The sequence below is a fragment of the Janibacter hoylei PVAS-1 genome, assembly GCF_000297495.1.
Lineage (GTDB): Bacteria > Actinomycetota > Actinomycetes > Actinomycetales > Dermatophilaceae > Janibacter > Janibacter hoylei.
The window spans coordinates 1-55,763 of record NZ_ALWX01000001.1; the positions used below are offsets into that span (position 1 = coordinate 1).

A 55,763-nucleotide genomic window follows, 5' to 3' on the forward strand; every position below is an offset into this window, starting at 1 on the left:
GAGTGAGCGTCGCACCCACGAGCCGCGCGACACCCCCCACGGAGGGTGCGGCGCCAGCTGATCCGCCGGCCTCCGGAACCTTTTCGATCGGAGGACCTTCGGCTCGGTCCTCTCGGAGAAGTTCGCGCGCTTCATGGGCACGCCGCGCTTCCTCATCTGGATGTCGGTCTTCGTCGTCGTGTGGCTGGCGTGGAACACCTTCGCCCCGGAGGCCGCGCAGTTCGACCCGCGGGCGCTCAACTACACCCTGCTCACGCTCATCCTGTCGCTGCAGGCCTCCTACGCCGCCCCGCTGATCCTCCTCGCGCAGAACCGACAGGACGACCGTGACCGCGTGGCCCTGGAGCAGGACCGCGTGCAGGCCGAGCGGGCGCTCGCCGACACCGAGTACCTGACCCGCGAGGTCGCCGCCCTGCGCATCGCCCTGCGCGACGCCGCGACCCGCGACTTCATCCGCAGCGAGCTGCGCGACCTGCTCGAGGAGATGGAGGTCAAGGGGCTCGAGGTGCGCCGGCGCGAGGAGGACGAGGGCGGCGACGACGTCGCCGAGCGCAAGCCCCTCGCCCCCTGAGGAGGTCGTCCCGCGACCATCTCGAAGGGACGCTCCCGGTCCTCCCGGCAGGGTGCGGCGCAGGGTGAGACACAGGCCACTCCGCGCGGCGATCTACGATGGGGCAATGGCTTCTTTGCACCCCACGATCACCGATGAGCAGCTGCGCGAGGCGCTGAGCACGGTCATCGACCCTGAGATCCGGCGCCCCATCACCGAGCTCGGCATGGTCGAGACCGCTGCCGTCGACGCCGCCGGCCTCGCCACCGCGACCATCCTGCTCACGGTCGCCGGGTGCCCGATGAAGGACACCCTGACGACCGACACGACGAAGGCCCTCTCGGCCATCGAGGGCGTCACCGACGTCAAGGTCACCCTCGGCGTCATGAACGACGAGCAGCGCGCCGAGCTCAAGACGCACCTGCGCGGCGGCCAGGCGGAGAAGGAGATCCCCTTCGCCAAGCCCGGCTCGCTGACCCGCGTCTACGCCATCGCGTCCGGCAAGGGCGGCGTCGGCAAGTCGTCGATCACCGCCAACCTCGCCGCGGCCCTCGCCGCCGAGGGCCTCAAGGTCGGCGTCGTCGATGCCGACATCTACGGCTTCTCGATCCCCCGGATGCTCGGCGTGACGCACCCGCCGACCCAGGTCGACGACATGATCCTGCCGCCGATCGCCTCGGACGTGAAGGTCATCTCGATCGGCATGTTCGTCCCCGGCAACCAGCCCGTCGTCTGGCGTGGCCCGATGCTGCACCGTGCGCTGCAGCAGTTCCTCGGTGACGTCTTCTGGGGCGACCTCGACGTCCTGCTCCTCGACCTGCCGCCCGGCACCGGCGACATCGCGATCTCCATCGCCCAGCTCATCCCCAACAGCGAGATCCTCGTCGTGACGACCCCGCAGCAGGCCGCTGCGGAGGTCGCCGAGCGGGCTGGCTCGATCGCCATGCAGACCCACCAGCGTCTCGTCGGAGTCATCGAGAACATGTCCTGGCTCGAGCTGCCCGACGGCTCCCGCCAGGAGCTCTTCGGCGCCGGAGGCGGACAGTCGGTCGCCGACTCCCTCACCCGCACCGTCGGCGCCGACGTGCCGCTGCTCGGGCAGATCCCGCTCGACGTCAGCCTGCGCGAGGGCTCCGACCAGGGCGCCCCGGCCGTGCTGTCCAACCCCGACGGCCCCGCCGCCGTCGCCCTGCGTGGCATCGCCCGCGGACTCGCGACCCGGTCGCGCGGGCTCGCTGGCCGCAGTCTCGGCCTGACGCCCACCGGTCGCTGACGGCGCACCACCCCGCACGCCCGCGAAGGGGGCGAGGAGAGCTCGCTTCGCTCTCCTCGCCCCCTTCGTCGTGGGTCTGGCCCGAGGTGGACGGGCTCAGGTCGCCTCGCGGTCCCAGGGCGTGCCCTCGGGGACGCTCGCCAGGGCGAGCGGCTCGACGTGCTCGTCGTCGGCCTCGCCGGCCGTGCGCGCCGCCGGCTTGTCGTCGAGGCTGAAGGCGTCGTCGAGCGGCTCGAGCAGGGCCTGCTTGACGATGCGCCGCGGGTCGTACTGCCGCGGGTCGTACTGACGCCAGTCGAGGTCCTCGTACTCCGGGCCCATCTGCTCCTTGAGCTGGACCTTGGCGTCGTTGGCCATCCGTCGCGCCTTGACGACGACGCGGGCGAGCTTGGCCGCGTACTCCGGCAGCTGCTTGGGGCCGAGGATGATGAATGCCAGCAGGATGAGGACGAGGAACTCGGTCCCGTGCACCGGCATGGGTCAGCTCTCCTTAGCCGCTTCGAGCGTCATCGTCAGCTCCTGCTCCTTGCCGTCCCGTCGGACCGTCAGGGTGACCTTATCCCCCACGGCCTTGGCCCGGATGCGGGTGATCAGCTGGTCGACGTCGGTGACCCGGCGACCGTCGAGCTGGGTGATGACGTCACCGGGCTCGACGCCCGCGTCGTCGGCGGGGCCACCCGGCACGACCGCGTCACCGGAGTCGGCCTCGGAGTCCTCGAGGACCTTGGCGCCCTCGTTGGTCCAGCGACGGTCGAGGCTGACACCGATCATCGGGTGCTCGGCCTTGCCCGTTGCGATGAGCTGGTCGACGGTGCGGACGACGACGTCCGAGGGGATCGCGAAGCCGACGCCGATCGACCCCGCGGCCTGCTGCTGACCCGGCACCTGGGCGATCGCCGAGTTGACCCCGATGACGTGGCCCTCGCCGTTGAGCAGCGGCCCACCCGAGTTGCCCGGGTTGATCGCCGCATCGGTCTGGATGGCGGAGATGAAGGACTCGTCGCCCGCCTCGCCCGCGGTCACCGGGCGCTCGAGCGCCGAGACGATGCCGGCGGTGACGGTCGAGCCGAGGCCGAGCGGGGAACCCACGGCGACGACCTCGTCGCCGACGACGACGTCGTCGGACGAGCCGATCGTCAGCGGCTCGAGGTCGTCGGAGTCGACCTTGAGCACCGCCAGGTCGTAGGAGGAGTCCTGGCCCACGACCTCGGCGTCGTGCCGGGTGCCGTCGGGCAGCTCGATGCTCACGCTGCCCCCGTCGTCCGCGGCGTCGACGACGTGGTCGTTGGTGACGACGTGCCCCTTGTCGTCGTAGACCCAGCCGGACCCGGTGCCGGCGCCCGAGGCGCCGCGCACGCGCACCGTGACGACGCTCGGCACGGCGTCGGCCGCGATCGACGCGATCGAGCCGTCGGGCCGCTGGGTGGTGTCACCGTCGCGCTGGACGATCGTCGGGCCGTCGTCACCACCGTCGTCGGAGAGCGCCGCCCCACCGACGCCACCGATGCCGCCGGCCAGGAGGGCAGCGGTCAGGGTCATCGCGCCCGCTCCGAGCCAGCCGGGCCCGCGGCGCCGGGTCGCCGCCGGGGTGGGCGGCTGCGTCGGCGGGGCACCGACCGCGGTCGGCTGCTGGGCGAAGGGGGCGGCAGCGTGCTGCTGCTCGTAGTGCTCGAAGGGGATGTACGGCGAGCCGCCGGCGGGCGCAGCGCCACCTGCCGAGTCACCGGTCTGCGGCAGCGGCTGCGTGGGCGCGGGGGGGCCCTGCTCAGGCCCCTGCTGGTCGCCCGGGTGCGGAGAGCTCATGGGCCGATTGTGCCTTGTCGGGTGGCTGCCGGCGTCACAGGGTGCCGGTGACCGGGCGGGCCAGCGGGAAGCCGGACCCGCCCCGGCGGCGGCTCTCGGTGCGCGTCGACGGGGCCGGCTCCCGGTGGCTCAGGCTCTCGCGCAGCTGGGCGCGGCCGCGGTGGATCCGGGAGCGGACGGTGCCTAACTTGATGTCGAGCGCCTCGGCGACCTCTTCGTAGGTCAGGCCCTCGATGTCGCACAGGACGACGGCGGCGCGAAACTGCGGGGGCAGTGCGTCGAGAGCCCGCTGGATGTCGCCGTCGAGGTGGTGCTCGAGGTAGATCTGCTCCGGGCTGGCCGTCCCGGTGTGCAGCAGGGCGGCGAACTCGTCGGTCAGCGCGTCGAAGCGCAGCCGCTGCTTGCGGCGGGCCCGGTCGAGGAAGAGGTTGGTCGTGATGCGGTGGAGCCACCCCTCGAAGGTCCCGGGGGTGTAGCCGTCGAGGGAGCGGAAGACCCGCACGAAGACGTCGTGCGTGAGGTCCTCCGCGTCGTGGACGTCGCCGGTCAGGCGGTAGGCCAGTCGGTAGACGCGCTCACCGTGCTGCTCGACGACCTCGGCCCAGGTCGGCGGGACCCATGGCTCCTCGTCGGAGGTGCGAACGGTGGCTTCAATGGTCACGCACGGCAGCATCCTCGGCCAACCTGAAGGAAGTCTGGGACGGGCCCGCCGGACTAGGGTGGACTCCCATGACCGCCGCCCAGCTCACCAGCCACGCCTACGCCGAGCAGTTCATCGCCGAGGAGGAGTCCGTCGACGCCGCCCGTCGCACGGGGACCGAGCTCGGTGCGGTGCCGATCGGGACCGGCGGGGGCGCCGCCCTTCGCCTCCTGGCCGCCGCGGTCGGGGCCCGGCACGTCATCGAGATCGGCACCGGCGCGGGCACCTCCGGCCTGTGGCTGCTCGCCGGCATGCCCGCCGACGGCGTGCTCACCTCGATCGAGATCGAGCCGGAGCACGCGCTGCGGGCCAAGCGATCCTTCGCCTCCGCCGGCATCGCGGCGCAGCGTACCCGGGTCATCACCGGCCGGGCCCTCGACGTCCTGCCGCGGATGAACGACGCGAGCTACGACCTCGTGCACATCGACGCCGACAAGCAGGGTTACCCCGACTACGTCGAGCACGCGATCCGGCTGCTGCGCCCCGGCGGGGTGCTGGCCATGGACAACATGCTCTGGCACGACAAGGTGGCGGACCCGGCGGTGCGCGACGCGACGACCGTGCTGCTGCGCGACCTGGGCAAGCAGCTGCGGGACGACGAGCGGCTCATCCCGAGCCTGCTGCCCGTCGGCGACGGGCTCCTCGCCGCGGTGAAGCGCTAGCTCAGACGCTGCCCGGCCCGGGGCCGCGGCGGAACTGCGCCGGCCCCTCGGCGATCGCCACGACCTCGAAGGGGGTGATCTCCGTCGGGGCGGACCCGATGATCCGGCTGCCGACGGACTCGGCCGCGGTCGCCGTGAACTCGGTGCAGAAGTCGTCGCGGTCCTTGGCGGCGTCGAAGACGTAGGTGCCCTCGAACCACTCCCCCTCGACCATGCGCCAGGTCTTGAAGGCCAGACCGTCGAGGAACATGAAGTTGGCCATCGAGGTCCCGACGACGTACTCGCGCAGCTGCTCCGCGACGTCGTCGGGGGGCGTCGCTCAGCGACCATCGGACGGCGAGCCCGTATCCAGCGTTCATCCAGCGTCCCTCGGTCCCGTCCTGATCTGCATGGTCCCGGCACCGTAACGAGTGCCCGCACGGGCGGGGAACCCCGTGTCATCATCCGAACGGCCACGCCGGCCGGTCGCCGCCCGGGCACGCGAGAGCCCCCGGACGCAGCGTGTCCGGGGGGCTCTCGAGCGGGTTACTTCTGCAGGCCCTCGCAGTTGTCGATGGCCTCGCCGAGGGCGAGCACCTCGTCGGGCTTCATCTCGACGACGAGACGGCCACCGCCCTCGAGCGGCATGCGCAGGACGATGCCCCGGCCCTCCTTGACGACCTCGAGCGGACCATCCCCCGTGCGTGGCTTCATTGCCGCCATGTGCGATTCCCTTCGTTACAGACCGACCGGTCCGTCACCGGTCGGTGGCGCCAGAGGCGCCGACGCGTTGCCCCCATTATCCACCTCTTCGTCGTCACGGTCCTAATCCCTGCCGAGCGCGACCTGCTCGGCGACCGGTCACGGAGGCGTGACGTGCCACGGCACGTACGGCAGGAGACCGCACGACCACGCGAAGACACCGAACACCAGCACGAGCACGACGACCGCCGCGCGCCGCCGCCAGTGCCGCACGACGCGACCTCCGGTCGAGGTGCGCATGACGACGGACGCCACGAGAGCCGCGAGCGGGAAGTCGAGGAGCAGGAAGCGCCACATGCTCGTGATCGGGCGGACGACGGCGAAGAGGTAGAGCGGGTACATGAGGGCCCACATGCGCACCTCGAGCGGGATCCACGAGCCGTGTCGGCCGATGACGAGCGCGAGGTAGGTCGCGACGAGCGCCACCATGACGACGACCGCGAGCAGTCCGCGCTGCTCCCACGCCCAGCTGAACCACAGGACGAAGGGGCCCTGGTCGGGGCGCTGGCCCCACGCCGCCTGCACCTGGAAGAAGGCATCGGGCAGCCCGGAGAGGTAGCCCACGGTCATCGGCCAGGCGATGCCGGAGATGCCGGTGGCCAAGCACATGAGGACGATGCGGGTGCGGTCGTGGGCAAAGGGAGCGGTGCCGCTCTCCCTGTCGTCGCGCCAGCGCAGCCACAGGTGCGCCAGGACCGCGAGGCCGAGGGGGGCCGCGACGCCGCGGGTGAAGCCGAGGAGGAGCGCGATGAGGGCGACGGTCAGGTAGCGCCCCCGCATGAGCATGAGGAGGGCGGCGGCGATGAGCACCGCGGCGAGCGCCTCGGTGTAGGGCAGGAGCATGACGCCGGTGGCCGGGTAGAAGCACCACAACGCGGCCGCGACGAAGGCGAGCCGCTCGCGGGCCGGCTGGCTCGCGGCGTGGCCGGGGAAGCTCAGGACCTTCCAGACGAGGACGACCGCGGCCGCGCCGAGCGCGAGGTTGAGCAGGACCGCGGCGGCGGTGAAGGGCAGACCGGTGACCATGAGGAGGCGCACGAGTCCCGGGAAGAGCGGGAAGAAGGCCCAGGCGCTGTAGGTGATCTGCCCGGTCTCGGGGTCGGCGGGGAGCGGGATCGGGTAGCCCTCGGTGACGATCCGCCGGTACCACTCCGTGTCCCACAGGCGAAACATGTCGGGCAGACCCGGGTCGAGGTGCCCGACGCCGGCCGGTGACTGGTAGTAGTGCGCGGCCACCCAGATGCCGAGCAGCGCGACGAGTCGGCTGATCGCGTAGATGACGAGCAGCGCGCGGACCGGCCGGGCGAGGACGGCCCGGCCGGCTGCGGAGCGGCCCGCGGAGGTGCGCCACCACGAGGACGAAGGGAGCCTCCCCCCGGCCTCGCCGGTGGTCGGGTCAGTCGAGGCCCGGGTCGTCATCACGACGCTCGCCGCGACCGGGACGATCCATCTCGAGCTCGGCGATGCGTTGCTGCAGCCGGTCGAGGACCTCGTCGACCTGGTCCATGCGGTACCCCCCGCAGCGCGGTGTCGAAGCGCACCAGGTCGATGTCGTCAGCAGCCCACGCCCCTTCCGGCAGACCGTGGTGGGGGGTGGACCCGACGGGCTCGGCCATGGGGTCGGGCGTCAGGCGACCGGTGACGACGGCGACGAGGACGACGACGACGAAGACCGCGACGAGGGCGAAGAGGATCCACACCATGGCGTCACTCCGGCTGCTCGGGGGTCACGGGGCGCACCCGCGCCGACTCACGCTTGACGTACTCGACGGCCTCGGTGAGGTCGTCGGTGACGTACAGCCGGTCGATGTCGTCGGGGCTGATCATGCCGCCCCCGAGGACCGAACCCCGCAGCCAGTCGATGAGACCGGCCCAGTAGTCGACGCCGATGAGCACGATGGGGAAGCTCGTCACCTTGCCCGTCTGGGCGAGGGTCACGGCCTCGAAGACCTCGTCGAGGGTGCCGAAGCCACCGGGCAGGACGACGAAGCCCTCGCTGTACTTGACGAACATCGTCTTGCGGGCGAAGAAGTAGCGGAAGTTGATGCCGAGGTCGCAGTAGGGGTTGAGCCCGGCCTCGAAGGGCAGCTCGATGCCCAGGCCCACGCTCGTGCCACCGGCCTCGCGGGCACCGCGGTTGGCGGCCTCCATCGCGCCGGGGCCGCCACCGGTGATGACGGCGTAGCCGGCCTCGGCGACGAGACGACCGAGCTCGACGCCCTGGGCGTAGCCGGGCGAGTCGGCGGGGGTGCGGGCGCTGCCGAAGATGCTCACGGCGGGCCCGAGCTCGGCGAGCGCGCCGAAGCCCTCGACGAACTCGGCCTGGATGCGCAGGACGCGCCACGGGTCGGTGTGCAACCAGTCGGCGTGCCCCTTGTCGTCGAGCAGGCGCTGGTCGGTCGTCGACTTGGGCACCTGACGGCCGCGCATGAGCACGGGTCCCTTGTGGTACCACCGGTCGCTGGCGGGCTGGTTCCCCTGATCGGTCACGTCGCGACCCTACGCGAGCCAGCGCAGCACGGCGGCCTCCGCCGCGGTGATCTGCTCGACCGGGCAGCGCTCCTCGTCGTGGTGGGCGAGGTTGGGGTCGCCCGGGCCGAAGTTGACGGCCGGGATGCCGAGCGCGCTGAAGCGGGCGACGTCGGTCCAGCCCTCCTTGGGCCCGACGGGCACGTCGAGGGCGGCGACGAAGGCCTGCGCCGCCGGCAGGTCGAGCCCCGGCCGGGCCCCTTCGGCGACGTCGCGCAGGTGCAGCTCGCGGCCGGGCAGCACGGTCTGGACATAGGCGAGGGCGGCTTCGGTGTCCTTGTCCGGGCTGAAGCGGTAGTTGATGAGCACGCTGCAGCTGTCGGGGATGACGTTGCCGGCGATGCCGCCGCTGATGCCGACCGCCTGGAGGGCCTCGTGGTACTCGAGGCCGTCGACGGTGACGGTCTGCTCCTCGTGGGCCGCGAGGGCGGCGAGCACCTCGTGGGCGTCGTGGATGGCGTTGTGGCCGTTCCACGGGCGGGCCGAGTGGGCGGCGATGCCCTTGGTGACCACCTCGACGCGCATCGTGCCCTTGCAGCCCCCTTCGACCGTGGCGTTGGTCGGCTCGAGGAGCACGGCGAAGTCCGCGGCGAGCAGCTCGGGGTCGGACTCCGCGAGCAGCTGCAGACCGTTGTAGACGGCGTCGACCTCCTCGGCCTCGTAGAAGAGGAAGGTGACGTCGCGGCTCGGCTCCTCGACGAGGGCGGCCTTGAGCTGGACGGCGACCCCGCCCTTCATGTCGACGGTGCCGCGCCCCCACAGCACGTCGACCCCGCCGACCTGCTCACGTCGGGTCGGCAGGTTGGCCGGCTCGCTCGTCAGCGGCACGGTGTCGATGTGGCCGGCGAGCACGACCCGCTCGTCGCGGGCGAGGTCGGTGCGGGCGATGACCGTGTTGCCCCGCCGGATCACCTCGAGATGACGAAGGGGGCGCAGCGCGGCCTCGATCGCGTCGGCGATCGGCCCCTCCTCGTGGCTGACCGACTCGATGTCGCACAGCTGCTGGGTGAGGGTGACGACGTCGGCGGTGAGATCCAGGCTCGGCATGGAGCCAACCCTAGGCGCTGCGCCCACCCGCCTCTCCCCCCCTCGCACGTACCCCCGGCTCCCCACCGCATTTCCCCAGGGAAATCACCACCCCCCACCGCCATTCCCTCAGGGAAATCACCACCCCAGATGACATTTCCCTAGGGAAATGCGGGGCGGGGGATCACGGGTTGGTCGGCGCAGGCGGCCGTTTCGTAGGATCTGGGCCATGACGACGACGCGCGCAGCCTGGGGCCACGGCGTGGCCACCGTGACGACAGAGGGCACCGTCCTCGACACTTGGTACCCCGAGCCGGCGCTCGGCGAGGCCCCCGAGGCCACACAGGTCCCCCGAGGAGCTCGTGGCGCTCGCCGGCGAGGACGCCGCCCGCGGCGTGCGCACCGAGGTCGTCACCGTCGCCATCGACCTCGACGCGGCCCCCGAGGGCGCCTCCGACGCCTACCTGCGCCTCCACCTGCTCTCCCACCGCCTCGTCCAGCCCAACACGATCAACCTCGACGGCCTCTTCGGCCAGCTGAGCAATGTCGTGTGGACCAACCACGGCCCGTGCGCGGTCGATGGCTTCGAGACCACTCGCGCCCGGCTGCGCGCCCGCGGCCCGGTCCAGGTGACGAGCATCGACAAGTTCCCCCGGCTCACCGATTACGTCACCCCCTCCGGCGTGCGCATCGGCGACGCCGACCGCGTCCGCCTCGGCGCCCACCTCGCCTCCGGCACGACCGTCATGCACGAGGGCTTCGTCAACTTCAACGCCGGCACCCTCGGCACCTCGATGGTCGAGGGTCGCATCAGCCAGGGCGTCGTCGTCGGCGACGGCTCCGACATCGGCGGGGGCGCCTCGACGATGGGCACCCTCTCCGGCGGCGGCACCGAGCGCGTCGCCATCGGCGAGCGCTGCCTCGTCGGCGCCGAGGCCGGTGTGGGCATCGCCCTGGGCGACGACTGCGTCGTCGAGGCCGGCCTCTACGTCACCGCCGGCACCAAGGTCACGCTGCCCGATGGCGCCGTCGTCAAGGCCGCCGAGCTCTCCGGCCGCAGCGGCCTGCTCTTCGTCCGCAACTCCGTCACGGGCACGGTCGAGGCCCGCGACCGCACGGGCCACGGCATCGCGCTCAACGACGCCTTGCACGCCAACGACTGACCGTGCCCAGAGCCGAGCACCCGCCGCTGGACGACGAGGGCGGGCCCCGGTGGCTGACCGCCATCGCCGCCCTGTGCGCGCTCGCCCTCGTCGGGGGCATCGGCCTCTGGTACGCCCGCGACCGCGTCGGTCTCTTCCTCGGTGAGGAGTGCCGGGCGACCGCGCTCGAGCAGAGCGTCAGCTTCCGACCCGACCAGATGAACCACGCGAGCACCATCGTGCTCCTCGGGGTCAAGCGTGGTCTGCCCGCCCGCGCCGGCACGATCGCCATCGCCACGGCGATCCAGGAGTCGAAGCTGCGCAACCTCTCCTACGGCGACCGCGACTCCGTCGGCCTCTTCCAGCAGCGCCCCAGCCAGGGCTGGGGCAACGAGACGCAGCTCCAGGACCCCGTCTACGCCACCAACGCCTTCTACGACGCCCTCGTCAAGGTCGACGGCTGGCAGGACATGGTCATCACGGAGATCGCCCAGGAGGTCCAGCGCAGCGGCTACCCCGAGGCCTACGCCGACCACGAGCAGGAGGGGCGGACCATCGCCTCGGCGGCTGAGCGGCCACTCCCCGGGCGGTCTCGCGTCTGCCGCCTCGACGGCCCCGAGGCCGCTGGCCGCCCCGACCGGCTCGTCGCCGCCATCACGGAGCAGACCGGGCAGACGGCCACCGCCGACGGGCAGAGCGTCACCGTCGAGGCCACCGACGAGCGGCACGGCTGGGCCGTCGGCGCCTGGGCCGTCGCCCAGGCCAAGGCCCGCAACATCACCAGCGTGCAGGTCGGCGACCGGGTGTGGACCCGCGACTCCGGCGACTCCGCGATGGAGTGGGGCTCCGCCGACGCGGCGCCTGCCACCCACGTGGTCATCACGCTCCACGAGGGCTGAGCCCACCCCCTTCGCCGGACACGCGTCGGCCCCCTCCGCCCGAGAGCGAAGGGGGCCGACGTCACGTCGTCGACATCAGCGACCGTCGATGGCGACGTAGTCGCGCTCGGTGGGGCCGGTGTAGATCTGGCGCGGGCGGCCGATCTTGGTGGCCGGGTCCTCGATCATCTCGCGCCACTGGGCGATCCAGCCGGGGAGACGGCCGATCGCGAAGAGCACGGTGAACATCTTCGGCTGGAAGCCCATGGCCGTGTAGATCAGACCGGTGTAGAAGTCGACGTTGGGGTAGAGCTTTCGCTCGACGAAGTAGTCGTCCGCGAGGGCGATCTCCTCGAGCTTCATGGCGATCTCGAGCTGCTCGTCGCCGCCCATCTTCTCGAGCACGGAGTGCGCAGTCTCCTTGACGATCGCCGCGCGCGGGTCGTAGCTCTTGTAGACGCGGTGCCCGAAGCCCATGAGGCGGACACCGTCCTCCTTGTTCTTCACCTTCTTCATGAAGGTCTCGGCGCCGTGGTCGGCGGCCTGGATCTGCTGGAGCATCTCGAGCACGGCCTGGTTGGCGCCACCGTGCAGCGGGCCGGAGAGGGCGTGGATGCCGGCGGAGACGGAGTTGAAGAGGTTGGCGTGGGCCGAGCCGACGAGGCGCACCGTCGAGGTCGAGCAGTTCTGCTCGTGGTCGGCGTGCAGGATGAAGAGCTGGTCGAGCGCCGCGACGATCTCCGGGTCGAGCTCGTAGGGCTCGGCCGGGAAACCGAAGGTCATCCGGAGGAAGTTTTCGGTCAGGCTCAGCGAGTTGTCCGGGTACAGGAAGGGCTGGCCGACGCTCTTCTTGTGCGCGTAGGCGGCGATCGTCGGCAGCTTCGCCAGGAGACGGATCGTCGAGATCTCGACGTGCTCCGGGTCGAAGGGGTCGAGGCTGTCCTGGTAGAAGGTGCCCAGCGCCGAGACGGCCGAGGACAGCACGGGCATCGGGTGCGCGTCCCGCGGGAAGCCGTTGAAGAAGGCCTTGAGGTCCTCGTGGAGCATCGTGTGGCGCGAGATGCGCTCCTCGAAGTCACCCAGCTGGTCGGCCGTCGGCAGCTCCCCGTAGATGAGCAGGTAGGCGACCTCGACGAAGGAGGACTTGCTCGCCAGCTGCTCGATCGGGTAGCCGCGGTAGCGCAGGATCCCCGCGTCACCGTCGATGTACGTGATGTCGCTCTTGCACGACGCGGTGTTGACGAAGCCCACGTCGAGCGTCGTGTTGCCGGTCTCCTTCATGAGCGAGGAGATGTCGTAGCCGTGGTTGCCCTCGCTGGCCTCGACGAGCGGGAAGGTCAGGTCCTTGCCTGCGGCGGAGAAGGTGGCGTCAGCGGTCATGAAGTATCTACCCTTCGATCGTGCCGTGCCGCGGAGGCGGTGGCCCCGGGCATGCGTTTCACTGACGAAACTACCTCAGCGGTGGTGTGGGTCACCACGCGGGGTGCCCCGTGCGGCCGGACCTGCGCGCCGCGCGACGGCTCAGCCGTCGAGGCGAGCGACGGCGGCGGCGATGCGCTCGTCGGTCGCCGAGAGCGCGACCCGCACGTGCTGCTCGCCGGCCACGCCGTAGAAGTCCCCGGGCGCGACGAGGATGCCCAGGTCGGCGAGCCGGTCGACGGTCACGCGCGAGGGCTCCCCCGCGGTCGCCCACAGGTAGAGGCCGGCCTCGGAGTCGTCGATCCGCAGCCCCCACCGCTCGAGCGCAGGGCGCAGCGCGGCCCGTCGCGCCCGGTATCGCTCGCGCTGCACGGCGACGTGCTCGTCATCGCTCACGGCGGTGAGCAGAGCCCGCTGGACCGGCCAGGGCACGATCATGCCCGCGTGCTTGCGCACCTCGAGCAGGGAGCGCACGAGTGTCGGGTCGCCTGCGGCGAAGGCCGCGCGGTAGCCGGCGAGGTTGGACTGCTTCGACGTCGAGTAGACGACGAGCAGGCCCTCGTGGGAGCCGCCCGTCACCCGCGGGTCGAGGAGCGAAGGGGTCGTCGGCAGGGCCGCGTCCCCGCCGCGGTCGCTCTGGTCGCGCCAGTCGAGCTCGGCGTAGCACTCGTCGGAGGCGACGACGACGCCGCGCTCGCGGGCCCACGCGACGACCTTGGCCAGGTGCTCGACACCGAGCACCTTGCCCGTCGGGTTGCTCGGGGTGTTGAGCCACAGCAGCTTCGGAGCGGTGGCCGCGGTCGTCGGGCCGAAGGCCGTCGTGGCATCGGCGGCGAAGGGGGTGGCCCCGGCGATCCGTGTCCCCACGTCGTAGGTCGGGTAGGCGATGCGGGGGAAGGCGACGACGTCGCCGGCCCCCAGGCCGAGCAGGGCCGGCAGCCACGCGACGAGCTCCTTGGACCCCACCGTCGGCAGGACGCCGTCGGGGTCGACGCCCGGGGCGCCGCGCCGTCGCTCGAACCACTGTCCGATCGCCTCGCGCAGGTCCGCGGTGCCCCAGGTCTGCGGGTAGCCGGGGGGCGTCCGCGGCGTCGCGCAGCGCCTGCTGGACCACCTCGGGCGTGGGGTCGACCGGGGTGCCGACCGACAGGTCGACGATGCCCTCGCCCTGCGCCGGGTCGTCGGACGAAAAGGCTCTCGCCCGCTCCTTGGCCGGAGCGAGCGAGTCCCAGGGGAAGTCGGGCAGGGAGGAGATCACGGGTGGCCCGTCGTCACTCGTCGTGCTCCTGCGGCGGCAGGGCCGCGACGATCGGGTGGTCCTTGTCGATCATGCCCATCTTGGCGGCACCGCCGGGGCTGCCGAGGTCGTCGAAGAACTCGACATTGGCCTTGTAGAAGTCGGCCCACTCCTCGGGGGTGTCGTCCTCGTAGTAGATGGCCTCGACGGGGCACACGGGCTCGCAGGCGCCGCAGTCGACGCACTCGTCGGGGTGGATGTAGAGACTGCGCTTGCCCTCGTAGATGCAGTCGACAGGGCACTCCTCGATGCAGGCCTTGTCCTTGAGGTCCACACACGGCTGCGCGATCACGTACGTCATGCGGCCCATACTATGACGCCTCATGAGCGACGTGACGGTGGGCCTCACCACAGGCGGGCGCGTCGCCGTCCGCTCCCGCATCGACCCTCCGCCGGCCTGCGGCCCCACCCTCACCGACACCGTCGGCGAGCTGCTCCGGCTCGACGAGGAGACGCTCACCGTCCGCACCCGCCACGGTGACGTCACCCTCCGTCGGGAGCACGTCGTCGCCAGCCGCGCGATCCCGCCACGCCCCGCCCGGCGCGGCGCACCGCACCGGGCCATCGGCATCGAGGACCTCCACCTCGTCATGACCCGTGGCCAGCCCGGCCTGGCGGAGGCTCGGCTCGGGGCGAAGGGAGCCGGCTGGCTCCTGCGGGCCGGCGCCGGGTGGACGGGTCGCTCCAACTCCGCTCTGCCCGTGGGCGACCCGGGCATGCCGCTCGACGCGGCCGTCGACGCCGTCGAGGCCTGGTACGACGAGCGCGGACTCCCCCCGCTGCTCATGCTCCCCCGCCCCCCGCGCGCGAGGACCGCGGACGACCCGCTCGGCGCACTGCTCCTCGTCCGCGGCTGGCGCGAGCTGCCTCCCGCGGACGTGCTCACCGGCCGCACCGCCGACCTCGTGGCACACGTGGACCCGCCGGCCGGGGTCAGCCTGACGAGCTCGGGGGCCCCGACGAGGCGTGGTTCACGGGCAGCTCCCCCCGCCTGCGCGACCACCTCGACGCGGCCCGGCAGGTCCTCGCCCTGCCGCCGCGGCAGGTCTTCCTCACCGCCCACGACGAAGGGGGGCGTCGCCGGCGTCGCGCGGGTGGCGATGAACGACGGCTGGGCCGGCGTCTTCGGCGTGCATGTCTCCCCCGCGCACCGCGGCCGGGGTCTCGGTCGCTGGCTCACCGTCGAGGCGCTGCGGGCGGCCGAGCGCGCCGGCGCCACCCTCACCTACCTGCAGGTCGAGCAGGACAACGCCCCCGCCCAGCACCTCTACCGCAGCCTCGGCCTCACGCCCCACCACGACTACGTCTACCTCGCCCGCCGCGGCTGAGCGACTCCCTTCGAGACGGCGCTGGCGCGCCGCCCACGCGGGACGTGGGACCCACTCAGGGAGCGTGGGAGGCGGATCAGGGGTTGGTGCAGGTGACGTCGTCCTGGGGGATGTAGCGGGTGGTGAAGCTCGAGCTCTTCACCGTCTTGCCGTCCTTGATGAACTGGCGCCCGATGTCGACCGAAAAGCCGGGGGCCGGCGACTGGGGCACGCAGCCCTTCGTGTTGTCGGTGATCGTCTTGGGCGGCGTGATGTTCTTGCGGGCGCTCTTGGTCGCCTTGATCTCGTCGTACTTCTTGCGGCCGTGGAAGGTCACGGTGACCTCGTTGCCGCTCACCGAGGCCGAGATGAGGATGCCGGCGCCGGTGTCGTTGGTGAAGCGGTTGTCGACGTCGGGCCACGAGATCGTCGCCTCGCGCCCCTCCGGGTAGCGGGAGATGTAGAAGGAGTGCGGGTGGAACTCCTCGATCTTGGCCCCGGAGAAGAAGACAGCGTTGAAGAGCGTCGTCGACAGCTGCGAGATGCCGCCGCCGTAGTCGTTGGTCAGCCGACCACCGCTGATGACGCCGGCCTTCTGGTAGCCCTTGGCCGCGGTGCGCTGCCCGAGCTGCTGGTTGAGCGAAAAGGTCTCGCCCGGCGCGACGTAGGCACCGTCGAGCTGGCGGGCCGCGATCTTGATGTTGTTGGTCCGCACGCCACCCGCGTCCGGCAGGTAGGTCGTGAAGGTCGACAGCTCCTCCTGCGGGAGGGTCTTCTTCGCCTCGGCGGTCGTCAGCTCCGGCTGTGACTCCTGCGAGTCGGCGGCGACCTTGCGCTCGTCGCCCTTCTTCTTCATCGCCTCGACGACCTTGGCGCCCAGGCCGTCCTCCTTGAGCGCCAGTCCGGTGCTCGAGGGGGTGACGTCGAAGTCGGAGCCGCCGCGGTGGACCACCCCGGCGTCCTTGGCCTCGCGGAAGAGACCCGACGACGAGCCGGCCGACAGGGTCGCCTTGGCGACCTTGGCCTCGTCGACGCTCGCCGAGAGCCTGCCCTTGTCGTCCTTGATCGAGACGGCACCGGCGAGCTGGTCGGCCGGCACGGTGAAGGAGATGGTCTTGTCCTCCCCTTCGCCCTGCGGGTCGGTCGTCGTCACGGTCACCGGACCGGCGACGAGGGGCTCGAGGTCGTCCTTGGCGAAGCGGTCGATCTCGGCCTGGGTGAGCTGGGGCGCCGGCTCCGTGGTGGGTGCGTCGAAGGAGCGCTCGGCGGGCCACTCATCCGCGATGGACTCGACCACCGCGTCACGGTCAACGCTCAGCCCGGGCTTGGAGGCGGTCTTCTTCACCGTCGCGCCCTCGAGGGTCACCTTGCCCTCGACCGGCTCCTTGTCGAGCATCGACGTCTTGGCGTCGACTGCGTCGGCGAGCGCCTGCTCGTCGACGGCCACCTCGACGTCACGCTCGACACCACCGCGCACGTGGTGCCACAGGTCGACGGGGTTGAGGCTGAAGCCGGTCAGCCCGTCGACGGAGCCCGCGTAGTCGTAGGACAGCCCGGCGTCCGCGGGCTCCAGCTCGACCTCCTTGCCGTCCACCGTCACGGTGACCGGCCGCGCCTCCTCGTCGGAGAGCTCGTCCTCGAGAGCCTGCTGCGCCTCCGACGGGGTCTTGCCGCCGATGGCCACCCCGCCGATGCGGGTGTCTGCAGGCACCTTGTCGCCGAAGTACAGCGCCGCCGCGGCGTACAGGCCGGCGAGCACCATGAGCACGAAGGCCACGGCCAGGAGGGTGCGCCCGCGGCGTGGACGATCGAGGACCTCGTCCTCGGTCCAGCTGTCGTGGTCGGTCATCTCGTCACCTCGTGGTCGTGTAGCGGCTGCGGTAGTAGATCAGTGGATCATCTCTGCGGGCATCGGCGCTGCTCGACACGACCTCGCCGACGACGATCGTGTGGTCGCCGGCCTCGTGCAGGGCGTGCGTGCGGCACTCGAGCGTGGCCAGCGCGTCGTCGACGAGCGCGACCCCGAGCTCACCGCGGTGGTGCGGGACGCGCGAGAGCTGCCCCTGCAGGGGACGCCCCCCGGTGCTCAGCCAAGTGGCGGCCGGCCGGCCCGCCGTCGGCATGATCGAGACCCCCCAGACCCCGGACGAGAGCACGGCGTCGTGCCACCCGCTGTCGTTGCGGACGCACACGAGCACGAGCGGCGGCTCGAGCGAGACGGAGGTGACCGAGTTGGCGGTCATCGCGTGGTCGTGCCCGTCCTCGAGCGTCGTCACGACCGTCACCCCGGTGGCGAAGTGGGCCATCGCGTGCCGCAGGCTCGTCGGGGTCACCCCGCTCATCGGCGGGCCACCAGCGGCGGGCGCGCCCCCGCGACCGTGGCGGGCACCGGCTCGCCGGTCGCCGGGTCGAGGCGGGCATAGCCCTCCCGCCCGGACAGCCGGGCGGCGATGTCGTTGGACAGGGCGTAGGTGTCGCGGGGTCCGAGCGTGACCTGGGTGCGGTGGTGCCGCAGCGCCGCGGTCTGCCGCTCCACGGCGCTCGCGTCGACGACGGCGTGGGTGACGACCGCGTCGTCCACGACCGAAGGGGGGAAGTCGCCCGTGGGCAGGGCCCACCCGAGCCCGCGCACCTCGTCGGTCACGGCCAGGACCTCGCGGTCCTCCCGGGCCCACGAGCGTGGGGTGAAGGTGCCGAAGAGGGCCGGTCGACCGTCCTCGGGCAGGCCGGCCACGGCACGGCGGGTCACCTCGTGGGTGCGGATGTGGTCGGGGTGGGCGTAGCCGCCCTGCGCGTCGTAGGTGATGACGAGGTCAGGGTCGACGGCGGTGACGACGGCGGTGACGGCGGCGATCGCCTCGGCGTCGTCGGAGCGCACCCAGCAGCGCGGGTCCGCCGCGCTCGGCGTGCCCGCCATGCCCGAGTCGCGCCACCGCGACAGGCGGTCGGGGCCCTCGCCGAGCACGGTGCTGCTGCGCACGCCAGCCGTGGCCATCGCGCCCCGCAGCTCGTCGCGACGGAAGGCCCCGAGGGTGTCCTCGCGATCGGCCGCCAGGTGGGCCAGCTCGGCCGGGATGACCTCGCCCTGCTCCCCGAGGGTGCAGGTGAGCACGTGGACCTCGTCGCCGGCGGCGACGTGGTGGGCGATGGCCACGCCCGTGGCCAGCAGCTCGTCGTCGGGGTGGGCGTGGACGAAGAGGAGGCGAGCGGGCCTCCCTTCGACGACCACGGGTGCGGCCGCCGTCATCGCGAGACCCCGATGACGCCCATCTCGGGCACCCCGCCGTAGACGGGGTTGCCGACGAGCGAGCTCACCTCGGAGCCGGCCACGTACGTCAGGCGACTCTGACGAAGGGGGACGTACACCGCGTCCTCGAGCAGGCCGGTGTCGATGGCGGCCCACCGCTTGGCGCGGGACTCGCGGTCGCGCACGCGGGCCGCGCTGTCCATCGCCTCGTTGACGTCGTCGTCGGCAAACATGCCGTAGTCACGGCCGACCGAGTCGCCGCTGAGGTTGACGCGGTCATCGAAGAGGGCGGGCAGGACCGTCACGGCCGCCGGGTAGTCGGGGCCCCAGTTGGCCCACACGACGTCGTACTTCGCGGCGACCGAGCGCTGCTCGACCCGGGTGAAGTAGTCGTCGCCGAGGGCGGTGAGGGTGACCTCGAAGCCGGCCTCCTCCCAGCCCTTCTCGAGGCCCTGCATCGCCGCGTCCATCGTGCCCCCGCCGCGGTAGGCCACGGTGATCTTCACCGGCTCGTCGACCTTCGCCGCCTCGAGCTGGCGGCGTGCCTTGGCCGTGTCGCCGGACGGCCCGTGGTCGCTGACACTCGGGTGCGCCGACGGCAGACCGGCACCGAGCAGCGACCACGTCGGCGTGCCCGCGCCGGCGCCGCGGGCCTCGTTGTAGGCCTGCCGGTCGGTGGCGGTGGCGAGGGCGCGGCGCACCGCCGTGCTCTTCATCGGCGCACTGCGCGTGTTGACGGCGAGGTAGTCGACGAGCTGCCCGTCGACCTCGACGCTCTGGGCCGTGTCGCCGGCCTCGTCCAGCACCGGACCGAGCACGGTGGGCATCGGGTCGAGGGTCAGCGTGCGGGCGCCGTCCTCCCCCGAGACGATCGTCTCGAGGGCGTCCTTGGGCTCGACGCCCTCGCGGTGCAGGATGCTCCTGGGCCCGGCCGAGCGCAGGGGGTCGGAGTCCTCGTCCCACTCCGCATTGCGCACCCAGGTGCCGCCCTTGCTCGGGGTCCACGCGTCGGAGAGCTTGTAGGGGCCCGACGAGAAGGCCTCGTACGCGGCGTCGTCACCCTCGCGCGACTGCTTGTACGGCGCGAACTCGGGCAGCGAGACGACCTCGTCGAAGTTGCCGACCGGCTGGTCGAGGTGGAAGACGACGGTCTCCTTGTCGGTGCACTCCACGGCGTCCTCGAGGAGGGCCCGGGAGGCCTTGGAGGTCCCTCCCTTCGCCAGCGGGCCGGGGTAGGCGGAGGTGCCGTCCTTCTTCTTCGGGATGTCGAGGTAGGTGAGGGCGTACCCGCTCGACGGGACCCGCGGGTCGAAGGATCGGGCCACGCCGTAGCGCACGTCCGCGCAGGTGATGGCCGATCCGTCCTGCCAGCGGATGCCCTCACGCAGCGTGAAGGTCCACGTGCGGCCCCCGTCGCTCGCGACGCCGGGGGTCGTGGCCAGGTCGCCCCGCAGCTTGCGCTGCGCCGCGAGGTTGACCTCGGGCTGGTATGCGGTGAGGGTGCGCATCCACGTGCGCGACGCGAAGCCGGCGACCTGGCGCTGGGTGATCCGCTGCGGGTCCCAGGCCTGGACGGGGCCCGTCGAGAGCACCGTCAGCCGGCTCTCCGGGCCGCTGACCCGACCCGAGCCGGACGACCCGGAGCCGGACGCGCCGCCCTCGGAGTCGTCGGTGCAGGCCGACGCACCCGCCACCAGGGCGAGTGCGCCGACACCGCAGATGAGACCTCGACTGATGCGCCGCATCGGCGCTCCCCTCTCAGGAGTTGCGAGCCTTGGAGGCCGCACGAGCGCGCAGGTTGGCGTCGAGCTCGACCTTGCGGATGCGGATCGCGTCCGGGGTGACCTCGACGCACTCGTCCTCGCGGCAGAACTCGAGCGACTGCTCGAGGCTCAGCTTGCGCGGCGGCACGACCTTTTCGAAGTTGTCGGCCGACGACGCGCGCACGTTCGTCAGCTTCTTCTCCTTCGTGATGTTGACGTCCATGTCGTCGGCGCGCGAGTTCTCGCCGACGATCATGCCCTCGTAGACCTCGGTGCCCGGCTCGGTGAAGAGCGAGCCGCGCTCCTGCAGGTTGACCATCGCGTAGGAGGTCACCGGGCCGGAGCGGTCCGCGACGAGCGAGCCGGAGACGCGGGTGGTGATCGCGCCGAACCACGGCTCGTAGCCCTCGAAGATGTGGTGCGCGATGCCGGCGCCGCGGGTCTCGGTGAGGAACTCGGTCCGGAAGCCGATGAGGCCGCGCGAGGGCACGAGGAACTCCATGCGGATCCACCCGGTGCCGTGGTTGGTCATCTGCTCCATGCGGCCCTTGCGCGCCGCGAGGACCTGGGTGATCGCGCCGAGGTACTCCTCGGGGGTGTCGATCGTCAGGCGCTCGACGGGCTCGTGGACCTTGCCGTCGATCTCCTTGGTGACGACCTGCGGCTTGCCGACGGTCAGCTCGAAGCCCTCACGACGCATCTGCTCGACGAGGATCGCGAGCGCCAGCTCGCCACGGCCCTGGACCTCCCAGGCGTCGGGACGCTCGGTCGGGAGCACCCGCAGCGACACGTTGCCGATGAGTTCCTTGTCGAGACGATCCTTGACCATGCGGGCGGTGACCTTGGTCCCCTTCGTCGGGCCACGGCCCACGAGCGGGGAGGTGTTGGTGCCGAGCGTCAGCGAGATCGCCGGCTCGTCGACGGTGATGACCGGCAGCGGGATCGGGTTGTCCGCGTCGGCGATCGTGTCGCCGATCATGATCTCCGGGATGCCGGCGATGGCGATGATGTCGCCGGGGCGCGCGGCGCCCTGGTCGAGCGGCTTGCGCTCGAGGCCCTCGGTGATGAGCAGCTCGGTGATCTTGACCTTCTCGGTCGACCCGTCGTGGCGGCACCACGTGACCTGCTGCCCCTTGCGCAGCTCGCCGTTGAAGACCCGCAGGAGGGCGAGGCGGCCGAGGAAGTTGCTCGAGTCGAGGTTGGTGACGTGCGCCTGGAGCGGGGCGTCGTCCTCGTAGGACGGGGCCGGGATCGTCTCCATGATCGTCTTGAAGAGCGGCTCGAGGTCGTCGTTGTCCGGCAGGGTGCCGTCCTCGGGGCGGGTCAGGCTCGCCGCACCGGCCTTGCCGGAGGTGTAGACGATGGGGAACTCGATCTGGTCCTCGTCCGCGTCGAGGTCCATGAAGAGCTCGTAGGCCTCGTCGACGACCTCCGCGATGCGGCTGTCGGGACGGTCGACCTTGTTGATCGCGAGGATGACCGGCATCTTCGCCGCGAGCGCCTTGCGCAGGACGAAGCGGGTCTGCGGCAGCGGTCCCTCGGAGGCGTCGACGAGGAGGACGACACCGTCGACCATCGACAGGCCGCGCTCGACCTCACCACCGAAGTCGGCGTGGCCGGGGGTGTCGATGATGTTGATCGTCACGCCGTCGGGGGCACCGTGCGCCGCGGCCGACGGGCCGTTGTAGTGGATCGCCGTGTTCTTGGCGAGGATGGTGATGCCCTTCTCGCGCTCGAGGTCACCGGAGTCCATCGCCCGCTCGTCGACGTGGTCGTGCTCGCCGAAGGCACCCCCCTGCCAGAGCATCTGGTCTACGAGCGTGGTCTTGCCGTGGTCGACGTGGGCGACGATGGCGACATTGCGGATGTCGCTGCGGGAGATCAAGGGCATGGTCGCGATCATCTCAGCCCGCGGGGCCAAGCCCCAAATGCTGCGGGAGCCGCGTCGGCCCGGAGGACCTGCGGCCACACCGGTCTCACTCCGATAAAGGTCCTCGTCCAAGCGGCCCCTGACCGCACGTTGCGACTAGATTGCCCGCCAACCCCTGTGTGCGGTGGATCACCATCGCGCCGGTGGGCGACCCACCCCGGCAGCCTCGCCGGGGCCGGCCCGACCAAGCGAGGAACACATGTCGATGAGGAAAGCAGCCCCGCTGGCCGCTCTCGCCGCGACCGCACTGACCCTGAGTGCCTGCGCGCAGAGCGACCGGGACGACTCGGGCTCCGGGGGTGACACCGGGGGGACCTTCACCTTCGGCGCCGCGGGCGCTCCCGAGGTCTTCGACCCCTTCTACGCCACCGACGGCGAGACCTTCCGCATCACCCGCCAGATCTTCGAGGGCCTCGTCGAGGTCAAGCCCGGCAGCGCCGAGCTCGGCCCCGGCCTGGCCGAGTCCTGGGAGCCCTCCGAGGACGGCAAGACCTGGACCTTCACCCTCCGCGAGGGCGTGAAGTTCTCCGACGGCGAGGCCCTCGACGCCGACGCCGTCTGCGCCAACTTCGAGCGGATGGCCGACCAGAACGAAGCGGCCCAGTCCGGCCCGGCCGAGTACTGGAGCACCGCGATGGGCGGCTTCGGAGACGACGCCCTCTACGACGGCTGCGAGGCCTCCGACGCCAAGACGGTGGTCCTGAAGGTCAAGTCGGCGACCTCGAAGTTCCCCGCGATGCTCTCCCTCTCCTCCTTCGCCATCCAGTCGCCGAAGGCGCTCGAGGAGGGCAAGGCCAACGACGTCAAGACCCAGGGTGAGGGCTTCGTCTACCCGGAGAACTCGGAGAAGCCCGTCGGCACCGGCCCGTACGTCTTCGACAACTACGACAAGGCCAACAAGACGGTCACGATCAAGCGCAACGACGACTACTGGGGTGAGAAGGCGAAGAACGCCCAGATCACCTTCAAGATCATCCCCGACGAGTCGACCCGCCGGCAGGAGCTCGAGGCCAACAGCATCGACGGCTACGACCTGCCCAACCCGGTGGACTGGAAGGGGCTGGAGGACTCGGGCAACAAGGTCGAGATCCGCGACCCCTTCAACATCTTCTACATCGGGCTCAACCCCGAGGCCAACCCCAAGCTCAAGGACGTCAAGGTCCGTCAGGCGATCAACTACGCCATCGACCGTGAGGGCCTGGTCAAGTCGCAGCTGCCCGAGGGCGCGACCGCCGCGTCGCAGTTCATGCCCGAGACGGTCAGCGGCTACAACAAGGACCTCAAGCCCTACGCGCACGACGTCGCCAAGGCCAAGAGCCTGCTCAAGGAGGCCGGCGCGGAGGGCATGACCCTCCAGTTCGCCTACCCGAGCGAGGTCTCCCGCCCCTACATGCCCAACCCGCAGAAGCTCCACGAGGCGATCAAGAACGACCTCGAGGAGGCCGGCATCAAGGTCGAGGTCACGACGAAGCCGTGGAACGGTGGCTACCTCGACAACGTCGACGCCGGCAAGTACGACGCCTGGCTGCTCGGCTGGACCGGTGACTACGACTCCGCCGACAACTTCATCGGCACCTTCTTCGGCAACGCGAAGCAGAACGACTTCCACTCCGTCGCCGGCGGCTACGGCAACGAGCTCGCCAAGGAGCTCAAGGAGGCCGACGCCACGGTCGACGAGGAGGAGCGCGCCACGAAGTACGAGGAGATCAACAAGAAGATCGCCGAGGAGTACGTGCCCGGCGTGCCGGTGTCGCACTCCCCGCCGGCCCTCGTGGTCAGTGAGGACGTCGACGGACTCGTCACCTCCCCGCTGACGGCGGAGAAGTTCTCCACCGTCTCCGTGGGCGGCAAGTGAGTCCCGCCCGCAGGTGACCTCGTGACGGGGCCGCCTCGACCACTCGGTCGGGGCGGCCCCGGTCCGCGATCCACGTCAGGAGCGCATACGTGCTGAAGTTCATCATCCGCCGACTGCTGCAGCTGGTCGTCGTCCTCTTCATCCTCTCCGTCCTGCTCTTCGCCTGGCTGCGCGCGCTGCCCGGCGGTGTCGTGTCGGCGATGCTCGGCGAGCGGGCCACCCCCGAGTCGCGGGCGGCCCTCACCGAGGCCTTCGGCCTCGACCAGCCCCTGTGGGTGCAGTACGGCAAGTTCCTCTCCCGCGCCGTCCAGGGGGACTTCGGCGTCTCGACCGCCGTGCAGCCGGGCACGCAGTCCACCGAGATCCTCATGACGCGCCTGCCGGCGACCATCGAGCTGAGCATCGTCGCCCTGACGATCGCCCTCGTGCTGGCCATCCCGCTCGGCTACCTCGCCGCCCGCAAGCGCGCGAGCCTGCTCGACAACCTCTCCATCGTCGGCTCGCTCATCGGCGTTGCGGTCCCCGTCTTCTTCCTCGCCTTCCTGCTCAAGTACGTCTTCGCGATCGAGCTCGGCTGGCTGCCGGTCTCGGGTCGGCAGGAGGTCGACGCCACGCGGGTCACCGGCTTCTTCGTCCTCGACGGGCTGCTGACCCGCGAGTGGGACGCCTCCTGGGATGCACTCAAGCACCTGATCCTTCCCGGCATTGCCCTGGCCTCGATCCCCTTCGCCATGATCTTCCGCATCACCCGCGCCTCGGTGCTCGAGGTCCTCGACGAGGACTTCGTCCGCACGGCCCAGGCCAAGGGCCTGAGCCACCGCGTCGTCCGGGGCCGGCACGTCATGCGCAATGCCCTGCTGCCCGTCATCACCGCGGTGGGCCTGCAGGTCGGCGCGCTCCTGGCCGGCGCCGTGCTCACCGAGACCGTCTTCAACTTCGGTGGCATCGGGGAGGCCCTGAAGATCGCCTTCTCCGAGCGGGACTACCCGGTCCTGCAGCTGCTCGTCTTCGTGGCCGCCCTGACCTACGTGCTGGTCAACCTCCTCGTGGACATCCTCTACGCCGTCGTCGACCCCCGAGTGAGGACCCGATGAGCCCCTCCGACCCCGACAAGACCCCCCCGCCGCGGGCTGGGCGCGCGCCGCAAGGAGCGCATCGACGAGCTCGCGGCCACGAGCGGCACCGCGACGGCGACCGTCGACGAGGCCGGCACCATCGAGGACACCGGTGGCGTCGGGCTCGTGGCCTCCGCGTGGGCCCGTCTGCGCCGCAACCCGATCTTCCTCATCGGCCTCGGCATCACGACGCTCTTCGTGCTGCTCGCGATCCTCGCCCCCGTGCTGGCGCCCCACGACCCGGCCTCGTGGATCCTCAAGGACCAGATCTCCCAGCAGACCAACCCGATCCCCGACCCGCAGCCCGGTCACCCCCTCGGCGGCGACGACAAGGGGCGCGACCTGCTCTCACGCCTGCTCGTGGGCAGCCAGCAGACCCTCTTCGTCGGCGTCTGCGCCACCCTCATCGGCCTCGCCGGTGGCCTGGTGCTCGGCACCATCGCCGGCGCCTTCGGCGGATGGGTCGACTCGGTGATCATGCGCCTCGTCGACGTCATGCTCTCCATCCCCTCGCTGCTGCTCGCCGTCTCGATCTCGGCGCTCGCGACCAACCCCAGCCAGTGGACGGTCATCATCGCCGTCGCGATCGTGCAGATCCCGATCTTCGCCCGACTCCTGCGCGGCTCGATGCTCGCCCAGCGAAGCAAGGACCACGTCCTCGCCGCGCGCGCCCTCGGCGTCAAGCGGTCGGCCATCGTGCTGCGGCACATGCTGCCCAACTCGCTCGGCCCGGTCATCGTGCAGGCCACACTGGTGCTCGCGACGTCGATCATCGACGCGGCCGCGCTGTCCTTCCTCGGCCTCGGCAACCCGGACGACAGCTCGCCCGAGTGGGGCCAGATGCTCGGCCAGGCGCAGCGCTACATCTACGACGACCCCCACCTGGCCTTCTACCCGGCGGCGTGCATCATCGTCGTCGCGCTCGGCTTCACCCTCATGGGTGAGTCGCTGCGAGAGGCCCTCGACCCCAAGAGCCGCAGGTGACCCGCATGACCACGTCCCCCACCTCCCGCCGGCCCGAGCCGCTGCTGTCCGTACGCGACCTGTCGGTGACCTTCGGGATCAAGCACGGCACCCCCTTCCGCGCCGTCGACGGTCTGAGCTTCGACGTGCGGCCCGGCCAGACCGTCGGCCTCGTCGGCGAGTCCGGCTGCGGCAAGTCGGTGACCTCGCTGGCGATCATGGGGCTGCTCCCGGCCCGCGGCAACCAGGTGTCCGGCACCGTCACCTACGGCGGCGAGGACCTGCTCTCGCTCTCCGACAAGGAGATGCGCGGCAAGCGGGGCAAGGACATCAGCATGATCTTCCAGGACCCCCTGTCCTCCCTCAACCCGGTCGTGCCCATCGGGCGGCAGGTCACCGAGGTCCTCGAGCGGCACAAGGGCATGTCCAAGAAGGAGGCGATGCCCCACGCCCGGGAGATGCTGCGCAAGGTCGGCATCCCCGACCCCGACCGCCGCCTCAAGGACTACCCGCACCAGCTCTCCGGCGGCATGCGCCAGCGCGCGCTCATCGCCATGGCCCTGGCCTGCGAGCCGCGTCTGCTCATCGCCGACGAGCCGACGACCGCCCTCGACGTGACGATCCAGGCGCAGATCCTCGCGCTGCTGCGCGAGCTCGTCGAGGAAACCGGGACGGCGCTCATCATGATCACCCACGACCTCGGCGTCGTCGCCGGGCTGTGCGACGAGATCAACGTCCTCTACGGCGGGCGCCTCGTCGAGCGCGCCGACCGTCACGACCTCTTCGCCGAGCCGCGCCACCCCTACACCTCGGGCTTGCTCGCGAGCGTCCCCAGCCTCGACGGCGAGCGGGGCGGCCGGCTCAACCCCGTGCCCGGCTCCGTCTCCGACAACCTGCCGTGGACGAGCGCGTGCGCCTTCGCGCCCAGGTGCGCCAACGCGACCTCCGAGTGCCGCGAGTCCACCCCTGACCTGTCCGTGGCGGGAGGTGGCCGCGCGCTGCGGTGCTTCCACCCGACGTCCGGCACGCCGTCACCCGCCGAGGACGCCACGACCCAGGAGGCCCGATGACCACCGACACCACCCCTGCCGAGGCGCCGCTCACCACCGACGACGTGCTCGTCGACGTCCGGGGCATCAAGGTCCACTTCCCCATCACCAAGGGGATCATCTTCGACAAGGTCGTCGGCCACGTCCACGCGGTCGACGGCGTCGACCTGCAGATCCGCCGCGGCGAGACCTACGGCCTCGTCGGGGAGTCAGGCTGCGGCAAGTCGACGCTCGGCCGGGCGATCCTCCACCTCGAGCCGCCGACCGACGGCACGGTGACCTTCGACGGCGAGCCGATCTCCACGCTCTCGGGCGAGGCGCTGCGTCGTCGGCGCAAGGACCTGCAGATGGTCTTCCAGGACCCGATGGGCAGCCTCGACCCGAGGCAGAGCGTCGAGGCGCTGCTCGTCGAGGGCATGCGCGCCCACGGCATCGTCAAGGACGCCAAGGAGGCCCAGCCCCGGCTGCGCCAGCTGCTCAGCGACGTCGGTCTGCCGCCCGCGGCCCTGAAGAAGTACCCCCACGAGTTCTCCGGCGGCCAGCGCCAGCGCATCGGCATCGCCCGGGCGCTCAGCGTCAACCCCGAGCTGATCGTCGCCGACGAGCCGGTCTCCGCGCTCGACGTCTCCGTGCAGGCCCAGGTCATCAACCTCATGTCCGACCTGCAGGAGGAGTACGAGCTGACCTACCTGGTCATCGCCCACGACCTGTCGGTCGTGCGGCACATCTCCGACCGGGTCGGCGTCATGTACCTCGGCGGCATCGTCGAGGAGGCCCCGGCCGACGACCTCTACGCCACTCCCCTGCACCCCTACACGCGTGCGCTGCTGTCCGCGGTCCCGGTCCCCGACCCCGTCGTCGAGGACTCGCGCGAGCAGATCCTGCTCAGCGGGGACCTGCCCTCGCCCGCCAACCCGCCGAGCGGGTGCCGATTCCACACCCGCTGCCCGTGGCGTCAGGAGACGCGCTGCGACACCGAGCGACCGGAGCTGCGGGTCGTGCAGATCGGCGGCGCCGGTGACGGGCACAAGGTCGCCTGCCACTGGGCCGAGCAGATCGAGTTGGGCGAGCTCCAGCCGCACGCCGTCACGGCACAGATCGACGAGACCGGGGCCGAGCTCGCCGCGGACGCCGAGGCCGAGCGTCTGACGGGGGACCTCCCCTTCGCCTGACGTCCGTCGCAGCCCGCGCATGACGAAGGGGGGGGCGCCCACCAGCTGGTGGGCACCCCCCTTCGTCGTACGTCGGTCAGGCTCCGGCCGTCGAGGTGTCCGCCGAGGCGCCACCCTCGACCGCGCCGGCCTGTCCGGCGGCCACGGCGTCGGTGCGGTCGACGAGACCCTGCCCGGCGAAGAGACCGTGCTCCTCGGTGACGACCTGGGTGTCGACGATGACGCGCGGCTCGGCGAAGTGGCAGCGCGAGGGGTGCTCCCCCGAGCCGTCGGTGCGCAGCTCGAGCAGCGGCGTCTCGGTGCGGCAGATGTCCTGCGCCTTCCAGCAGCGGGTGTGGAAGTGGCAGCCCGCCGGCGGGTTGGCCGGCGAGGGCACATCGCCCTGGAGGACGATCTGCTCCCGCTTGCCCCGCAGCGTCGGGTCCGGCACGGGCACCGCCGACAGGAGGGCCTGCGTGTACGGGTGCGTCGGGCGCGAGTAGATGTCGTCCTCGTCGCCGATCTCGACCATGCGGCCGAGGTACATGACCCCGACCCGGTCGGAGATGTGGCGCACGACCGACAGGTCGTGGGCGATGAAGATGTAGGACAGACCGAGCTCGTCCTGCAGCTTTTCCATGAGGTTGATGACCTGCGCCTGCACGGAGACGTCGAGCGCGGAGACCGGCTCGTCGCAGATGAGCACCTTGGGGTTGAGCGCGATGCCCCGGGCGATGCCGATGCGCTGACGCTGACCACCGGAGAACTGGTGCGGGTACCGGTTGATGTGCTCGGGGTTGAGCCCGACGAGCTCGAGCAGCTCCTGCACCCGCGCCCGACGACCGCCCTTGGGCACGACGTCGGAGTGGATCTCCAGCGGCTCACCGACGATCTCGCCGACGGTGCGCCGCGGGTTGAGCGAGGTGTAGGGGTCCTGGAAGACGATCTGGATGTCACGCCGCAGGCGGCGCATGTCGGCGCCGGACTGCGCGTACATGTCGACGCCGTCGAAGTCGACGGTGCCCTCGGTCGGCTCCTCGAGCCGCATGAGCAGCCGACCCAGGGTCGACTTGCCGCACCCGGACTCACCGACGATGCCGAGCGTCTCGCCCTTGTACAGCTCGAAGTCGACACCGTCGACGGCCTTGACGTGGCCGACGGTCGTACGGAGCACGCCACCCTTGATCGGGTAGTGCTTCTTCAGGCCCTGTGCCTTGAGGATCACCTCAGACATCGAGCACCTCCTCGCTGAAGTGGCAGGCCGACTGGCGCTGCGGGCCGACGTCGAGCAGCTCGGGCCGCTGCGTCGAGCAGATGTCCTGCGCCATGACGCACCGGGGGTGGAAGGCGCAGCCGGAGGGGATCCGGGTGAGGTTCGGCGGCAGACCGCCGATGGCCGAGAGGGTCTGCCCCTTCTGGTCCAGACGCGGGATCGACTCGAGCAGACCCCGGGTGTACGGGTGGGCGGGCCGAGCGTAGATGTCGCCCACCTCGGCCCGCTCGACGATCCGCCCGGCGTACATGACCGCGATCCGGTCGGCGACGTCGGCGACGACACCCAGGTCGTGGGTGATGAGGATCAGACCCATGTTGAACTCCTCCTGCAGCTCCTGCAGGAGGGCCATGATCTGGGCCTGCACCGTCACGTCGAGAGCCGTGGTCGGCTCGTCCGCGATGAGGACCTTGGGGTTGAGCGCGATGGCCATCGCGATCATGATCCGCTGGCGCATGCCCCCGGAGAACTGGTGGGGGTAGGCCTTGACCCGCTCCTTGGCCGCGGGGATGTTGACCCGCTCCATGAGGCGGACCGCCTGCGCGTAGGCATCGGACCTGTTCATGCCCTGGTGCACGCGGAACATCTCACCGATCTGCCACCCGACCGGGAAGACCGGGTTCAGCGAGCTCAGCGCGTCCTGGAAGACCATCGAGATCTCCGGGCCACGCAGGTGGCGCCGGTGGTCCTCCGGCATCGTCAGCAGGTCGTTGCCCTTGTAGAGGATGCGACCGCCCGGGATGACCGCCGGGGGCATGTCGAGGATGCCCATGATCGCCTGCGCGGTCACCGACTTGCCCGACCCCGACTCGCCGAGGATGGCAAGCGTCTCGCCCTCGTCGAGGCTGAAGTTGACGCCGTTGATCGCCTTGGCCACGCCCTCCCGGGTGTGGAACTCGACGTACAGGTCGTCGACCTCGAGCAGGTGCTCGCCCGTCGACTGTGTCGTCTCAGTGCTCATGTGACTACTCACCTTGCTCTCAGCGGCTCTTCGGGTCGAAGGCATCACGCACGGCGTCGCCGAGCATGATGAAGGCCAGGACCGTGATGCTGAGGAAGAGGGCCGGGAAGAAGAGGATGTGCGGCGACGCCCGAAGGGGAGTCAGCCCGTCGTTGATCATGACGCCCCACGACACGGTCGGCGGCCGCAGGCCGATGCCGAGGAAGGACAGCGTCGCCTCCGCCGCGATGTACGAGCCGAGGTTGATCGTCGTGACGACGATGGCCGGGGCCATGGCATTGGGCAGCACGTGCCGGCGGATGATCCGCATCGGCGAGGCGCCGAGCGCCCGGGCGGCCTGCACGTAGTCGTTGGGCTTGACCTGGATGACCGAGCTGCGCATGAGGCGCATGAGGCTCGGCCAGCCGAAGAGGACGAAGACGAGCACGACCTGGATGACCACGCCGAAGTAGCCCTGGATCGGGATCCCCCAGATCTCCTCGGTGTCGCGCAGCGAGGACAGGAAGATGATGCCCGAGAGCAGCAGGGGGATGGCGAAGAAGATGTCGCCGAGGCGGCTGATCAGGGTGTCGACCAGGCCGCCCACGTACCCGGCGAGCAGGCCGAGGAAGGAGCCGAGGACGAGCACACCGAAGGTCGCGAGCACGCCGACGAGGATCGAGGCGCGGGCGCCGTAGACGACGCGGGTGTAGATGTCCTGGCCCTGCACGTCGGTGCCGAACCAGTGCTCCCCGCTCGGCGACTGGCGGGCCTTGCTCAGGTCGTTGAACCTCAGGTCGTAGGTCGTGAAGAGCGACGGCCAGATGGCCATCAGCAGGAACATGAGGATGAGCAGGCTCGAGATCCAAAAGAGCGGGTTGCGACGCAGCGAGACGAAGGCGTCCGCGGTCAGCGAGCGTGAGGGGCCCTCGGCCGCCTCGGCGATCACGGCCGTCCGGGTGGTCGTGGCGCCGGCCTCGTCCTGGCCCGGCTCCGGGGCGGCGTCCTGCGCCGTGGTCTTGTCAGTCATTGCTGATCCTCGGGTCGAGTGCGCCGTAGAGGAGGTCGACGAGCAGGTTCATCAGGAGGTAGACGATGACGAGCGTTGTCACCGCCCCGACGACCGCGATCCCGTCACGGTTGCGGATCCCGGTGAAGATGTACCCGCCGACGCCGCTGACGTTGAAGATGCCCTCGGTGACGATCGCGCCGCCGAGGAGGGCGCCGAAGTCGTAGCCCATGAAGGTGACGACGGGGATCATCGAGTTGCGCAGGGTGTGCACGCCGACGATGCGCCCCCGACTCAGCCCCTTGGCCTTGGCGGTGCGCACGTAGTCGGAGCGGATGTTTTCGGAGATGTTGGTCCGCATGAGGCGGGCGATGTACGCCAACGAGGTCGACCCGAGCACCATCGCCGGCATGATCAGGGCGACGAAGTCCGGATCCTTGCCCGAGGCGAGCGCGGGGAAGATCTCCCACTTGAGGCCGAGGAAGTAGCGGGCGGCGAAGCCGATGACGAAGATCGGGACCGAGATGACGAAGAGGGTGCTGACGAGCACGAGGTTGTCGATGAAGCCCCCCTTGCGCAGTCCCGCGAGGACACCCGCGATGATGCCGATGACGCCCTCGAAGACCAGCGCCATGACGGCCAGCTTGGCGGTCACCTGGAAGCGCTCACCGAGCTCCTTGGCCACGGGGATGCCGTACTGGTTCTCACCCAGGTCGCCCTGGACGACGTTCTTGGCGTAGTAGCCGTACTGGACGATCAACGGGTCGTTCAGGTGGTACTTCTCGTTGAACTTCTCGACATAGGCAGCCGGGCAGGGCCGCTCGCCACACTTGCCGGCCGTGGGGTCACCCGGCATGGCGAAGACCATGGCGTAGATCAGGAACGTGGAAAGGATGATCACCGGGATCATCTGGAGCAATCGTCGAACGATGTACTTGCCCACGTGCACCTCCTCATGGAACTGGTACGCACCTCAGGCCCGGGGTGCCGGGAGAGGGTAACTCACTGTGTGCGACCCCGCCGCAGACCATTGGCGGGAGTGCACGCCACCGGCCGGCCATCGCGAAGGTGATGGCCGGCCGGGGTCGTGCTGAGTCAGCCGTGGGGCTGGGTCACTCCTTGACGGTGATGGCCGCCAGGTCCGGGTTGCCGAAGGGGGGTCGCCTGGACGTTGTCGACCTTCTCCGACCAACCGATGATCGTCTTGCCGTACCACGTGGGGATGGTGGTGAACTCCTTGGCGATCATCCCCTCGGCCTCCTGGTACAGCTTGTTGGCCTCCTCGGGGGTCTCCGCCGCACCGGCCTCGCGCATCTTCTTCTGGAAGTCCGCGTTGTCGTAGGCGTAGTAGTTCGAGCCAGCGCCCTTGCCGTAGATCGGGGCGAGGTAGTTCTCGATGGACGGGTAGTCCATGACCCAGCCCATGCGGAACATGCCCTTGAGCTCGTCGTTGCCGAGCTGCGTCAGCATGGTCTTGAAGTCGACCGCCGGGGTGGCGACGCAGTCGATGCCGATGGCCTTGTTGACCGAGTTGCAGACCGCCTCGGTCCACTCCTTGTGGCCGCCGTCACCGTTGTAGGTGAGGGTCAGCTTGCCGTCGTAGCCGCCGCCCTCCTCGAGGAGCTGCTTGGCCTTGGTCGGGTTGTACTCGCAGTACTCACCGCAGGCGCCCTCCTTGTAGCCGTCGACGATCGGGGAGACCCAGCCGGTGGCCGGGGTCATCGCGCCGTTGAAGATCTGCTTGACGATCGTCGGCCGGTCGATGGCCATCGAGATGGCCTGGCGGACCTTGACGTTCTTCAGCTTGGTGTCGACGTGGTAGTTCATGCCGATGAACTGGAGGGTGGAGTTCTCCTTCTCCAGGTACCGGCCCTCACCGAGGTCGTCCTTGAACTTGTCGTCGACGAGCGCGCTCGCCGGGATCTGACGGACGACGTCGACCTCGCCGGCCTGCAGCGCGGTGTACTCGGCGTCGGCGTCCTGGAAGATCTTGAAGGTGATCTTGTCGGCCTGGCCGCCGAACTCACCGGCGTAGTCGTCGAACTTGCTGACGACGATCGACGAGTTCTCGTCCCAGGAGTCGAACTTGTACGGGCCGGCGGCGACGGGCTTCTTGCCGAAGGCCTCCGGGTCGTCGAAGAAGGAGTCGGGCTGGGGAGCGAAGGCCGTGTAGCCCAGACGCAGCGGCAGGTTGGAGACCGGCTCGGTGGTCTTGATGGTGAAGGTGTGGTCGTCGACGACCTCGAGGCCGGAGAGCTCCTTGACCTTGGACTTCGGGTCGGAGACCTCGTCGTAGCCCTCGACCGGCTCGAAGAAGTAGCCACCCTGCTGGCCGTTGGGGCCGAAGGCGGTGTAGTTCCAGGCGTCGACGAAGTTCTTCGCCTTGACCTCGGTGCCGTCGTGGAACTTGTAGCCCTTCTTGATCTTGACCGTGAACGTCTTGTTGTCCTCGGTCTCGATCGACTCCGCGATGTCGTTCTCGGGCTCGGCCGTCTCGGGGTTGTAGTGGACCAGCTTGGCGGTCAGGACGTCGAGGACGTCACCACCACAGGTCTCAGCGGTGTTGCCCGCGACGAGCGGGTTCTCCGGGTTGCAGCCACCGGAGACGATCTCGCCACCCGGGCCGCCGCCCGAGCCGCTGTCGTCGTCGCTGCTGCCACCGCACGCGGTCGCGAGAAGCGCGGCCGCGGAGATGCTGGCGATTGCCATCGCGCGAGACTTCACTCGCATGGAGGTCCTCCTACGTCAAGCCGCCGGGAAAGGCGGGTCTAACGGCTTTCCCGATCGTCCGGGTCCACCCCTGGGTGCAGCGCGGTCCGCGACTGCACGAGCCATCAAAAACCACCCTGCGGCGGTTGACCACGACCCCGTGTGCTGTGAGACACAACTGTGACTCTTCGGTGACCACCCCGGCACCCCTCGCAGGAGATGCAGGGTTAACCCTCACGGCCGGGAAACCTTGCGGCTGGAGCCACGGATCCCGACAATCCGGGGTGGTCCTGTGCCTGCCCGGTCACCCGCGCGCAGGACCTGCCACGACGTCCTCGAGGCTCAGCGGCCGACGGTCCGGTCCGGCGAGCGGCAGCCGCCAGTTGGGGTACTCCTCGTCGGTGCCCGGCTGGTTGATCGCTCGGACGTCGCCGACGAGGTCGGTCAGGGCGATGCCGCGCAACCGGGCCGGGGTCAGCTCGAGCCAGCGGTGCAGTGCCGCGACGACGTCGGCCACCTCGGCATCGGCGGTCTCGAGCAGCCCCCGCTCGGCGAGGGCCTCGCGCACGGCCTGCACGCTCGCCGCCTCCGCAGCCCGCTCCTCGTCGACGGGTCGGGTCAGCAGCCCGAGCCGCTCGCGCAGGTCGACGTGCTCGAGGGCGAGGTAGCCCGCGCTCGGCGGCAGGTCGTGGGTGGTCACCGTCGCCAGGCACAGCTCTCGGTAGTCCTCCGGCGGCAGCGGGCGCCCGTCGGCACCCCACTCGAACCACACGACGCTCGTGCCGAGGATCCCCCGCTCGACGAGGTGGTCCCGCACCCACGGCTCGACGACACCGAGGTCCTCGCCGATGACGACGGCGCCGGCGCGCTGCGCCTCCAGGGCAAGTATGCCGACGAGGGCCTCGTGGTCGTAGCGCACGTAGGCCCCGTCCCCGGGGGTGTGCCCCTCCGGCACCCACCACAGCCGGAAGAGCCCGATGACGTGGTCGATCCGCAGGCCGCCGGCACCGGCGAGCACCCCACGGAGCATGTCGCGGAAGGGGGCATAGCCCAGCTCGGCGAGACGGTCCGGCCGCCACGGCGGCTGGGACCAGTTCTGCCCGAGCTGGTTGAACTGGTCGGGCGGGGCGCCGACGTCGACCCCGCGGGCGAGGGCATCACCGAGAGACCAGGCGTCGGCCCCCTCGGGGTGAATGCCGACGGCGAGGTCGGCCACCAGCCCGATGCCCATGCCCGCGTCACGCAGCCGCTGCTGGGCCTCGGTCAGCTGGCTGCGCACGACCCACTGGACCCACACGACGAAGGAGATCTCCCCGCGGTGGGCAAAGCGGTGCGCCTCGACGGCGGGCGAGGTCGGGGTGTGCAGCTCCTCGGGCCACTCGCTCTCCCACAGCGAGCCGTGCTCGGCAGCCAGGCTGCACCACGTGGCGAAGTCGACGAGCGCCTGCCCCTCACGCGCATGGAGGCGGGCCACCTCGTCGGCCTGGCGTGGCCCGAGGTGACGGTAGGCGAGGCGCAGCGCCGCCCCCTTGAGCGCCCACGCCGCGTCCCGGTCGATGGTGTCGGCCGCGTTGAGCCGGGCCGCCCGGTCGGCGAGCGTCTCGACCTCCTCGCGCACGGGCGCCGGCAACAGGTCGAGGCCGGGCAGCCGGCGCAGGTCGATGTAGATCGGGTCGACGAAGCGGCGTGACGTCGGGAGGTACGGCGAGGGCTCCATCGGTGGCACCGGCTCGGCCGCGTGCATCGGGTTGACCAAGACGAAGTGCGCGTCGTGCTCCCGTGCCGTCCACTCACCGAGCGCCACGAGGTCGCCGAGGTCGCCGATGCCCTGGCTGCCGGCACTGCGCACCTGGTACAGCTGCGTCATCAGGCCGGCGCGCGGCGCCTCGCGCAGGACCGCGGGCAGCTCCAGTCGCTGCGGGACGGTGACGAGGGTCGCCTGCTCCGTCCCCTCGACGAGCGGCACCTCCGGCCGGGCGAGGAGCTCGTGCCACCCGAGCGGGAGGTCGGCCGGCAGCTCGAAGGCCGCCTCGCCCACGAGGACCCCGTCGACCTCCCGGGGGTCGACGACGTGCTCGACCTGCACGAGGTCGCGACGTCCACCCCCTTCGAGCTGGACGTGGACCGTGACGGCGCTGCCGTGCGGGACGTGGACGAGGAGGCGAAGGGGGTCCCCCTCGCGCTGGACGACGGTCGGGGGCAGCGTGCGTCGCCACGGGGCGGTGCGGACCCGCTCGAGCGCGGTCGCCGTCGCCGCGTCGTCCGTGACGTCCTCGCCCATCGCCTCCAGCACCGCCCGCAGCGCGCTGCCCGGGACCCGACGGTGCTCACCGCGCCAGTCCCACCAGTGGGCGTCGACCCCCTTCGCGGCGGCCAACTCCTCCAGCAGCCCGCGGGGCTCCTCCGGGGCGTGCGTCTCGTCGCTCACGTGGCCAGCCTTCAGCAGCGGGGCCACCCGTGTCCACCGGGGCGGGTAGCGTGAGCGCGATGGACGACGTACAGCTCCTGGCGCCGCGTGAGGTGCCGCTCGGCGGGCCGCGCGCGATGACCGTGCGGCGCACCCTCCCCTCCCGGCAGCGCAGCCTCGTCGGCGCCTGGTGCTTCCTCGACCACTACGGCCCGGACGACGTCGCCGCCACCGGCGGCATGGCCGTGCCCCGCCACCCCCACACCGCGCTCGCGACGGTGTCGTGGCTCTTCACCGGGGAGATCGAGCACCGTGACTCCACGGGTGCGCACGCGATGGTCCGACCCGGTGAGCTCAACCTCATGACCGCGGGCCGCGGCGTGAGCCACTCGGAGTTCTCCACCCCGGCGACGAGCGTGCTCCACGGCGTGCAGCTGTGGTTCGCGCTGCCGTCGAGCGCGCGCGACGAGGAGCCCTCCTTCGTCCACCACGTGCCCGAGCCCATGTACGTCCCCGGCGGCGTCGCCCGCGTCTTCCTCGGCGAGCTGCTCGGTGTCCGCTCCCCCGTGCGGACCCACACCCCGATCACCGGCGCGGAGATCCTCCTCGACGCCGACGCCGAGACCCTCGTCGAGGTCCCGGCGGGCCACGAGCACGCCCTCCTGCTCGACGAAGGCGACGTCACCGTCGACGGCACCGCGCTCGAGGCGGGAGAGCTCGGCTACCTCCCGACCGGACGCCGCAGCTTCACGCTGCGCTCGGCACGTGGAGCCCGCCTCGTCCTCATCGGCGGTGAGCCCCTCGGCGAGCAGATCGTCATGTGGTGGAACTTCATCGGCCGCAGCCACGACGACGTCGTCGCCGCCCGCGACCGCTGGATGGCCGAGATCGGCCGGGAGCCGGTCGAGGGCGAGGAGCGCTTCGGACCCTTCCCCGACGGGCAGCCGGCCGCCCTGCCCGCCCCGGCCCTGCCGGGGGGTCGGCTGCGGGCGCGGGGCTGACATGGGTCTGATCAACGCACCGTCCGCCCGCGTCGTCTTCATCCACGGGCGGGGCCGCAGCGGGCCGAGCGCCTGGCCGCTGCTCGCGGAGGCAGGCGCTCCCGAGCACGTCTTCCTCGAGCGCACCTGCCCGGCCGACCAGCCCGAGCGCGACGCCGACCGGGCCATCGACGCCCTCGAGGGGCGCGGCCACCTCGTCGGCCACTCCTACGGCGCGGTCACCGCGATGCTCGCCGCGCAGCGCCGACCGGACCGGCTGCGCAGCCTGGTCCTCATCGAGCCCGCCTGTTACGACGTCGCCCGCGGTGGTCGTGGGGTCGAGCGGCACATCAGCGCCATGGCCCAGGTCTTCGCCGTCGCCGACGACCCGAGCGTCGACGGGCGAGAGTTCTTCCGACGCTTCGCCGCCGGCATGGGCGCCCCTGACCCGGAGGTCGACGACGGCACGTGCGACGCGGTGGCCGCCCGAATCCGGGCGACGCCGGCGCCGTGGGAGATCTCGCTGCGGGCCGATACCCCGCGCCTCGTCCCGACCCTCGTCATCACCGGGGACGGCTCACCGATGTACGCGGAGGTCGCCGCGGCCCTCGAGGCCCAGGGCGCGACCCACCTCCCGCTGCCCGGCGCCGGTCACCGACCCCAGGACACGCCCGAGGGCGCGGCGGCGATCACCGACTGGGTGGCGCGGCACGGCCGCTGAGCCTCACTGCCGGTGGAGCACCGCCACGGGGCAGGTCGCGAGCGCCAGCACCCGCTGCGTGACGGACCCGAGGAGCATCCCGCGGAACCCGCCCCGGCCGCGCGAGCCGACGAGGAGCAGGTCGGCCCCCTCGGCGACCTCGACGAGCGAGTCCGCGGCGCGACCGTGGCGCACCTCGACCGTCACCTCGATCTCGGGGTGGGCCCTGCGGGCCGCCTCGATCGTCGACTCGGCCATCCGGCGGTAGCGGCTGTCGACGGCCTCCCACTCGGGGGTCCCCGGCTCGGTGACGACGACGCCACCCTCCACCTCGACGTTCCACGATGTCACCGTCGTCACGGTGCGCCCCCGCAGGGCGGCCGCGTCGAGGGCGTGGTCGAAGGCCAGGCGGCTGTGCTCGCTGCCGTCGATGCCGACGACGACGCGCCCGTCGCCCTTCGTGCTGGCATTGTCGGGCACGAGCACGACGGGGCAGGGGGCGTGGGCGACGACGCTCATCGACGTCGTGCCGAGCACGATCCGCTCGGCACGATTTTTGCGGGCGGACCCGACGACGAGGACCCGCGCGCCCTGGGCGCTCGCCATGAGGGCCCCCGACGGCGAGCCCGTCGGCAGCGCCGTCGACACGGGGAGGCCGGGGTGGGTCGACTCGACGTGCGCCCTGGCGTCGACGACGACGCGCGTCGACTCCTGCTCGACCCGGTCCACGATCTCGGGGCTGGTCAGCAGCTCACCGTAGGCGGACAGCGGGGTGCCGAGGTCGACGGCGTGGACGAGGTGGAGCGGCGCGGAGAGCGCCGCGGCCTCGGCCGCGGCCCAGTCGATGACTGCGGCGTCCCGGTGGCTGCCGTCGAGGGCAGCCACCACGGCGCCGGAGGGTGTCGGGGTGTCGTGGGTGCTGGCGTCGGTGCTCATGCCCCATTGTCCCCACGAACCCCCACCGCGTGAAGGGGGGGGTCAGCGCCAGTCCGTCAGACCGGGCCGGTCGTGGCTCCCGCCGGGCCAGACCGCCCGCACGATGCCGGCCGCGGCGAGGGCCTTGCGGCACCCCGGGCAGGGCGGGTCGGTGATGTAGGCCGTCGCGCCCTTGGTGTCCCGGGTGGAAAACAGGAGCGCGTTGACCTCCGCGTGGATCGCGATGCAGAAGCCGGGCGTCCCCGGGCGGTCGTAGTCGCCGAGGCCCGGCACGGCGTCGTAGTCGAGCTGCCCCCTGGGGCAGGCTCCCTCGAGGCAGTCGGCCTCGCCCGGGGCGGCGCCGTTGTAGCCGGTCGCGATGATCCGGTGGTCGATCGTCAGCACGGCACCGACGCGGCGGCGGGTGCACTTGGCGCGGGCGGCGACAGCCGTGGCGATGCCGAGGAAGTAGTCGTCCCAGCTCGGCACGCTCGTGGTCGGGGTCTCGTCGGGCACGGACCGATCCTAGGCAGACCGGGCCCGCGTGATAGACCGCTGGGGTGACGAGCCACGAGACGACGCGACGGACTCCCCCCTTCGGACCCGGGCTCGCTCTCCTCGGCGTGGCCCTCATCTCGATCAACCTGCGCCCCGGGGCGACCTCCATCGGTCCGCTCCTGGCGGAGGTGCGTGCGGCCCTCGAGATCGGCCCGACCCTCGCCGGTGTGGTGACCGCGCTGCCGGGCTTCGCCTTCGCCGTCGCCGGTGGCGGTGCCGTCGCGCTGGCCCGACGCGTCGGGGTCTCCGCGGGGATCGCGCTCGGTGTCGCCGCGGTCGTCGTCACACTGCTGGCCCGCGTGTTCACCGACTCCTCCGGCGTCTTCCTCGTGCTCACCGCGATCGGGCTCGCCGGCATGGGGCTGGGCAACGTCCTCGTCCCCGCGTGGATCAAGGCGCACTCCACCGACGGTGGGGTGCGGCTCATGACGATCTACTCGATGGGGCTGACGGTCGGCGGCACCCTCGGCCCGCTGCTCGCCGCCCCCGTCGCCGACGTCGCCCCCGGCCAGTGGCGCGGCGCCCTCGGCATGTGGGGGCTCGTCGCCCTGCTCGCCCTCGTCCCGTGGGTCGTTATCGCCCTGCGCGACCGGGTCCACCGCCGCGCCGCGGGCGAGACCCCGACGTCGCGGATCTGGCACTCCCCCACCGCGATCGCGCTCACCGTGCTCTTCGGCGTGCAGTCGACCAATGCCTACGTGCAGTTCGGCTGGCTGCCGCAGATCTACCGCGACGCGGGGCTGTCGGGCGCCACCGCCGGCCTGCTCACCTCGGTGCTCGCCGCGCTCGGCATCTTCGGCGGGCTGCTCATGCCGACCGTCATCGACCGCAGCCGTGACCTGTCCGCGTGGATGATCGGCTTCGGGACGCTCGCCGTCGCCGGCTACCTCGGCCTGCTCCTCGCCCCGGCGACCGTGCCGTGGCTGTGGGCGGTCCTGCTCGGCCTGTCGGGCTTCGCCTTCCCCACCGCCATCGCCCTCATCGCGGCCCGCACCCACAACCCCCACGTGACGGCCCAGCTGTCTGGATTCGTCCAGCCGGTCGGCTACCTGCTCGCAGGGATCGGCCCCTTCGCCGTCGGCCTCCTGCACGAGCTGACCGGCGGCTGGACCGTCGTGCTCCTGCTGCTCATGACGACGGGTGTCGGCATCACCCTCGCCGGCCTGCGGGTCGCCCGCCCGGTGCTCGTGGACGACGAGATCGGCGTCAGCTCGCCCACGCGCTGAGGCAGGCGGCCGCCGCGGCGCCCGGGTCGTGGGCGCCCATGATCTCGCGGACGACGGCGACGCCGGCGATGCCGGTGAGGGACAGGGCCGGCACGTCCGCGACCGTCACGTCACCGATAGCGACGACCGGCAGGTCAGTGGCAGCAGCGCGAAGGGGGTACCCCGCAAGACCCACCGGGGGGGCGACCCGCGCTCTTCGTCGGGGTGGGGCGGTAGGGGCCGCACCCGAGGTAGTCGGGCCGATCCGCACCGACGCGCGCCTCGGCGGCCCGGACGTGCTCGAGGGTGCCGGCGGTCAGGCCGACGAGGGCATCGGGCCCGAGCAGGGCCCGAGCGTCCGCAGTCGGCAGGTCGGCCTGCCCGAGGTGGACCCCGTGCACGGGGGCACCGCGTCGACGCGCCGCATGGGCGACGTCGGCGCGGTCGTTGACGATGACCCGGGTGGTGGGGGCGACCTCGGCGACCGCGCCGGCCACGGAGAGGACGAGGTCGAGCAGCTCGCCCGCGAGCAGGTGCTTGGCCCTGACCTGGACGATGCCTGCGCCGGCTGCTGCCGCAGCGGCCGCCGCCCGGACGGTGGCCGGCCCGTGGCCCGAGGTGACGAGGTGGAGGCGCCAGTCGATCACGTGAGCCGCACTCCGCTCCCGACCTCGGTGGGGGTCACCGCGTCGAGGGCGTCGAGCAGACCGACCCGGAAGCTGCCCGGCCCGAGACCGCCCACCCGCTCCGAGGCGACGGTGAGCAAGGCGGTCGCCGCCACCGCCGCGACGAAGGGGGCCGCCACGGCGGCGTGCGCCGCGCTGAGGGCGCCGAGCAGGCACCCGGTGCCGGTCACCCGCGTGAGCACCGGTGCGCCCGAGGCGATCCGGACGCTCTGGCGCCCGTCGGTGACGAGGTCGACCGCCCCGGAGACGGCGACGACGCACCCGTGCGCAGCCGCGAGGGAGTGGGCCGCCTCGGCGGCCGCGTCCGGGGCGACGGTGCTGTCGGCCCCGCGACCGGGCTGCCCTCCCCCGGCGAGCACGAGGACCTCCGAGGCGTTACCGCGCACGATGCTCGGCCCGAGGGCGAGCAGCTCGAGGGCGAGCGGGGTGCGCACGGGCGCCAGACCGATGGCGGTCGGGTCGAGCACCCAGGGGGTGCCGCGCTCGGCCGCCACCTCGGCCGTCGGGAGCAGCCCGGCCCGCCCGTCGGAGCTCAGCGAGCCGAGGTTGGCGAGGAAGGCGTCGGCCACGGTCACGAGGGTCGGCGCCTCGTCGACGGTCTCGGTGAGCATCGGCCGGGCGCCGACGGCGAGCAGCCCGTCGGCGACGATCGCCCGGGTCACCGACCCGGTCGCCCCGTGGACGAGCGGGCTGGCGGCCCGCATCGCGGCGACGGCGGCGGTCACCTCGGCGCGCAGGTCGCTCATGTCGTCGCCCCCGACGGCACGCCCGGCCGGAGGAGCGTGCCAGATCGGACGGCGACCGCCTCGACGTCGTCGTCGAGCTCGCACCGGGCCAGGCGTGGCCCGAGGGCGCCGCACCCGGCGACGAGCAGACCGCCGACGACGAGCACCGCGACGACCGCCCCGTCGTGCCCGAGGAGCGGCTCGAGCCGGGGCAGCCACCACGGCCACAGGGCCGGGACGACGATGGAGAGGGAGTAGGCGGTGCCGTACCCCGTCGAGCGGACGTGCGCGGGGAAGCGCTCGCACAGGTAGGCCCCGACGGGCCCGTAGCCGCACACGGTGACGACCTGGAGCAGGGCCACCCCCACGACGAAGGGGAGGACGGCTGCGGTCATCGTCGCCAGCCAGAGCAGTGGCGCGAGCACGGCGGCCGCGAGGCCCCAGCCGACGAAGTAGCGCCGCCGGCCGAGCACCGTCGACCAGTGCCCGGTCGTCGACATGACGAGGGCCTGGGCGACGGAGGCGACGCCCATGACCGTCGCGACCTCGCCGCCGTCGAGGCCGTGGTCAGCGGCCAGGCGGCCGGTCGCGGCGATGACGACCATGTTGGTCATGAGCCACAGCCCCGACATCAGGCCGAACATCTGCCAGAAGGCACCCGCGTAGGCGCCACCGAGGACGGCCCGGAGACCGAGCGCGGCGGGCGCCCTGGTGTCGGCCTGCTCGCGCTGACGCACGACGTGGGGCGCGTCGGCGACCCGCGCGGAGTAGAAGGCGAGCAGGGCGAGGCTGGCGAGCCCTCCGGCGACGAAGGAGAGGCGCCAGCCCCACTCCGCGTAGGTGGCCGGGCCGAGGAGCGCGAGGAGCGCCGCGGTGGCGAAGGCGATCGTCGACTGGGCCCAGGGGGCCATCGACATGATGAGCCCGGAGACGAGACCACGGCGCCGCGGTGGTGACCACTCCATCGCGAGCGGGATCGCCGAGGTGTACTCCCCGGCGAGGAAGACGCCACCGACGAAGCGCAGCAGCACGACGGCGCCGATGGCGAGCACGCCGACGCTCGCGTGGGTCGGGACCGCCGCGATGAGCAGGGAGCAGGCAGCCGTGCCGGCGATGGCCACCTGGGTCGTGCGGGTGCGGCCGACGCGATCGGCGATCCGCCCGAAGACCATCGCCCCGACGGGGCGGCCGAGCAGGGTGGCGACGACGACGAGGGCGCCGGAGGTGACGCCGGCGTGCGGCCCGGCGAGCGTCACGAGCGCCGGGGCGAGCGCGACGACGGGCAGGAAGATGTTGACCTGGTCGACGTAGTTGCCCACGACCCCGGCGCGCACGGCGGCGCGTCCCGCCGGTGGCAGGTCGGGCACGAGGCTCATCGGGTCGACTCGTCACGGACGTAGACGCTCGAGCCGAGCTCGACGAACTGGCGCGCCTTGGCCGCCATGCCCGCCTCGGCGATCGCCCGCTGGTCGGCGGCCGACCCGTAGGCGTCGCGGATGTCCTGGCTGATCCGCATGGAGCAGAACTTCGGCCCGCACATCGAGCAGAAGTGGGCGGTCTTCGCCGGCTCGGCGGGGAGGGTCTCGTCGTGGAAGGCCATCGCCGTCTCGGGGTCGAGGGCGAGGGCGAACTGGTCGTGCCAGCGGAACTCGAATCGGGCCCGGCTCAGGGCATCGTCGCGCTCCCGGGCCCTCGGGTGCCCCTTGGCCAGGTCGGCCGCGTGCGCGGCGATCTTGTACGTGATGACGCCGGTGCGCACGTCGTCGCGGTCGGGCAGGCCGAGGTGCTCCTTGGGCGTGACGTAGCAGAGCATCGCCGTGCCATGGCGGGCGATCTCCGTGGCGCCGATGGCGGAGGTGATGTGGTCGTAGCCGGGCGCGATGTCGGTGACGAGTGGCCCGAGCGTGTAGAAGGGCGCGCCGTGGCACCAGTCCTGCTCGAGGTCGACGTTGTCCTTGACGAGGTGCAGGGGCACGTGGCCCGGGCCCTCGACCATGACCTGGACGTCGTGCTCCCACGCGCGCAGGGTCAGCTCACCGAGCACCCGCAGCTCGGCGAGCTGAGCGGCGTCGTTGGCGTCCGCGACCGACCCCGGCCGCAGCCCGTCGCCGAGCGAGAAGGCGACGTCGTAGCGGGCGAAGATCTCGCACAGCTCGTCGAAGTGGGTGTACAGGAAGGACTCCTCGTGGTGGGCCAGACACCAGCCGGCCATGATCGAGCCGCCGCGGGAGACGATGCCGGTGACACGGTCAGCGGTGAGCGGGACGAAGGCGAGCCGCACCCCGGCGTGGATCGTCATGTAGTCGACGCCCTGCTCGCACTGCTCGACGACGGTGTCCCTGAAGACCTCCCAGGTGAGGTCCTCGGCCCGACCGTCGACCTTTTCGAGCGCCTGGTAGATCGGGACGGTGCCGATGGGCACGGGGCTGTTGCGGATGATCCACTCACGGGTCGTGTGGATGTCGTCGCCGGTCGACAGGTCCATGACGGTGTCGGCCCCCCAGCGAGTGGCCCAGGTGAGCTTGTCGACCTCCTCGGCGATGGAGGAGGTGACGGCGGAGTTGCCGATGTTGGCGTTGATCTTCGTGAGGAAGGCCCGCCCGATGACCATCGGCTCGGACTCGGGGTGGTTGACGTTGGCCGGGATGATCGCGCGGCCGGCGGCCACCTCGTCGCGGACGAGCTCGGGCGAGCATCCTTCTCGCAGAGCGACGTAGCGCATCTCCGGCGTGATCTCGCCGCGGCGTGCGTAGTGCAGCTGGGTGACGGTGCGGCCCTCCACGGCACGAAGGGGGTCCCTCCCTTCGCCCCGCCAGGCCCGGGAGGCCTCGCCGCGGCGCACGGCGGACCGTCCGTCGTCGAGCAGGTCGCGTGGTCGCCCCGCGTAGGGCTCGACGTCGCCGCGCGCGGTGATCCACGCCGCCCGCGCCGGGGGCAGCCCGACCTCGGGGTCGCTGCCGGGGCCGGCCGTGCGGTAGACGTGCACGTCGTCGTTGGTGCTGCCGTCGGGGCTGTCGGCCAGGGAGATCGCCGTCACCGGCACCTCGATCGACGGGTCGTGGGGGTCGGTCAGCACCTCACGACGGTGCTGGGGGTGGAGCTCGGTCTGCTCGTCGGTGCGCACCAGTGCGCCTCCTCTTCCTTCGCCGGCATGATCCGGACAGGTTCAGACGGTCCGGACGGCGTCAGTCCGATCTCAGCTCGTGCCCGAGCTCCCGTGGGGGTGCTCCGATACAACCACATGGCTACGGTGGCGGCATGACCGCCCCGCTCCCCCGACCGCCGGTGGCCCTGACGATCGCCGGGTCGGACCCGTCGGGCGGGGCAGGGATCCAGGCCGACCTCAAGACCTTCAGCGCGCTCGGTGCCTTCGGCACGAGCGTCATCACCGCCCTCACCGCCCAGTCGACGACCGGCGTCACCGACGTGCACGAGGTGCCGGTCGCACACGTGCGGGCCCAGCTCGAGACCCTCGTCGCCGACGTGCGCATCGACGTGGTCAAGGTGGGGATGCTCGCGTCGGCACCGCTCGTCGAGGTGGTCCACGAGCTGCTCACGACCGGTCCGCTCGCTGCGACACCGGTCGTCCTGGACCCGGTCATGGTGTCGACGTCGGGCTCGCGGCTGCTCGCGCCAGACGCGGTCGACGCGGTGCGCGCGCTGCTGCCCCGCGCCGACGTCGTGACGCCCAACGTGCCCGAGGCCGGGGTCCTGCTCGACGAGCCACCGGCCGCCGCCGCGGCTGACCTGCCCGAGCAGGCCCGGCGGCTGCGCGAGCTCGGTGCGCGTCGGGTGCTGCTCAAGGGCGGCCACCTCGACGGTCCCGAGTCGGTCGACCTCTGGCTCGACGACGACGGACCGGTCGCGCTGCGCGGGCCGCGGGTCGCGACCACGGCGACGCACGGTACCGGCTGCACGCTGAGCTCGGCGATCGCCGCCCTTCGCCCGCGCCACGACGGGTGGCGGCCAGCGGTTCGTGAGGCCCGTGGCTGGCTCACCGAAGCACTGCGTCACGGGGAGTCGCTCGAGATCGGGGCCGGCGCCGGGCCGGTACACCATTTCCACGAGCTCGTCAGGTGGCGCGCGACCACCTGAGGTCGAGCCGACCCGGCGGTCAGCCGGCGACGTCCCCGCGGAGCGCACCTAGAGTCCTCCCATGACGACCTGGCTGCTGCTCGCCGCCGCGATCCTGTGCGAGGTGGCGGCAACCCTGAGCCTCAAGGGCGCGCTGGACCGACCCGCGCTCTACGTCGTCGTCGTGGCGGGGTACATGGCCTCCTTCACCCTGCTGGCCGCCGTCCTGCGCCGCGGGATGGGCCTGGGCGTCGCCTACGGCATCTGGTCGGCGTGCGGGGTGACCCTCACGACGGTCCTGTCGACGGTCGTCTTCGGCGAGCGCTTCACCCCCGTCATGGGCCTGGGCGTCGGCTGCGTCATCGCCGGGGTGCTGCTCGTCGAGACGGGGACCCGCCACGCCCCGGTCGAGGACGTGAGCGCGTGACCGGGTGGCTCTGGCTCACGGTGGCCGTCTGCGCCGAGGTGACCGGCACCCTCGCGTTGAGGTCGGCCGTCGAGGACCGACGGTGGTACGGGCTCGTCGGCGTCGGCTACCTCACCGCCTTTGCCGCCCTCTCGGCGAGTCTCTCGCACGGGATGCCGCTCGGCGTCGCCTACGGCACGTGGGCGGCCGCCGGGGTGGCGCTCACCGCGCTCGGCTCACGGGTGCTCTTCGCCGAGCCGCTCACCCGCCCGATGCTCGCGGGCATCGGACTGATCATGGTCGGCGTCCTGCTGCTCGAGCTCGGGGCGGGCCACTGACCGACGCGCCCCGCAGGGCTCAGCCGAAGAGCGCGGCGAGCCGGTCGAGGGAGGCGCGCAGGTTGCGCTCGGTCGTGCTGCGGGCCCGCTCGTACCGCGACGCGTCGGTCAGCTCGCGCCAGTCGTAGGTGTGGGTCACCAGGGTCCGACCGTCGTCGGTCGGGGCGAGCTGCCACCGCCACTCGTGGCCAAAGGGAGCCTGCCCCTGCGCGGCCGGGCGCCACGCGATGCGGCGCCCCTCCTCGAAGTCGACGACGTGGTTGTAGCGGTCGTTGCCCCGCGTCGTCGTGGTGACGAAGACGTCGCCGACGGCCCGGGCCCGCTGACCGGAGGCGGACGACGCGAGGTTGTCGTTGCCGTCCCAGGCGAGCTGCCGCGCCGGGTCGGCGATCTCCTCGAAGATCGCCTCGGGCGGTGCGGTGATGGTGGTGGATGCGGTGACGACCTTGGTCTCGTCCATGGCACCCACCCTAGGACCGCGCGACCAGGGCCGCCCGCACGTCGGCGGCCAGCTGAGGCACGCGTCCCTGCGCCACCCCGGCCACCCACCGGTGCGCGGGGAAGGCCAGGCGGCGGAGCGCGTAGTTGACGACCTCGACCACGCCGAAGGCCCAGACGAGGAGGAGCAGCACGAGCCACGCCAGGGAGGGAGCGCCCGCGACGACCGCCGCGAGCCCGGCCGCGAGGAGGATGACCGCGAGCACCCCGAGGGCGAGGTACGCGCGGGCGAGCCCGAGGGGCATCACGCCGACGCCGACCCACCGTCGGGCCAGCAGCCAGTAGGTGCCGGCGGCGACGAGGACGACGGCGAGCGGCCCGACGGCACCGAGGACGGCCAGCCGGCCGCCGGTGTCGAGGGGCGCGCCGTGCCAGAGCGCCACCCCCACGAAGACCGCAGCCGCGGCGAGCTCGCCGAGACCGAGGGACAGGTACTGGCGGCGACGCCGGTCGCGGCGGGCCCGGGAGGAGACCTCGTCAGCCACGCGGCACGACGGGGACGACCTGCCGCAGCGAGTCGACGTCGGGCTGGTGCACGCCGAGGCCGAGTGCCGCGACCCGCTTGCCGGTCGGCACGTGGAGCAGGTTCCTGCCGTCGAGGACGAGGTCGCGCGGCTCGGTGACGGGGAACCGGCGCAGGGTGATGCCGAGCGGGTTGCACATGCGCACCTCGTCCACCCCGATCCGCAGCATCGGGTTGACGAGCTGGAGGATGCCGAGGGCGGTGAGCACGACGCCCGCCGCGACGGTGACCCACGCCGAGGTGAGCAGGGACACGAGCGCGATGAGCACGCCCAGGGCGACGAAGGTGATGGCCATGGGACGGCTGTGGCGGATGGTCATCGGCGGCATGGCCGCACCCTAGTCGGCGACCTCGATGACGAGCTTGCCACGCACGTCGCCCGACTGGCTGGCGGCGAAGGCCTGCGCCACGTCCTCGAGCGGGAAGCTCCGGTCGACGTCGACGATCAACCGGCCGGCGGCGACCTCGTCGAGCAGGTCGGCCAGGCGGGCCCCGTCGGGCCGCACCCACACCCAGCGGCCGCCGTGCTCCTCGACGGCCGGGTCGGTGATCGAGGCGAGGCGACCGCCCTCGCGCAGCACCGCGAGGCTGACGTCGAGGACCCCGCCGACGAAGTCGGCGACCGCGTCGAAGCCCTCTGGCGCCACGTCGCGCAGCCGCTCGTCGAGCCCGTCGCCGTACTCCACCGGCGTCACGCCGATGTCGCGCAGCTTGTCGTGGTTGGCCGTCGACGCCGTGCCGACGACCGTGGCCCCGGCGGCGATTGCCAGCTGGGCGGCGGCGAAGCCGACGCCACCGGAGGCGGCGTGGACCAGGAGGGTGTCCCCCTTCGTCACGGCCAGCGTCTCGAGGACACGAAGGGCGGTGAGCCCGGCGAGCGGGAGGGCCGCAGCGACGTCGTCGGTGACCTCGTCGGGGACGGCTGCCACGTCGTCGACGCGGACCGTGACGTACTCGGCGAAGGTGCCGGCCGACAGGACCTGCTTGCGGGCGTAGGCGGCAACCCGGTCGCCGGGACTGAACTCGGGGCTGTCCGGGCCGACGGCGTCGATGACGCCGGCGACGTCCCAGCCGGGGATGACCGGGAAGTCGGCGGAGAGCATCGGGTCGAGACCGCCGGACATGGCCTTCCAGTCGACGGGGTTGACCCCGGCCCGGGTGACCCGGATGCGGACCTCGCTCGGGCCCACCTTGGGGACCGGCAGGTCGCTCAGGTGCAGCTCGTCGGTGGTGCCGTACTGGTCGTAGGTGATGGCGCGCATGGTGGGTACAACGGGGAGCGCGCCGGATGGCATTCCCGCGACCCTCGCCTCAGCGCTGAGCGGTCGGGATGACGTGGCGCAGAGCCTCGACGTCGGGCTGGTGCACGCCGAAGCCCAGGGTCGTCACGCGCTTGCCCGTCGGCACGTGCACGAGGTTCTTGCCGTCGATGACGAGGTCGAGGGGGCCGCGCAGCGGGAAGCGGCGCATCGTGATCCCGATCGGGCTGATGACCCTCGCCTCGTGGGGCTCCAGCCGCACCATCGGGTTGATCATCTGCAGGACGCCGAGCACCGCGAGGATCACCCCGACGGCGGCAGACGCCGACTGCGCCAGGATCCCGACGGCGAGCATGAGGACGCCGAGGCAGACGAGGAGGATGGCGATGGCCTGGTTGGCCCGGATGCGCATGGGGTGCATGACCGCGAGCCTATCGAGCGGGCCGTCCCGAGGGGCCGGCGCTGCCGGCCGGTCGACGCGGACTGCGGTGGCGGCCGTGTCCCTCCGCCAGCACGACCTCGCGCATCGAGGGCGTCGGGCGCCAGCGGGTCGAGACGAGCTTCATCGCCGCGGACATCGACCGGATGGTGCGGGTCCCCGACGCCGCCGCGGTCGCCGCGGTGCGGCTGCTCGAGCAGCTCATGCGCAGCGGTCGCCTGCCCTGACGAGGGGGCGTGTCACAGCGGACGCTTGAGACCGAGGTGGCTCGCCTCGTAGCCCAGGTGCTCGTAGAAGGCGTGTGCCCGGGTCCGTACCCGGTCGGTCGTCACTTGGGACAGGGCCGCGCCGTGCGCGCGCCCGTGCTCGTGGGCCCACTCGAGCATCGCCGTCCCCAGCCCGGCCGACCTCTCACCAGAGGCCACCCGCACGCCCTCGACCTGCAGTCGGGTGGCGCCGCGGCGCGACAGGCCGAGGATGATCGACAGCTGCATGGTGGCGACCACCCGGTCGCGCTCGTCCCGGACGACCGCGAGGTACTGCGCGCTGTCGCGGTCGACCGCATCGAAGACCCGCTCGTAGTGGGCGATGTCGTCGCCCTCGCGCGCCGCGCCGAGCTCGTCGTCGGCGAGCAGCGCGACGATGGCCGCGACGTCGCCGCGCACGGCCCGGCGGACCCGGAAGCGACGCTCCCCCAGCTCGAGGACACCACCGACGGACTCGGTGGCCCGGGTCCTCAGATCGTGCACCAGGGCATCGAGCCACCCGCCGACGTGTCTCCGGGCCTCGTCGGTGTCGGGGTAGCGGCAGCGCAGGTGCAGCCCGGTCTCGTCGATGATGAACCACAGCATGACGCCGTCGGAGCGGATGCTCGCGCCGACGTACTGCGCGTCGAGGCCCGCGGCGTCGACCCTCACCGGCAGGCGCCGCAGGTCGAGCCACGAGACCGCAAACATGCCTGGCGCCTCGGGCATGCCGCCCCACGGGGCGAAGACCTCGGCGAGCGGCCACGAGCCGAGCTGCACCGCCTCCTTCACAGCGTCGGCACAGGCGCTCGGGTCGGGGTCCGCGGACTCGAGGACGGAGTTGGCGATGAACCAGCCCACCGAGTCGTGCCACGTCGCGTCGTAGCGCGAGTGTACCGGGAAGACCGCGCGGAGAGGCACGTCCGCGAGGTTGCGGGTCACCGCCGTCATCGAGGCGACGACCGTGGCCAGGGTCGAGACGCCGTCGCCACGTGCCTGGGCGGCGAGCGCCGCCGAGCCGTCGACGTCGAGCACGTCACGGACTTCGACCCGCTCGGCCTGCGGCACCGGCTCGCCGAGGGGCAGCGGGAAGCGAGGCATGACGTCGCCGCTCGCGGCCAGGACCTCCGCCCAGCGCCGCTGGACGTGCTCGGGCGCCGGGTCGCGGTGGCGCAGGGCGGTCGTGTGCTCGGCGAAGGGGGGAACGAGCGTGAGCTCGGGCACCTCGTCGCCGTCGGTCAGCTCGAGGGCCGCGAGCAGGTCGCGGATGACGACGAGCATCGACCACATGTCGACGTGCGCGTGGTCGGCGCCGATGATCATCGTCGGAGCGGTCGCGGTCTCCAGGACGCACAGCCGGTGGGAGGGCGTGGCGAAGGGGGTGCAGGAGGCGTCGAGGACGTCGCGCACCGCGTCGTTGACCGCCTGCCCGGTGGCGATCGGGTGCTCCACCCACTGCCCCGGCGTCACCTCGATCTCCTCGAGCAGCGGCTGCCCGTCGGGGCCGACGGAGAAGCTCGACCGCAGGGTGCCGTGGCGGGCGACGACCGCGAGCCAGGCCGCCGAGAGTCGTTGCCGCGCAACCGGGGCAGGCAGGGTGAAGCAGATCGCCATCCAGGAGCCGGGCCTGTCGCCAGCGCTCACGTGACGCTGCTGGTCGAAGGAGACGGGCAGGGGGGCGACCGGTGCGCCGGGCGGTGACGTCGTAACCGAGGAGCCGCCCGAAGGGCAGTCGTCAGGTGGGCGACGTTGGACAGCCTCATGGCGGATACCGTAGCCGCACGGCGCCGACCGCGCGCCGGGCGAGGAGGTGGTCCGTGACGGACTTCGACGTCCCCGGCGCCCGGCTGCAGACGGAGTACAGCAACGAAGGGGGGACACCCCGTCGTCCAGCTCCACGGCCTGACCTCCAGCCGGGAGCGCGACCGGGTCCTCGACCTCGATCTCGGCCGCGGTCTGAGCGGTACCCGGCTGCTGCGCTACGACGCCCGCGGGCACGGCCGGTCGACAGGGCGCCCGGTGGCCGAGGACTACCGCTGGCCGACCCTGGCGCAGGACCTGCTCGCCCTGCTCGACGCGTGGTTCCCCGGTGAGCGCGTGCACGGCGTCGGACCGTCGATGGGCTGCGCGACCCTGCTGCACGCCGCGCTGCTGGAGCCCGAGCGCTTCAGCGGGCTGACGCTCATGGTGCCGCCGACGGCGTGGGAGACCCGCGCGGCCAGGGCGCACGACTACGAGCGGTCCGCGGAGGCGGTCGAGACCCACGGCGTCGAGCTGCTGCTGAGGGCCCAGGCGGCCGCACCCGCGCCGCCTGCGACGGCCGGGGCGCCGGACACCGTGCCCGACGTGCGGACCGACCTGCTGCCGTGGGTCTTCCGCGGAGCAGCCCGCAGCGACCTGCCACCGCGCGCGTCGCTGCGCTCGATCGACCTGCCGACGACGATCCTCGCCTGGACCGACGACCTCGCGCACCCGCTGTCGACGGCCGAGGCGCTGCTCGACCTGCTGCCCCGTGCGACCCTGCAGGTGGCGAGCACCCGCGCCGAGGTCGACCGCTGGCCCGCCGTGCTCATGGCCGACGTCGAGCGCACCGGACGATGAGCGGCCCGCCACCCCTGCCCCAGGCGATCGCCGTGCTCGACGCGGGCGGGCAGGTCCGCATCGCCCGCTCACGCGCCTACGCGCTCGGCCTCCTCGTGCTGGTTCTGCTCGTCGGGGCGGGCCTGCTCGCCTGGCTCGTCTTCGCCGTGGGCGACGGGCTGCGCCGCGACCGGATGGGCGTGGTGCTCGCGCACCCCGTCACCTGGGCCTCGGTCATCGCCGTCGTGGGCTGCGCCCTCCTGCCGGTGGTCATCGCGGTGCGGCTGCACCGCCGCGAGGCGCTCGTCGTCACGCGCGAGGGGCTGGCCTCGGAGTCCGGCGGTGTCATCCGCTCGTTCGTGCCGTGGACCGGCATCGAGCGCGTCGGCTACGAGCGGGTGACCGGCCCCTACTACCGCTTCGCCCCGCGGTCGGTGACCTACGTGCTGACCCCGGCAGCGATCGAGGCCCGGGACCGCGCCATGCTGGCCGCCGGCCGGCGCCCACCCCGCTACGGGCTCCTCGGGCCCGGCGGCTACGTCGTCGAGGCCGGGTACGTCGGTGGGCGGCGGCGCCTCTACGAGCTGCTCGCCACGGCACACCATCGCTACGGCGGCGTCAGGCCTTCGTGACGACGCTCGACGTGAGCAGCACCTCGCCGAAGGGAGCGACCTTGGGCGTCATCGGACCACGACGCGCAGGATGCGGTCGTCGCCGTCGCCGGGATCGCCACGGCCGTCGGTGGCGTTGGTGAGCACCCACATCGAGCCGTCGGGTGCCACCGCCACGTCCCGCAGCCGACCGTGCTCGCCGACGAGGTGCTCGGTGGAGGTGCTCGGGTCGTCGAGCGGCACCTCGCGCAGCCGCTCGCCACGCAGGTTGGCGATCCAGATGCTGTCGTCGGTGATCGCGATGCCACTCGGGCTCGCCTCGTCGGTCGCCCACTGCTGCACCGGGTCGGTGAAGCGCCCGTCGTCGGCGGCGCCCTCGACGGTCGGCCAGCCGTAGTCGGCGCCGGCCTCGATGACGTTGAGCTCGTCCCACGTGTCCTGGCCGAACTCGCTGGCATACATCGTCCCGTCGTCGTCCCAGGCTATGCCCTGCGGGTTGCGGTGGCCGAGGGTCCAGACGAGCGAGTCGTCGAAGGGATTGTCCTCGGGCACCTCGCCCTCGGGCGTCAGCCGCAGGATCTTGCCGGCGAGGCTCTCGGGGTCCTGGGCGCGGTCGGTCTCGCCGGCGTCACCGGTCGTCACGTAGAGCATGTCGTCGGGCCCGAAGGCGATCCGACCGCCGTTGTGGAAGCTCGCCGACGGGATGCCGTCGAGGATCGTCTCGGCGTCGCCGAGAGCGAGCGAGCCCGGCTCGCCGGTCAGCTCGTGGCGCACGACGCGGTTGTCGTCGGCGCTCGTGAAGTAGGTGTAGAGGTGGTCGTCGTGCACGGCGAGGCCGAGCAGGCCCCCTTCGCCTCCCGCGGAGACGCCCTCGACGGTGCCGACCTCGCGGGTGCCGCCGTCATCATCGGTGACCTCGAGGACGCGGCCGGAGTCGCGCTCGCTGACGAGCGTCATGTCGTCGTCGACCACGATGGACCACGGGGCGTCGAGGCCGGTGACGACGTCAGGCGGCGCGCTGCCGGACGAGGACGAAGGGGGTGCACCCGACGTCGTCGTGCCGGACCCGGAGGTACCACGGTCCGTCGCCTCCCCCGAGCAGCCGACCAGCAGGGCTGTCGCCGCGGCGAGCGCGGCGGCACGGGGAACTGTCCGGTGGTCCATGACCTGACGCTACCGGCGGGCCTAGCCTGAGGCCATGGACGAGACGACCCCCCCTTCGCGTCGTGCCGGTGGTCGACGACTGGACCCGCCTGACGCCGGCGGCGAGGCAGGCCTGGCGCGCGCGGCTCGGGACGCTCCGGCAGACCGAGATCCTCAACTGATGACCCGCCTCCAGCTGCTCCTCGACACCCTCGGCGCGAGCGAGGACCACCCGACCGTGCGGGAGCTCGTCGACCTGTTCGGCGGCACCCCCGTCGCCACGGACGAGCGGCTCGTCGACGAGCCCGCTCACCGCTCGCGTCGGCTGACCTTCGCCTCGGGCGGGGAGATCGTGCTGCACGACGGCGCGGTCGTGGCCGTGCTGCTCCACGTGCGGCCGACTCCCTTCGCCCGCACGGGGATCGACCTGCGCGACTGGCTCGGCCGAGCCGGTCGACGAACGACGCTGGACGGCCTCGCGAAGGCCGTGGACGCCAGGCCGAGGTTCGGCGGGAGGTACGCGTACTTCGAGCGCGACGGCGGCTTCGTGCGCTGCCGGTTCGACGGTCGGTGGACGGAACCCGGGCACCTCGTCGAGTTAGCCGTCACCCTCGACCAGCCGGGACGCGCCTGCCAGCCGGACGACGACACCTGCCCCGTCTGCGGTGACCTGCCGGTGCGGGCACCCGCCGGTGACGGGCTCGACGTCGACGCGACCGTCGTTGCCCTGCACCGCAGGCGGGACGACGGCCTGCTCTCCGACACGTACTCTCCCGCGCCGCTCGCGGACCTCCAGCTGCTGCACCGCTCCGGGCTCATGGAGCGCGTCGAGAGCCAGCTCGACTGCTCCGACTGCGGTCGGATCAGCGCGCTCACCCTCCATCGGGACGGGCCGGCCACCTTCGGCCACGTCATGTACGACGAGGCCAGGCGGCGACCGATGGAGGCGATCCCGCCCGTGGAGCAGTGGGGCGATGCGGCCCGCATCGCCGCCGCCGCGGATGCGCTGCGCTACGTCGACCACCGACCGGGGTCGTGGTTCCTCGCGCGGCGCGGGGACGACCTCTACCTCGAGTCGCGGTACGTCCACAGCAGCATGGTCGACGGGTCGTGCCTCGTCCGGCTGGAGCCCGCGGAGGT

52 protein-coding genes, 3 pseudogenes and 1 riboswitch (1 of these 56 running past the window's edge) are annotated in these 55,763 nt (G+C 71.9%); of the genes and pseudogenes, 20 read left to right on the plus strand and 35 right to left on the minus strand.

The window, feature by feature from the left end:
- Positions 1-109 precede the first annotated feature (109 nt).
- Both B277_RS00005 and B277_RS00010 read left to right on the plus strand, forming a co-directional pair.
- Positions 110-571 (plus strand): annotated as a pseudogene (locus B277_RS00005) (DUF1003 domain-containing protein); the annotation flags it as partial.
- A 106-nt stretch (positions 572-677) separates the two neighbouring features.
- Positions 678-1,823, plus strand: a complete 1,146-nt coding sequence (locus B277_RS00010) for an Mrp/NBP35 family ATP-binding protein (protein WP_040880410.1) — start codon at positions 678-680, stop codon at positions 1,821-1,823.
- A gap of 96 nt (positions 1,824-1,919) precedes the next feature.
- Here the strand turns inward: B277_RS00010 and B277_RS00015 are convergent, their stop codons facing one another.
- From B277_RS00015 to sigE, 3 genes are read right to left on the minus strand one after another with little or no spacing between them, the layout of a single operon-like run.
- On the minus strand, positions 1,920-2,300 hold the full coding sequence (locus B277_RS00015) for a twin-arginine translocase TatA/TatE family subunit (RefSeq protein WP_007923753.1): 381 nt from the start codon (positions 2,298-2,300) through the stop codon (positions 1,920-1,922).
- Between the two features lie 3 nt (positions 2,301-2,303).
- Entirely contained in the window at positions 2,304-3,626 is a 1,323-nt protein-coding gene (locus B277_RS00020) for a S1C family serine protease (RefSeq protein ID WP_007923754.1), read from the minus strand.
- Between the two features lie 34 nt (positions 3,627-3,660).
- Positions 3,661-4,299 (minus strand): RNA polymerase sigma factor SigE, encoded by a 639-nt coding sequence (gene sigE, locus B277_RS00025; protein WP_051987766.1) that lies wholly within the window; start codon positions 4,297-4,299, stop codon positions 3,661-3,663.
- Between the two features lie 56 nt (positions 4,300-4,355).
- On the opposite strand from sigE, the gene B277_RS00030 reads away from it, so the two are divergent.
- Positions 4,356-4,988, plus strand: coding sequence for an O-methyltransferase (locus tag B277_RS00030; RefSeq protein WP_007923756.1), 633 nt, complete (start codon positions 4,356-4,358; stop codon positions 4,986-4,988).
- Between the two features lies 1 nt (position 4,989).
- Here the strand turns inward: B277_RS00030 and B277_RS00035 are convergent, their stop codons facing one another.
- The 5 genes from B277_RS00035 to dapE all read right to left on the minus strand — a co-directional run bounded on the left by B277_RS00035 (position 4,990) and on the right by dapE (position 9,305).
- Entirely contained in the window at positions 4,990-5,250 is a 261-nt protein-coding gene (locus B277_RS00035; RefSeq protein ID WP_007923757.1) for a hypothetical protein, read from the minus strand.
- Positions 5,251-5,513: 263 nt separating this feature from the next.
- The gene (locus B277_RS16315) at positions 5,514-5,690 is read right to left on the minus strand and encodes a DUF3117 domain-containing protein (RefSeq protein ID WP_007923758.1); all 177 of its coding nucleotides are present in this window, start codon (positions 5,688-5,690) and stop codon (positions 5,514-5,516) included.
- Between the two features lie 138 nt (positions 5,691-5,828).
- Positions 5,829-7,148 carry a hypothetical protein gene (locus tag B277_RS00040; protein ID WP_007923759.1) on the minus strand — a complete coding sequence of 440 codons (1,320 nt, stop codon included), beginning with the start codon at positions 7,146-7,148 and terminating at the stop codon, positions 5,829-5,831.
- A 288-nt stretch (positions 7,149-7,436) separates the two neighbouring features.
- A complete protein-coding gene (locus B277_RS00045; RefSeq protein ID WP_007923761.1) occupies positions 7,437-8,219 on the minus strand; it encodes an LOG family protein in 783 nt (260 codons plus the stop codon).
- 9 nt (positions 8,220-8,228) lie between these two features.
- Positions 8,229-9,305: a succinyl-diaminopimelate desuccinylase gene (gene dapE, locus B277_RS00050; protein WP_007923762.1), complete on the minus strand. Its 1,077-nt coding sequence runs from the start codon at positions 9,303-9,305 to the stop codon at positions 8,229-8,231.
- A gap of 208 nt (positions 9,306-9,513) precedes the next feature.
- On the opposite strand from dapE, the pseudogene dapD reads away from it, so the two are divergent.
- Positions 9,514-10,447, plus strand: a pseudogene (gene dapD / locus B277_RS00055) (2,3,4,5-tetrahydropyridine-2,6-dicarboxylate N-succinyltransferase).
- Positions 10,448-10,449: 2 nt separating this feature from the next.
- On the plus strand, positions 10,450-11,325 hold the full coding sequence (locus tag B277_RS18085; protein ID WP_007923764.1) for a hypothetical protein: 876 nt from the start codon (positions 10,450-10,452) through the stop codon (positions 11,323-11,325).
- 75 nt (positions 11,326-11,400) lie between these two features.
- Here B277_RS18085 and B277_RS00065 read toward each other — a convergent pair whose 3' ends face one another.
- The 3 genes and pseudogenes from B277_RS00065 to fdxA all read right to left on the minus strand — a co-directional run bounded on the left by B277_RS00065 (position 11,401) and on the right by fdxA (position 14,321).
- Positions 11,401-12,684: a citrate synthase gene (locus B277_RS00065; RefSeq protein WP_007923765.1), complete on the minus strand. Its 1,284-nt coding sequence runs from the start codon at positions 12,682-12,684 to the stop codon at positions 11,401-11,403.
- A 141-nt stretch (positions 12,685-12,825) separates the two neighbouring features.
- Positions 12,826-13,978, minus strand: a pseudogene (dapC, locus tag B277_RS00070) (succinyldiaminopimelate transaminase).
- A 16-nt stretch (positions 13,979-13,994) separates the two neighbouring features.
- A complete protein-coding gene (gene fdxA / locus B277_RS00075; protein WP_007923767.1) occupies positions 13,995-14,321 on the minus strand; it encodes a ferredoxin in 327 nt (108 codons plus the stop codon).
- Between the two features lie 22 nt (positions 14,322-14,343).
- Between fdxA and B277_RS00080 the strand changes: the two genes are divergently transcribed.
- On the plus strand, positions 14,344-15,348 hold the full coding sequence (locus tag B277_RS00080) for a GNAT family N-acetyltransferase (RefSeq protein WP_007923768.1): 1,005 nt from the start codon (positions 14,344-14,346) through the stop codon (positions 15,346-15,348).
- 76 nt (positions 15,349-15,424) lie between these two features.
- Here B277_RS00080 and B277_RS00085 read toward each other — a convergent pair whose 3' ends face one another.
- The 5 genes from B277_RS00085 to typA are packed head-to-tail and all read right to left on the minus strand — an operon-like array spanning position 15,425 to position 22,228.
- The gene (locus B277_RS00085) at positions 15,425-17,176 is read right to left on the minus strand and encodes a VanW family protein (protein WP_007923769.1); all 1,752 of its coding nucleotides are present in this window, start codon (positions 17,174-17,176) and stop codon (positions 15,425-15,427) included.
- A gap of 4 nt (positions 17,177-17,180) precedes the next feature.
- On the minus strand, positions 17,181-17,669 hold the full coding sequence (locus B277_RS00090; protein ID WP_040880411.1) for a flavin reductase family protein: 489 nt from the start codon (positions 17,667-17,669) through the stop codon (positions 17,181-17,183).
- Positions 17,666-18,574 carry an N-acetyl-1-D-myo-inositol-2-amino-2-deoxy-alpha-D-glucopyranoside deacetylase gene (gene mshB, locus B277_RS00095; RefSeq protein ID WP_007923771.1) on the minus strand — a complete coding sequence of 303 codons (909 nt, stop codon included), beginning with the start codon at positions 18,572-18,574 and terminating at the stop codon, positions 17,666-17,668. Before mshB ends, B277_RS00090 begins: the two co-directional genes overlap by 4 nt.
- Positions 18,571-20,319 (minus strand): ABC transporter substrate-binding protein, encoded by a 1,749-nt coding sequence (locus tag B277_RS00100; RefSeq protein WP_007923772.1) that lies wholly within the window; start codon positions 20,317-20,319, stop codon positions 18,571-18,573. Before B277_RS00100 ends, mshB begins: the two co-directional genes overlap by 4 nt.
- A gap of 13 nt (positions 20,320-20,332) precedes the next feature.
- Positions 20,333-22,228: a translational GTPase TypA gene (typA, locus tag B277_RS00105; protein ID WP_007923773.1), complete on the minus strand. Its 1,896-nt coding sequence runs from the start codon at positions 22,226-22,228 to the stop codon at positions 20,333-20,335.
- A 238-nt stretch (positions 22,229-22,466) separates the two neighbouring features.
- Here typA and B277_RS00110 point away from each other — a divergent pair, with 238 nt between their 5' ends.
- The 5 genes from B277_RS00110 to B277_RS00130 all read left to right on the plus strand — a co-directional run bounded on the left by B277_RS00110 (position 22,467) and on the right by B277_RS00130 (position 28,421).
- A complete protein-coding gene (locus B277_RS00110; protein ID WP_007923774.1) occupies positions 22,467-24,122 on the plus strand; it encodes an ABC transporter substrate-binding protein in 1,656 nt (551 codons plus the stop codon).
- Positions 24,123-24,211: 89 nt separating this feature from the next.
- A complete protein-coding gene (locus B277_RS00115; protein ID WP_007923775.1) occupies positions 24,212-25,216 on the plus strand; it encodes an ABC transporter permease in 1,005 nt (334 codons plus the stop codon).
- A gap of 147 nt (positions 25,217-25,363) precedes the next feature.
- Positions 25,364-26,221 carry an ABC transporter permease gene (locus B277_RS00120; protein ID WP_007923776.1) on the plus strand — a complete coding sequence of 286 codons (858 nt, stop codon included), beginning with the start codon at positions 25,364-25,366 and terminating at the stop codon, positions 26,219-26,221.
- A gap of 5 nt (positions 26,222-26,226) precedes the next feature.
- Entirely contained in the window at positions 26,227-27,270 is a 1,044-nt protein-coding gene (locus B277_RS00125) for an ABC transporter ATP-binding protein (protein WP_040880420.1), read from the plus strand.
- Positions 27,267-28,421, plus strand: coding sequence for an ABC transporter ATP-binding protein (locus B277_RS00130; protein ID WP_007923778.1), 1,155 nt, complete (start codon positions 27,267-27,269; stop codon positions 28,419-28,421). Before B277_RS00125 ends, B277_RS00130 begins: the two co-directional genes overlap by 4 nt.
- 76 nt (positions 28,422-28,497) lie before the next feature.
- Here the strand turns inward: B277_RS00130 and B277_RS00135 are convergent, their stop codons facing one another.
- The 6 genes from B277_RS00135 to malQ all read right to left on the minus strand — a co-directional run bounded on the left by B277_RS00135 (position 28,498) and on the right by malQ (position 36,759).
- Positions 28,498-29,634: an ABC transporter ATP-binding protein gene (locus tag B277_RS00135; RefSeq protein ID WP_007923779.1), complete on the minus strand. Its 1,137-nt coding sequence runs from the start codon at positions 29,632-29,634 to the stop codon at positions 28,498-28,500.
- Positions 29,627-30,634, minus strand: coding sequence for an ABC transporter ATP-binding protein (locus B277_RS00140; RefSeq protein WP_007923780.1), 1,008 nt, complete (start codon positions 30,632-30,634; stop codon positions 29,627-29,629). The genes B277_RS00135 and B277_RS00140 overlap by 8 nt, the downstream gene beginning before the upstream one ends.
- 19 nt (positions 30,635-30,653) lie before the next feature.
- Positions 30,654-31,643, minus strand: coding sequence for an ABC transporter permease (locus tag B277_RS00145; RefSeq protein WP_007923782.1), 990 nt, complete (start codon positions 31,641-31,643; stop codon positions 30,654-30,656).
- On the minus strand, positions 31,636-32,565 hold the full coding sequence (locus B277_RS00150) for an ABC transporter permease (RefSeq protein ID WP_007923784.1): 930 nt from the start codon (positions 32,563-32,565) through the stop codon (positions 31,636-31,638). The genes B277_RS00145 and B277_RS00150 overlap by 8 nt, the downstream gene beginning before the upstream one ends.
- Before the next feature lie 152 nt (positions 32,566-32,717).
- Positions 32,718-34,331: a peptide ABC transporter substrate-binding protein gene (locus tag B277_RS00155; RefSeq protein ID WP_238539330.1), complete on the minus strand. Its 1,614-nt coding sequence runs from the start codon at positions 34,329-34,331 to the stop codon at positions 32,718-32,720.
- 304 nt (positions 34,332-34,635) lie between these two features.
- Positions 34,636-36,759 (minus strand): 4-alpha-glucanotransferase, encoded by a 2,124-nt coding sequence (malQ, locus tag B277_RS00160; protein ID WP_051987773.1) that lies wholly within the window; start codon positions 36,757-36,759, stop codon positions 34,636-34,638.
- A gap of 59 nt (positions 36,760-36,818) precedes the next feature.
- On the opposite strand from malQ, the gene B277_RS00165 reads away from it, so the two are divergent.
- Both B277_RS00165 and B277_RS00170 read left to right on the plus strand, forming a co-directional pair.
- Positions 36,819-37,739 carry a pirin family protein gene (locus tag B277_RS00165; RefSeq protein WP_007923789.1) on the plus strand — a complete coding sequence of 307 codons (921 nt, stop codon included), beginning with the start codon at positions 36,819-36,821 and terminating at the stop codon, positions 37,737-37,739.
- 1 nt (position 37,740) lies between these two features.
- Positions 37,741-38,439, plus strand: a complete 699-nt coding sequence (locus B277_RS00170) for an alpha/beta fold hydrolase (protein ID WP_007923790.1) — start codon at positions 37,741-37,743, stop codon at positions 38,437-38,439.
- Positions 38,440-38,442: 3 nt separating this feature from the next.
- Here the strand turns inward: B277_RS00170 and B277_RS00175 are convergent, their stop codons facing one another.
- Positions 38,443-39,354 (minus strand): universal stress protein, encoded by a 912-nt coding sequence (locus B277_RS00175; RefSeq protein WP_007923791.1) that lies wholly within the window; start codon positions 39,352-39,354, stop codon positions 38,443-38,445.
- Between the two features lie 42 nt (positions 39,355-39,396).
- Positions 39,397-39,849, minus strand: a complete 453-nt coding sequence (locus B277_RS00180) for a deoxycytidylate deaminase (protein ID WP_007923792.1) — start codon at positions 39,847-39,849, stop codon at positions 39,397-39,399.
- A gap of 44 nt (positions 39,850-39,893) precedes the next feature.
- Here B277_RS00180 and B277_RS00185 point away from each other — a divergent pair, with 44 nt between their 5' ends.
- Positions 39,894-41,117: an MFS transporter gene (locus tag B277_RS00185; protein WP_007923793.1), complete on the plus strand. Its 1,224-nt coding sequence runs from the start codon at positions 39,894-39,896 to the stop codon at positions 41,115-41,117.
- Positions 41,118-41,251: 134 nt separating this feature from the next.
- Here the strand turns inward: B277_RS00185 and B277_RS00190 are convergent, their stop codons facing one another.
- The 4 genes from B277_RS00190 to thiC form a co-directional block, all read right to left on the minus strand.
- Entirely contained in the window at positions 41,252-41,743 is a 492-nt protein-coding gene (locus B277_RS00190; RefSeq protein WP_007923795.1) for a thiamine phosphate synthase, read from the minus strand.
- Positions 41,740-42,528: a hydroxyethylthiazole kinase gene (gene thiM, locus B277_RS00195; RefSeq protein ID WP_007923798.1), complete on the minus strand. Its 789-nt coding sequence runs from the start codon at positions 42,526-42,528 to the stop codon at positions 41,740-41,742. The genes B277_RS00190 and thiM overlap by 4 nt, the downstream gene beginning before the upstream one ends.
- Positions 42,525-43,883, minus strand: a complete 1,359-nt coding sequence (locus tag B277_RS00200; RefSeq protein WP_007923799.1) for an MFS transporter — start codon at positions 43,881-43,883, stop codon at positions 42,525-42,527. The genes thiM and B277_RS00200 overlap by 4 nt, the downstream gene beginning before the upstream one ends.
- Positions 43,880-45,631 carry a phosphomethylpyrimidine synthase ThiC gene (gene thiC / locus B277_RS00205; protein ID WP_007923800.1) on the minus strand — a complete coding sequence of 584 codons (1,752 nt, stop codon included), beginning with the start codon at positions 45,629-45,631 and terminating at the stop codon, positions 43,880-43,882. Before thiC ends, B277_RS00200 begins: the two co-directional genes overlap by 4 nt.
- Positions 45,629-45,736: riboswitch (TPP riboswitch) on the minus strand. (Overlaps the previous gene by 3 nt.)
- A 29-nt stretch (positions 45,737-45,765) precedes the next feature.
- Between thiC and thiD the strand changes: the two genes are divergently transcribed.
- The 3 genes from thiD to B277_RS00220 all read left to right on the plus strand — a co-directional run bounded on the left by thiD (position 45,766) and on the right by B277_RS00220 (position 47,325).
- Complete coding sequence (thiD, locus tag B277_RS00210; protein ID WP_007923801.1) at positions 45,766-46,602, plus strand: bifunctional hydroxymethylpyrimidine kinase/phosphomethylpyrimidine kinase; 837 nt, start codon at positions 45,766-45,768, stop codon at positions 46,600-46,602.
- A gap of 61 nt (positions 46,603-46,663) precedes the next feature.
- Positions 46,664-47,008: a DMT family transporter gene (locus tag B277_RS00215; RefSeq protein WP_007923802.1), complete on the plus strand. Its 345-nt coding sequence runs from the start codon at positions 46,664-46,666 to the stop codon at positions 47,006-47,008.
- Entirely contained in the window at positions 47,005-47,325 is a 321-nt protein-coding gene (locus tag B277_RS00220; protein ID WP_007923803.1) for a DMT family transporter, read from the plus strand. The genes B277_RS00215 and B277_RS00220 overlap by 4 nt, the downstream gene beginning before the upstream one ends.
- Before the next feature lie 19 nt (positions 47,326-47,344).
- Here B277_RS00220 and B277_RS00225 read toward each other — a convergent pair whose 3' ends face one another.
- The 6 genes from B277_RS00225 to B277_RS00250 all read right to left on the minus strand — a co-directional run bounded on the left by B277_RS00225 (position 47,345) and on the right by B277_RS00250 (position 51,933).
- A complete protein-coding gene (locus tag B277_RS00225) occupies positions 47,345-47,785 on the minus strand; it encodes an SRPBCC family protein (protein ID WP_007923805.1) in 441 nt (146 codons plus the stop codon).
- A gap of 10 nt (positions 47,786-47,795) precedes the next feature.
- Entirely contained in the window at positions 47,796-48,308 is a 513-nt protein-coding gene (locus B277_RS00230) for a hypothetical protein (RefSeq protein WP_007923806.1), read from the minus strand.
- On the minus strand, positions 48,301-48,675 hold the full coding sequence (locus tag B277_RS00235) for a hypothetical protein (RefSeq protein WP_007923807.1): 375 nt from the start codon (positions 48,673-48,675) through the stop codon (positions 48,301-48,303). Before B277_RS00235 ends, B277_RS00230 begins: the two co-directional genes overlap by 8 nt.
- Positions 48,676-48,684: 9 nt before the next feature.
- The gene (locus B277_RS00240) at positions 48,685-49,608 is read right to left on the minus strand and encodes an NADP-dependent oxidoreductase (RefSeq protein WP_007923808.1); all 924 of its coding nucleotides are present in this window, start codon (positions 49,606-49,608) and stop codon (positions 48,685-48,687) included.
- A gap of 49 nt (positions 49,609-49,657) precedes the next feature.
- On the minus strand, positions 49,658-50,026 hold the full coding sequence (locus B277_RS00245; RefSeq protein ID WP_007923809.1) for a hypothetical protein: 369 nt from the start codon (positions 50,024-50,026) through the stop codon (positions 49,658-49,660).
- 257 nt (positions 50,027-50,283) lie between these two features.
- Positions 50,284-51,933: a GNAT family N-acetyltransferase gene (locus tag B277_RS00250; protein WP_202948401.1), complete on the minus strand. Its 1,650-nt coding sequence runs from the start codon at positions 51,931-51,933 to the stop codon at positions 50,284-50,286.
- A 258-nt stretch (positions 51,934-52,191) separates the two neighbouring features.
- On the opposite strand from B277_RS00250, the gene B277_RS00255 reads away from it, so the two are divergent.
- Both B277_RS00255 and B277_RS00260 read left to right on the plus strand, forming a co-directional pair.
- On the plus strand, positions 52,192-52,890 hold the full coding sequence (locus tag B277_RS00255) for an alpha/beta fold hydrolase (RefSeq protein ID WP_202948402.1): 699 nt from the start codon (positions 52,192-52,194) through the stop codon (positions 52,888-52,890).
- On the plus strand, positions 52,887-53,501 hold the full coding sequence (locus tag B277_RS00260; protein ID WP_007923812.1) for a hypothetical protein: 615 nt from the start codon (positions 52,887-52,889) through the stop codon (positions 53,499-53,501). The genes B277_RS00255 and B277_RS00260 overlap by 4 nt, the downstream gene beginning before the upstream one ends.
- 48 nt (positions 53,502-53,549) lie before the next feature.
- On the opposite strand, the gene B277_RS00265 is transcribed toward B277_RS00260, so the two are convergent.
- Positions 53,550-54,644: a PQQ-dependent sugar dehydrogenase gene (locus B277_RS00265; RefSeq protein ID WP_007923813.1), complete on the minus strand. Its 1,095-nt coding sequence runs from the start codon at positions 54,642-54,644 to the stop codon at positions 53,550-53,552.
- A 34-nt stretch (positions 54,645-54,678) separates the two neighbouring features.
- On the opposite strand from B277_RS00265, the gene B277_RS00270 reads away from it, so the two are divergent.
- Positions 54,679-55,763, plus strand: the 5' portion of a protein-coding gene (locus B277_RS00270) for a hypothetical protein (protein WP_156811700.1). The gene runs 226 nt beyond the window's last position; 1,085 of the gene's 1,311 nt are visible here — the first part of the coding sequence; the start codon lies at positions 54,679-54,681; the stop codon falls past the right edge of the window.

Excerpts from the sequence above, each read along its gene's own strand:
- B277_RS00200 (WP_007923799.1), bottom strand. The coding sequence starts at position 43,883 with ATGAGCCTCGTGCCCGACCTGCCACCGGCGGGACGCGCCGCCGTGCGC.
- B277_RS00040 (WP_007923759.1), bottom strand. The coding sequence starts at position 7,148 with ATGACGACCCGGGCCTCGACTGACCCGACCACCGGCGAGGCCGGGGGG.
- B277_RS00235 (WP_007923807.1), bottom strand. The coding sequence starts at position 48,675 with ATGCCGCCGATGACCATCCGCCACAGCCGTCCCATGGCCATCACCTTC.
- sigE (WP_051987766.1), bottom strand. The coding sequence starts at position 4,299 with ATGCTGCCGTGCGTGACCATTGAAGCCACCGTTCGCACCTCCGACGAG.
- B277_RS00265 (WP_007923813.1), bottom strand. The coding sequence starts at position 54,644 with ATGGACCACCGGACAGTTCCCCGTGCCGCCGCGCTCGCCGCGGCGACA.
- B277_RS00135 (WP_007923779.1), bottom strand. The coding sequence starts at position 29,634 with ATGTCTGAGGTGATCCTCAAGGCACAGGGCCTGAAGAAGCACTACCCG.
- fdxA (WP_007923767.1), bottom strand. The coding sequence starts at position 14,321 with ATGACGTACGTGATCGCGCAGCCGTGTGTGGACCTCAAGGACAAGGCC.
- B277_RS00260 (WP_007923812.1), top strand. The coding sequence starts at position 52,887 with ATGAGCGGCCCGCCACCCCTGCCCCAGGCGATCGCCGTGCTCGACGCG.
- B277_RS00085 (WP_007923769.1), bottom strand. The coding sequence starts at position 17,176 with ATGACCGACCACGACAGCTGGACCGAGGACGAGGTCCTCGATCGTCCA.
- B277_RS00090 (WP_040880411.1), bottom strand. The coding sequence starts at position 17,669 with ATGAGCGGGGTGACCCCGACGAGCCTGCGGCACGCGATGGCCCACTTC.
- B277_RS00010 (WP_040880410.1), top strand. The coding sequence starts at position 678 with ATGGCTTCTTTGCACCCCACGATCACCGATGAGCAGCTGCGCGAGGCG.
- mshB (WP_007923771.1), bottom strand. The coding sequence starts at position 18,574 with ATGACGGCGGCCGCACCCGTGGTCGTCGAAGGGAGGCCCGCTCGCCTC.
- B277_RS16315 (WP_007923758.1), bottom strand. The coding sequence starts at position 5,690 with ATGGCGGCAATGAAGCCACGCACGGGGGATGGTCCGCTCGAGGTCGTC.
- B277_RS00140 (WP_007923780.1), bottom strand. The coding sequence starts at position 30,634 with ATGAGCACTGAGACGACACAGTCGACGGGCGAGCACCTGCTCGAGGTC.
- B277_RS00130 (WP_007923778.1), top strand. The coding sequence starts at position 27,267 with ATGACCACCGACACCACCCCTGCCGAGGCGCCGCTCACCACCGACGAC.
- dapE (WP_007923762.1), bottom strand. The coding sequence starts at position 9,305 with ATGCCGAGCCTGGATCTCACCGCCGACGTCGTCACCCTCACCCAGCAG.
- B277_RS00225 (WP_007923805.1), bottom strand. The coding sequence starts at position 47,785 with ATGGACGAGACCAAGGTCGTCACCGCATCCACCACCATCACCGCACCG.
- thiD (WP_007923801.1), top strand. The coding sequence starts at position 45,766 with ATGACCGCCCCGCTCCCCCGACCGCCGGTGGCCCTGACGATCGCCGGG.
- B277_RS00245 (WP_007923809.1), bottom strand. The coding sequence starts at position 50,026 with ATGCACCCCATGCGCATCCGGGCCAACCAGGCCATCGCCATCCTCCTC.
- thiM (WP_007923798.1), bottom strand. The coding sequence starts at position 42,528 with ATGAGCGACCTGCGCGCCGAGGTGACCGCCGCCGTCGCCGCGATGCGG.
- B277_RS00155 (WP_238539330.1), bottom strand. The coding sequence starts at position 34,331 with ATGGCAATCGCCAGCATCTCCGCGGCCGCGCTTCTCGCGACCGCGTGC.
- B277_RS00100 (WP_007923772.1), bottom strand. The coding sequence starts at position 20,319 with ATGCGGCGCATCAGTCGAGGTCTCATCTGCGGTGTCGGCGCACTCGCC.
- B277_RS00015 (WP_007923753.1), bottom strand. The coding sequence starts at position 2,300 with ATGCCGGTGCACGGGACCGAGTTCCTCGTCCTCATCCTGCTGGCATTC.
- B277_RS00240 (WP_007923808.1), bottom strand. The coding sequence starts at position 49,608 with ATGCGCGCCATCACCTACGACCAGTACGGCACCACCGACGAGCTGCAC.
- B277_RS00175 (WP_007923791.1), bottom strand. The coding sequence starts at position 39,354 with ATGAGCACCGACGCCAGCACCCACGACACCCCGACACCCTCCGGCGCC.
- B277_RS00030 (WP_007923756.1), top strand. The coding sequence starts at position 4,356 with ATGACCGCCGCCCAGCTCACCAGCCACGCCTACGCCGAGCAGTTCATC.
- B277_RS00125 (WP_040880420.1), top strand. The coding sequence starts at position 26,227 with ATGACCACGTCCCCCACCTCCCGCCGGCCCGAGCCGCTGCTGTCCGTA.
- B277_RS00170 (WP_007923790.1), top strand. The coding sequence starts at position 37,741 with ATGGGTCTGATCAACGCACCGTCCGCCCGCGTCGTCTTCATCCACGGG.
- B277_RS00065 (WP_007923765.1), bottom strand. The coding sequence starts at position 12,684 with ATGACCGCTGACGCCACCTTCTCCGCCGCAGGCAAGGACCTGACCTTC.
- B277_RS00020 (WP_007923754.1), bottom strand. The coding sequence starts at position 3,626 with ATGAGCTCTCCGCACCCGGGCGACCAGCAGGGGCCTGAGCAGGGCCCC.
- B277_RS00215 (WP_007923802.1), top strand. The coding sequence starts at position 46,664 with ATGACGACCTGGCTGCTGCTCGCCGCCGCGATCCTGTGCGAGGTGGCG.
- B277_RS00080 (WP_007923768.1), top strand. The coding sequence starts at position 14,344 with ATGAGCGACGTGACGGTGGGCCTCACCACAGGCGGGCGCGTCGCCGTC.
- B277_RS00110 (WP_007923774.1), top strand. The coding sequence starts at position 22,467 with ATGTCGATGAGGAAAGCAGCCCCGCTGGCCGCTCTCGCCGCGACCGCA.
- B277_RS00035 (WP_007923757.1), bottom strand. The coding sequence starts at position 5,250 with ATGGCCAACTTCATGTTCCTCGACGGTCTGGCCTTCAAGACCTGGCGC.
- B277_RS00145 (WP_007923782.1), bottom strand. The coding sequence starts at position 31,643 with ATGACTGACAAGACCACGGCGCAGGACGCCGCCCCGGAGCCGGGCCAG.
- typA (WP_007923773.1), bottom strand. The coding sequence starts at position 22,228 with ATGCCCTTGATCTCCCGCAGCGACATCCGCAATGTCGCCATCGTCGCC.
- B277_RS00165 (WP_007923789.1), top strand. The coding sequence starts at position 36,819 with ATGGACGACGTACAGCTCCTGGCGCCGCGTGAGGTGCCGCTCGGCGGG.